Consider the following 57,671-nt stretch of genomic DNA (forward strand, 5'->3'; position numbering starts at 1 on the left):
TGACTTTTGGCACGCTGTTGAGTTCTCAAGGAACGGACGCTTCCTTCGTACTCACCCTCTCGGGCTTTCCTCCGGGCGCTTCCCTTCGGTGTTTCCAACCTTACCAGATCCGTTTTCCGTTCCGTTCCCGGTTCGGATTTCATTTCCGGTCCCCGTTGGAGGGGGTTTGCCTTTCGGCTGTCCCGACTTTATCAGAATTCTCTGAGCCGGTTTTCCACCCGTTCCGGGATCCTCGCGGCAGCACGATGGCGCCGGTTGTTTCCCCGTGGGCGGAGCCGTAAACGTACTGGAGCGGGGCGCCCGATGCAAATCGAGCGCCCCGCTCCACGCCAGACCCCTGAGGGACCGTCAGACCTCCACCACCACGGGGAGGATCATCGGCCGGCGCCGGTAGGTGTCGGAGACCCACTTGCCGATCGTGCGGCGCACCAGCTGCTGCAGCTGGTGGGGGTCGGCGACGCCGTCGGAGGCGCACTTGGCCAGTGCCTCGTCGATCTTCGGCATCACCGCGCCGAAGGCCGCGTCGTCGATACCGGAACCGCGTGCCTGGATGTGCGGTCCGCCCACGATCTTGCCGGTGGTGGTGTCGACGACCACGAAGACCGAGATGATGCCTTCCTCGCCGAGGATGCGCCGGTCCTTCAGAGAGGTCTCGGTGACGTCACCCACCGAGAGGCCGTCCACGTAGACATAGCCCGCCTGGACCTTGCCGACGATCTTGGCGACCCCGTCCACCAGGTCCACGACCACGCCGTCCTCGGCGATCACGCAGCGGTTCTTGGGGACGCCGGTAAGGGCTCCCAGCTCGGCGTTGGCGCGCAGATGACGCCACTCGCCGTGGACCGGCATCAGGTTCTTCGGCTTGCAGATGTTGTAGAAGTACAGCAGCTCGCCGGCCGAGGCGTGCCCGGAGACGTGCACCTTGGCGTTGCCCTTGTGCACGACGTTGGCGCCCCACCGGGTCAGCCCGTTGATGACGCGGTACACGGCGGTCTCGTTCCCCGGGATCAGCGAGGAGGCGAGGATCACCGTGTCGCCCTGGACGATCCGGATCTGGTGGTCCCGGTTGGCCATCCGGGACAGCGCGGCCATCGGCTCGCCCTGGGAGCCGGTGCAGACCAGCACGATCTCGTCCTCGGGCAGGTCGTCGAGGGTCTTGACGTCGACCACCAGCCCGGCCGGCACCCGCAGGTAGCCGAGGTCCCGGGCGATGCCCATGTTGCGGACCATGGACCGGCCCACGAAGGCGACCCGGCGGCCGTACTCGTGTGCCGCGTCCAGGATCTGCTGGATGCGGTGGACGTGGCTGGCGAAGCTGGCCACGATGATGCGCTTCTGCGCGCTCGCGAAGACCTGGCGCAGGACCCCGGAGATGTCCCGCTCGGGCGGTACGAACCCGGGCACCTCGGCGTTGGTGGAGTCCGAGAGCAGCAGGTCGATGCCCTCTTCGCCGAGCCTGGCGAAGGCCGGCAGGTCGGTGAGGCGACCGTCCAGCGGCAGCTGGTCCATCTTGAAGTCGCCGGTGTGCACCGCCATGCCGGCGGGGGTGCGGATGGCGACCGCCAGCGCGTCCGGGATCGAGTGGTTGACCGCCACGAACTCGCAGTCGAACGGGCCGATGCGCTCCCGGTGTCCCTCCACCACTTCCAGGGTGTAGGGGCGGATGCGGTGCTCCTGCAGCTTCGCCTCGATCAGGGCGAGGGTCAGCTTGGAACCGATCAGCGGGATGTCCGGCTTCTCCCGCAGCAGGAACGGCACTCCTCCGATGTGGTCCTCGTGGCCGTGCGTGAGCACGATGCCGTCGATGTCGTCGAGGCGGTCCCGGATGGAGGTGAAGTCGGGCAGGATCAGGTCGACTCCGGGCTGCTCCTCCTCGGGGAAGAGCACTCCGCAGTCGACGATCAGCAGGCGGCCGCCGTACTCGAAGACGGTCATGTTGCGGCCGATCTCGCCCAGGCCGCCGAGCGGGGTGACGCGCAGGCCGCCCTTGGGGAGCTTCGGCGGGGGGCCGAGCTCGGGATGCGGATGACTCAAAAGACTCTCCTCACCACACACGCCACATGCCCGGGCAGGGCACATGGCGCGCATGACATTCGTGCACGTGCTGATATGTCTGTATGCAGTTGTGAAGTCTGTGGTTACAGCTGTACCCCGCCCGCGGCGAGATCGCGCCTGAGCTGTTCGGTTTCCTCGGGGGAAAGCTCGATGAGCGGCAGTCGCAGCGGTCCGGCGGGCAGGCCCTGGAGGCCCAGCGCCGCCTTGGTGGTGATCACACCCTGGGTGCGGAACATCCCGGTGAACACCGGGAGCAGCTTCTGGTGGATCTCGGTCGCCTTGGCGACGTCGCCCGCGAGGTGGGCGTCGAGCATCGCGCGCAGTTCGGGGCTGACGAGGTGGCCGACGACCGAGACGAAGCCCACCGCTCCCACCGAGAGTAGCGGCAGGTTGAGCATGTCGTCACCGGAGTACCAGGCCAGGCGCGAGCGGGCGATGGCCCAGCTGGCCCGGCCGAGATCTCCCTTGGCGTCCTTGTTGGCGATGATCCGCGGGTGCTCGGCGAGCCGCACGATCGTCTCGGTGCTGATCGGGACGCCGCTGCGGCCGGGGATGTCGTAGAGCATCACGGGCAGCTCGGTGGCGTCGGCGATGGCCGAGAAGTGACGGAAGAGCCCTTCCTGCGGCGGCTTGCTGTAGTACGGGGTGACGGCCAGCAGGCCGTGCGCGCCCGCCTGGGCGGCGGCGCGCGCCAGCTCGATGCTGTGCCGGGTGTCGTTGGTGCCGGCTCCTGCCACCACGTGGGCCCGGTCTCCGACCGCCTCGACCACCGCGCGCACCAGCTGGGCTTTCTCCGCGTCGCTGGTGGTCGGGGACTCGCCGGTGGTGCCGTTGACGATCAGACCGTCGTTGCCGGCGTCCACCAGATGGGCGGCGAGTCGCTGGGCGCCGTCGAGGTCGAGGGCGCCATCAGCGGTGAAAGGCGTGACCATGGCGGTCAGCACCCGCCCGAAGGGCGTCTGCGGAGTGGATGTCGGAGCCATGGGTCCAACGCTACTCGTAGCGTGCCCCGAGGCGCTCGTTCGGGGCGGGCGAGATGGATCCCGGCACTGCCTGCTCGGGGGTTCAGGCAGTGCCGGGTCCGTATGGTCAGCCTAGATGAACCTCATGAAATGCCGCAATACGGACATCTCTTGCTACTGAGCCGTACGGGCCCGCCCTACGGCGCGACGCGACCGTTGTTGTTGAAGGCCGCGTGCGTGAGCGGCATCAGCTTCGCCCACTCGGCTTCCATCAGCTCGCCCACCATCTCGATCTCCCGCTGCGGGAAGGACGGCACCTTCGCCTGCTCGTGCTGGGTGCGCAGGCCCAGGAAGTGCATCAGGGAGCGCGCGTTGCAGGTGGCGTACATGGAGGAGAAGAGGCCGACCGGCAGCACCGCCCGGGCCACCTCGCGGGCCACGCCCTCGCCCAGCATCCGCTGGTACGCCTCGTAGGCGCCGCGGTACGCGGCCTCCATCTGCTCGCTCACGACCTGGTGCTGCTTGTCCGTGCCCGCGACGAACTCGTACTTGCCCGGGCGGCCCTGCTGGACCAGCTTGCGGTCCTCGCCAGGCACGTAGAAGACCGGCTGCAGCTCGCGGTAGCGGCCGGACTCCTCGTTGTACGACCAGCCGACGCGGTGCCGCATGAACTCGCGGAAGACGAAGATCGGGGCGCTGATGAAGAACGTCATCGAGTTGTGCTCGAAGGGGCTGCCGTGCCGGTCGCGCATCAGGAAGTTGATCAACCCCTTGGAGCGCTCGGGGTCCTTCTTGAGCTCGTCGAGCGACTGCTCACCCGCGGTGGAGACCCGGGCGGCCCACAGCACGTCGGAGTCGGCAGCGGCGTGCTTGACCAGCTCGACCGTCACGTCGCTGCGGAAACTGGCTGGTGCGCTCTCGACGGGGAGCTCGGTCACTACAAAGTCCTTCCGGTCACTTCGCTGGGCGGCGCCAAGCTTACGGGCCGCCGTCCCCCCACCCCGTCCCAGCCTCTCCCGACCACCCCGCGCTGACAAAATTTCGAAAGTTGCCGAAAACGGGCACCTGGCGGGGTGTTTCTCCGTCTTCCCGTTCGGCAGCGTCCGCTGTCGCCACCCCGTCACGCCCGTGAGGAGCAGTGCCCCATGTCACTCCCCCAGCCTCCGCTGGGCGGTGCCCGCAGTCCCGAGGCCGTGCCGTTCGCCTTCGTCGCGGAGGCCGAGCGGTTCCGCAGCAATGTGACCCCGCCGCCCCGGCAGCGCGCCGGTCTGTCGGAGATCGCCGGGAACATCCTGGTCGGCCTGGTCATCGTCGCCGGGTTCGCCGGCGCCCTGCTGTTCGGGCTCCCCGCCCTGGGGACGGATTCGCACGACACCCGTGAGGTGCAGCACTCGGAGGCGTCGCAGGGCCGCTGACCGCGGCTGGGATAGCCTCACCCACCACAGCCCCCTCGACCGTGCGTGTGAGTGAGGACCCGTCGTGCCCCTGCAGTTCCTGACAGCCGATCGCTCCGCCGACGACCACGCGCCGGACCCCGACCCGCTGCCGTACGACGCACGGGACCGCTGGCGCCGCCCGTACCGCCCAGGACCCTGGCGGGTCGCCGGAGCGGCGCTGCTGCTGCTCCTCGCCTCGTACATCCTGTTCTCGGCCCTGATCATCGCGATGGCCGGGGCGCTGCCCGGCGCCGGGGTGTGCGTCGCGGTCGCCACCGGGGTGATCGTCCTCGCCGTGCGCCTGGTACGGACCGGGGTGTGGGTCAGCGGAGCGGGGCTGCGCCAGATGGCCCTGTTCACCACCACCACCATGGCCTGGGGCCGGGTCGGCGCGGTGCGCACCGTCCAGCAGCCGGTGCGGTTCCTGGGGCTGCCGCGCACCGTGCAGGGGCAGGCGGTGATCGTCGAGCCGGCCGGCGGCGCACCGCTGCGCCCGATCATCACCGATCACAACGCCGACTTCCTGGGGCGTCCGGAGGCCTTCGACATGGCGGCCGACGCGATCGAGGGCTGGGCGGCCCGGCACCGCTGACCGCGGGCGCCCCCGGTCGGCCCGGCCAGCGGCCGGCCCGGGGCACGCCACCGCCGGGGCTCCAGCCGCCCGGTCAGCGCCGGGCGGCGCCCCCGTGGAGCGAGATGGCTCGCTGCATCGCCTTGCGGGCCCGCGGGGTGTCCCGCGCGTCGTGGTACGCCACGGCCAGCCGGAACCAGGAGCGCCAGTCCTCCGGCGCCGCCTCGGTCTCGGCCTGCCGCTTGGCGAAGACCGCGTCCGCCGACGACCGGTCGATCCGGCCGCTGGGGGTGCGGACCAGCTCGTCCACCGGCAGCCCGCCCTCCGCCTCCAGCTCCCGGGCGAGCCGGTTGGCGTTCCGGGCGAACCGGGTGGTCTGCCACAGGAACCAGCAGCCGATGAACGGCAGCACCAGCACCGCCAGTCCGAAGGCCACCGTCACCACGGTGCCGTGCCTGATCAGCAGCACACCGCGGCTGCCCACCAGGACGAAGTAGACGACCAGGACGGCCGCGAGGGTGAAGTAGGTGATCTTTGCGCGCACAGCGGTCAGTCCAGATCCAGGAAGTGTTCCAGGCCGAAGGTCAGCCCCGGGGTGGTCACCACGCGGCGCGCGCCCAGCAGGATGCCCGGCATGAAACTGCTGTGGTGCGTCGAGTCGTGCCGGATGGTGAGCGTCTCGCCCTGGTCGCCGAGGAGGACCTCCTGGTGGGCGAGGAGCCCGCGCAGCCGCACCGAGTGCACCGGCACGCCGTCCACGTCGGCGCCGCGCGCCCCGTCCAGGGAGGTGGTGGTGGCGTCCGGCTGGGGGGCGCAGCCGGCCTCGGCGCGCGCCGAGGCGATCAGCTGGGCGGTGCGGGTGGCGGTGCCGGACGGGGCGTCGGCCTTGCCCGGGTGGTGCAGTTCGATGACCTCGACGGATTCGAAGAAGCGCGCCGCGGCCTGCGCGAACCGCATGGTCAGCACGGCCCCGATGGAGAAGTTGGGGGCGATCAGCACGCCGACCCCGGGGGCCGCCGCGAGTGAGGTGCGCAGCCGGTCGAGGCGCTCGTCGGTCCAGCCGGTGGTGCCGACGACGGCGTGGATGCCGTGCCGGACGCAGAAGTCCAGGTTGCCCATGACGGCGCCCGGGTTGGTCAGCTCGACCGCGACCTGGGCCCCGGCCTCGACCAGCGTCTCCAGCTTGTCGCCCCGGCCCAGCGCGGCGACCAGCTCCAGGTCGTCGGCGGCTTCCACGGCCCGTACGGCCTCGGAGCCGATCCGGCCCTTGGCGCCGATCACGGCCACTCGCAGCTTGCTCATTGCTCGTTTCCTCCGGTTGGGCCTTCGGTCGGGCTCCCGATCGAAGGCGGCTCGGTCCGCGCGCGGACGGTGCCCCTGACGGTCGGGGGCCGGTCCGGGCCCCCGGCGGCCGGGGGCCCGGGGCGGTCCGGGCCCCCGACCGCGTCAGGAGACCACTTCGTGCAGCCGCGCCGCCTGCTTGTCCTTCAGCGGGCCGATGACGGACAGCGAGGGGCGCTGGGCCAGTACATCGCGGGCCACCTCGCGCACCTCGTCCGGGGTCACCGCCTGCATCCTGGCCAGCATGTCGTCCACCGACATCTGTCCGCCCCAGCACAGCTCGCTCTTGCCGATGCGGTTCATCAGCGCACCGGTGTCCTCCAGACCCAGCACCGTGGAGCCGCACAGCTGGCCGATGGCGCGCCGCAGCTCCTCGTCGGACAGGCCGTGCTCGGCGACCTGGTCCAGCTCGTCGCGGCAGATCTTGAGTACGTCGGGCACCTGGCTGGGCCGGCAGCCGGCGTAGACGCCGAACAGCCCGCAGTCGGCGAACGAGGAGGTGTAGGAGTAGACGCTGTACGCCAGTCCGCGCTTCTCCCGGACCTCCTGGAAGAGCCGGGAGCTCATGCCGCCGCCGAGGGCCGCGTTGAGCACACCGAGCGCCCAGCGGCGATCGTCGGTGCGGGCGATGCCGGGCATGCCGAGCACCACGTGGGCCTGCTCGGTCTTGCGGGTCTGCACGTCCACCCGGCCGGCGGCGCGGATGGTGCGGACGCCGTCGCGCGGGGCGACCGGGACCGCGTCGGCGCGCTCCAGGGCACCGGCCCGGTCGAACGCCTTGCGCACCAGCCGCACCACCTTGGCGTGGTCCACGTTGCCCGCGGCGGCCACCACCAGGTGGGTGGGGTCGTAGTGCTTGCGGTAGAAGCGGGCGATGCGGTCGCGGGTGAGGGCGTTGATGGTGTCCACGGTGCCGAGCACCGGGCGGCCCAGCGGGGTGTCGCCGAACATGGTGTGGGCGAACAGGTCGTGCACGCAGTCGCCGGGGTCGTCCTCGGTCATGGCGATCTCTTCGAGGATCACACCCCGCTCGGCGTCCACGTCCGCGGCCTCGATGAGCGAGCCGGTCAGCATGTCGCAGACGACGTCGATGGCGAGCGGCAGATCGGTGTCGAGCACCCGCGCGTAGTAGCAGGTGTACTCCTTCGCGGTGAACGCGTTCATCTCGCCGCCGACCGCGTCGATGGCGGCGGAGATGTCGAGTGCGCTCCGGCGCGAGGTGCCCTTGAAGAGCAGGTGCTCCAGGTAGTGGGTGGCACCGCCCAGCGACGGGGTCTCGTCGCGGGACCCGACGTGCGCCCAGATGCCGAAGGTGGCGGAGCGCACCGAGGGCAGGGTCTCGGTGACCACCCGCAGCCCGCCGGGGAGGGTCGTCCGGCGGACCGTCCCGATGCCGTTCTCACCCTTGAGAAGCGTTTGGGTACGGGCGACGGCCCGCCCCTCCGAAGAGGTGCGGGCCGTCGCCTGGTGCGTACGGGACGTCACTTGGCGGCTTCGTCCTTCTCGCCCTCGGCGGTCTCTTCGCCCTCGATCACCGGGATGAGGGAGAGCTTGCCGCGCTGGTCGATCTCGGCGATCTCGACCTGGACCTTGGCACCCACCGCGAGCACGTCCTCGACGTTCTCCACCCGCTTGCCACCGGCGAGCTTGCGGATCTGCGAGATGTGCAGCAGGCCGTCCTTGCCCGGGAGCAGGGAGACGAAGGCACCGAAGGTGGTGGTCTTCACGACCGTGCCCAGGTAACGCTCGCCGACCTCGGGCATCGTCGGGTTGGCGATGCCGTTGATCGTGGTGCGGGCGGCCTCGGCGGCCGGGCCGTCGGCGGCACCGATGTAGATGGTGCCGTCGTCCTCGATGGTGATGTCGGCGCCGGTGTCCTCCTGGATCTGGTTGATCATCTTGCCCTTGGGGCCGATGACCTCACCGATCTTGTCCACCGGGATCTTGACGGTGATGATCCGCGGGGCGTTCGGGGACATCTCGTCGGGGACGTCGATGGCCTCGTTCATCACGTCGAGGATGTGCAGACGGGCGTCGCGGGCCTGCTTGAGGGCCGCGGCCAGCACGGACGCCGGGATGCCGTCCAGCTTGGTGTCCAGCTGCAGGGCGGTGACGAAGGTCTTGGTACCGGCGACCTTGAAGTCCATGTCACCGAACGCGTCCTCCGCACCGAGGATGTCGGTGAGGGTGACGTAGTGCGTCTCGCCGTCGATCTCCTGGGAGATCAGGCCCATGGCGATACCGGCGACCGGGGCCTTCAGCGGCACACCGGCGTTCAGCAGCGACATGGTGGAGGCGCAGACCGAGCCCATGGAGGTGGAGCCGTTGGAGCCCAGCGCCTCGGAGACCTGCCGGATGGCGTACGGGAACTCCTCGCGCGTCGGCAGCACCGGGATCAGCGCCCGCTCGGCCAGCGCGCCGTGACCGATCTCGCGGCGCTTGGGCGAGCCGACCCGGCCGGTCTCACCGGTGGAGTACGGCGGGAAGTTGTAGTTGTGCATGTAGCGCTTGCGCGTCTCGGGCGACAGCGTGTCCAGCTGCTGCTCCATGCGGAGCATGTTCAGCGTGGTGATGCCCAGGATCTGGGTCTCGCCGCGCTCGAACAGCGCCGAGCCGTGCACCCGCGGAATCGCCTCGACCTCGGCGGCGAGGGTACGGATGTCCGTCACCCCGCGGCCGTCGATGCGCTTCTTCTCCTTGATGACGCGCTCCCGGACCAGGGTCTTGGTCAGCGAGCGGTAGGCGGCGGAGATCTCCTTCTCGCGCCCCTCGAACTGCGGCAGCAGCTTCTCGGCGGCCACCGCCTTGATGCGGTCCAGCTCGCCCTCGCGCTCCTGCTTGCCCGCGATCGTCAGCGCCTGGGCCAGCTCGTCGCGGACGGCGGCGGTCAGCGCCTCCAGGACGTCGTCCTGGTAGTCGAGGAAGATCGGGAACTCGGCGGTCGGCTTGGCGGCCTTGGCGGCGAGGTCGGCCTGGGCCTTGCAGAGCACCTTGATGAAGGGCTTGGCGGCGTCCAGACCGGCCGCGACGATCTCCTCGGTCGGCGCCTCGGCACCGTCCTTGACCAGCTGGATGGTCTTCGCGGTGGCCTCGGCCTCGACCATCATGATCGCGACGTCGCCGTCCTCCAGGGTGCGGCCCGCGACCACCATGTCGAAGACCGCGTCCTCGAGCTCGGTGTGGGTCGGGAAGGCCACCCACTGGCCCTTGATCAGCGCGACGCGGACGCCGCCGATCGGGCCGGAGAAGGGCAGGCCCGCCAGCTGGGTGGAGGCGGACGCGGCGTTGATCGCGACCACGTCGTAGAGGTGGTCGGGGTTGAGCGCCATGATCGTGGCGACAACCTGGATCTCGTTGCGCAGGCCCTTCTTGAAGGACGGGCGCAGCGGGCGGTCGATCAGCCGGCAGGTGAGGATGGCGTCCTCGGAGGGGCGGCCCTCACGCCGGAAGAAGGACCCGGGGATGCGCCCGGCGGCGTACATCCGCTCCTCGACGTCCACCGTCAGCGGGAAGAAGTCGAGCTGGTCCTTGGGGTTCTTGGACGCGGTGGTGGCCGACAGCACCATGGTGTCGTCGTCCAGGTAGGCCACGGCGGAGCCGGCGGCCTGACGGGCCAGGCGGCCCGTCTCGAAACGGATGGTGCGGGTACCGAAGGCGCCGTTGTCGATGACGGCCTCGGCGTAGTGGGTCTCGTTCTCCACCAGGGAAATCTCCTCGTCTGCGTCCTTCGTCCGTGTGACGGAGGACGGTGGCGGCGGAGCGCCCCTGGCCGGATTGCGGCGGCCGGGCCGGTCTTCGATCGAAGCCACCGGAATTGCCAGTTCCGGGAGCCACTACCGAGGACCGGCGCCTGCGGCGCCGACACGGCGGGGAATGAGGCGCTCCTCCTCGTTCGTTATGGCGTTGTGCGTTATGGCGTTGCCTGGCACCAGCCTACAAAGCTTCGGCCGACCTCACGACGGCTGAAACCGGTGTTACCCGCCGATGCCCGCCCGTACGCGTCGGCCGGAGGCCTCGCGCGTACGGCAAAGGGAGCGGCCCCCTGGCGCGGGAACCGCTCCCTTCACGACGACTTACTTGGCGCCCGCCGCACCGCGACGGATGCCCAGGCGCTCCACCAGCGCACGGAAGCGCGTGATGTCCTTCTTGGCCAGGTACTGCAGCAGGCGGCGACGCTGGCCGACCAGCAGCAGCAGACCACGGCGCGAGTGGTGGTCGTGCTTGTGGGTCTTGAGGTGCTCGGTCAGGTCGGAGATGCGGCGGGTGAGCAGCGCGACCTGGACCTCGGGGGAACCGGTGTCGCCCTCCTTGGTGGCGAACTCGGCCATGATCTGCTTCTTGGTGGCGGCGTCGAGCGACACTCGGAACTCCTAGGATCTTCGTTTCGGCCACCGAGTGCCCCTGGTCTTGGTCTCAGGGGAGCTTCCGTTACTCGGGAGGCGGGGCACGCTGGGCGCTGTCCCCAGTGCCCGGATCGAGGACCGGGGCAACCGGAGGCGCGTACACAAACGGCCGTCACACAGCGTACCAGGCTCGTGGTGGCCGGCTGCCCGGGGTGTGCCCGGCCGGCTGCGCGGAGGGGTTCCGGCGGGCCCGGTGGCGACATGCAGGCCCCCCTGCATGCGCCGGGGGGCCTGCGCGTTCCGGGGCACCTGCATGCTCGGGGCACCTGCGGGCCGGAGCCTGCGCATGCCGGAGGTCGTCTGCATGTTCGTCTGCATGCCGGGGTGCGCGGGCCCCCGCCGCGCTCCGGGCCGGGGACCGGGGACCCGGGGGGGCGGGGTGCGGGGCGCGGGGCGCGGGGCGCGGGGTGCGGGGTGCGGTCGGGGATCCGGGGACCGAGGTGGTGCGGGACCCGAGGGCCCGGGGTGCGCGCTCCAGGCCGGGTTACGAGGCCCGGGGTGCGGCCCCGGGACCCCGGGGATCGGGGTGGTGCGGGTGTCCCGGCCGGTACCGCGCGGTGCACGGACCGGATGCGCGAAGTTCACCCTCCCGGGTGAACGCCTGCTTCCGGGTGCACTGAGACCGAGTGCGGCGCCGGCACCGGCGGCCCCACTGGCGATCCCACCGACGGCCCGACCGACGACCCCACCGACAGCCGCGACACCGCGACCGCGACCGGTCGGTACCGCCGCCGGTCGATGCCGCCGCAGGTCGGTGCCGCCGCCGTCGATGCCGCCGCCGGTCGGTGGATCCGGCACCGAGGCGAGCCGGGGCCGGAGGGAGAGGCGAGCCGGGGTCGGAGCCAGGGGCGGTGTCGCCGGTCAGCCGCTGGTCATGCTGCGCGCCGCGTCGTAGACGTCGAGCACCGCCAGGCACAGCGGCACCAGGGACAGCAGGAACGCCCCCTCGGCGAGATCGGAGACCCGGCCCCAGAAGGGGGTGAGGCCCTTCTTCGGGATGATCAGGCCGATGGCGGTGATCAGCGCCGCCCCGGCGGCGACGGCCCCCGCCAGCCAGACCGTACGGACGTCCATCTCGGCCCGGTTGCCACGCAGCAGCTCCTGGACGGCGGTGACCGGCGGGTCGAGCGACAGGCCCAGGATCAGCAGACCGATCGCGGCGATCCCGGCGAACAGCGCGCAGGCCACCTGCGAGGTGTAGCGGAAGAGGCGGGCGCGCAGCAGCATGGCGACCCCGGTGGCCAGGGCGAGCAGCCGGCCCCAGCCGGAGGACGAGAAACCCAGGACGGCCGCCGCGCCGATGACGACCGCCGCGCATCCGCCGACCAGCCCGAGGAGCGTCTCGTGGCCGCGCCGGGCCTGGGCGGCGACGCGGGCCCCGTCGACCGGGTCGGCGGTGGGCGGCTCGTCGGGGTCGGCGTCGAAGTCGAGACGGGCCGTGCTCCGCGGGGCGGCGTAGCCGATCGGCAGCCGGGCGAAGCGGGCGGAGAGGCCGGGCAGGAAGGCGACGGCACCGACCGCGACGGGCGCGGCGACCGCCGCGGCCTCGGTGGCCGACGCCTCCGCGAGGATCGCGCAGAAGGTAGCCAGGGTCCCGACGGCGGCGAGGAACGCCGCCGCGACGAACGGCGCGTCGCCGCTGGGGGCGAGGGCGACCAGGGCGGCCGCGGCGACCAGCACGGTGACGCAGCCGAGCAGGAACTGGAGCTTGCCAGGGCCTTCCCCGGCGTCCGCGGCGATGACCCCGGAACCGGCGATGAGCAGGTGCGGCATGGCTCCCAACCCCAGCGCCACCGCCGAGGCCCGGTCGTCGTAGACCCGCGCCCGGACGCCCGCGAGCACGGTCAGCAGCACCCCGGCCGCCCCGGCGACCACTCCGGGCAGGCTGTGCATGTCGTGGTGCACCGGGTCGGCGTACCAGAGCACGAAACCCATGAGGACCAGCAGCAGCACCCCGCCCGCCAGTCCGGCGCCGCGCAGCAGGTCGTCGCTCCACAGATGGCGGTCGCGGACGACCGCGGTGGCGACGGCGTCGGACACGTCGTCGTACACGGCCGGCGGCAGGGACTCGGCGAACGGTCGCAGGCTCAGCAACTCGCCGTCCAGCACGCGTTGGCCGGCCAGCGACCGGGAGGCGTCCAGCACACTGCCGTCCCGCCGCACCAGGTGATAGCCGACCGGGGCGCCCGCGGGCTGGGTCTGGCCGGTCAGCCGGAGGATCTCCGGGTAGATGTCGGCCACCGCGAGGTCCTCGGGAAGAGCGACGTCGATACGGCTGTCGGGTGCGACGACGGTGACGCGACAGAAGCCGGTCGCTGTGGTCGGACTCACCTGCGGATACCCCCTGCTGTCCACGCTGTGTGCACCTGCCGGCGCCACCCTACCGAGCGCGGTTTCGTTCCGTGTCGGTAGGCTCACCTGTTGTGCCGGGGGGCGCTGTCACCGGCGCGTACACCCGCCCGGTTAAGGGGGATTGGTCGTCCGGTGAGTCATATCGTCGTCAAGCGTCCGTCGCGGGCGCTGCCCCCCGATGTGCCCACGGAGGAAATACGGCTCCAGGCGCCGCCCGAGCTGCCGCGCGGGCAGCAGGAGGGCGTGCTGATGCAGGTCCTGCCGATGCTCGGCATGGGCTCGTCCGTGGTCTTCTTCTTCATGCCGCACACGCCGCCGTTCATGCGCATCATGGGCGGGCTGATGGCCGTCTCCACGGTGGCGCTGGTCATCGCGCAGGTGGTGCGCTACCGGCGCGGCACCCAGGGGCAGCTGGCCGACGTGCGCCGCGACTACCTCAAGTACCTGGCCCAGACCCGGCGGACGATCCGCCGGACCGCCCGCGCCCAGCGCGACACCCAGCTGTACCTGCACCCGGCCCCGGAACAGCTGTGGGCACTGGTCGCCGAGGGCAGCCGGGTGTGGGAGCGCCGGATCGGCGACGACGACTTCGTCCAGGCCCGTATCGGGCTGGGCGCGCAGACCCTGGCGACCCCGCTGGTCGCGCCGGAGACCGCGCCGGTGGACGAACTGGAGCCGCTGACTGCGGGCGCGATGCAGCGGTTCCTGGCCGTGCACGACTCCCTGGACGGGCTGCCGGTGGCCGTGGCGCTGCGCCGCTTCTACCACCTGACCGTCTCCGGTGACGCGGCGACCGCGCACGGCGCCACCCGCGCGCTCGTCGCACAGCTGGTCGCGCTGCACTCACCGGAGGACCTGGTGGTGGCGGTGGTGGCGGCGCGCGGCGCGGACGCCCGCTGGGAGTGGACGAAGTGGCTGCCGCACACCCAGCTGCCGGGCGTGGTGGACGGGGCGGGCAGCAGGCGGCTCTTCGGTGACGACCTCGGGGAACTGGAGGAACTGCTGGCGGGACGGCTCGACGAGCGGCCGCGGTTCAGCCGGGAGGGACGGCCGCTGCTGGACCGGCCGCACGTGGTCGTGGTGCTGGACGGCGGCATGGTGCCGCCCGACTCGGTGTTCGCGGCGGCCGAGGGGCTGCAGGGCGTCACCGTCGTCGAGGTGGTCTCCGGCGAACTCGACGAACCGCGCGGCGGCCTGTCGATCGTGGTCCGCCCCGGTCTGCTGGAACTGCGGTCCGCCGACGGTCTCGTCTACGAGGGGCTGCCCGACACCCTGTCGCCGGAGGCCGCCGAAGCGCTGGCCCGGCAACTGGCGCCACTGCGGATGGGCGGCGGGGACGACGACGAACCCCTGCTGGCGAACCTCGACTTCACCGAACTGCTGGGGCTGGGTGACGCCGGTGCGGTGGACGCGGCCCGCACCTGGCGCCCCCGCTCCCAGGCGGAGCGGCTGCGGGTGCCCATCGGAGTGGGCGAGGACGGCCAGCCGGTGATGCTCGACCTCAAGGAGGCCGCGCTGGACGGCATGGGCCCGCACGGCCTGTGCGTGGGCGCCACCGGCTCCGGGAAGTCCGAGCTGCTGCGCACCCTGGTCCTGGGCCTGGCGGTCACCCACTCGTCCGAGACGCTGAACTTCGTGCTCGCCGACTTCAAGGGCGGCGCGACGTTCACCGGGATGTCCCGGCTGCCGCACGTCTCCGCGGTGATCACGAACCTCGCCGACGACCTGACCCTGGTCGACCGGATGGGCGACTCGATCCGCGGCGAGCTCCAGCGCCGCCAGGAACTCCTCCGCTCCGCCGGCAACCACGCCAACATCCACGACTACGAGAAGGCGCGGGCCGCGGGCGCGCCGCTGGTGCCACTGGCGTCCCTGGTCCTGGTGATCGACGAGTTCAGCGAACTACTCACCGCCAAACCGGACTTCATCGACATGTTCATCCAGATCGGCCGTATCGGCCGGTCCCTGGGTGTGCACCTGCTGCTGGCCTCCCAGCGCCTGGAGGAGGGCCGGCTGCGCGGACTGGACACCTACCTCTCCTACCGTGTCGGCCTGCGCACCTTCTCGGCCGCCGAGTCACGCGCCGCGCTGGGGGTCCCGGACGCCTACCACCTGCCGTCCGTCCCCGGCTCCGGCTACCTGAAGTTCGGCACCGACGAGATGACCCGGTTCAAGGCGGCGTACGTCTCCGGCGCGTACCGCACGGACCCCGGCGCCCCGGCGGGCGGGCCACTGCCCGTCGAGCGGCGGCCGGCGGTGTTCACCGCCGCTCCGGTACCGGTGACCTACGCGGTGCCCGACCCGGCCGCGCCGCTCGCCCCGGCCCGGCGCGACGACGACGCCCTCGCCGACACCGTCCTCGACGTCATCGTGCGGCGGCTGGAGGGGCAGGGCCAGCCCGCGCACCAGGTCTGGCTGCCGCCGCTGGACGAGGCGCCCCCGCTGGACGAGCTGCTGCCACCGCTGGCCCCCACCCCGGAGCGCGGCCTGCACTCGGCGGACTACGCACGCCCCGGCGGGCTGGTGGTGCCGCTCGGTCTGGCCGACAAGCCCTTCGAGCAGCGCCGCGAGACCCTCTACCGCGACTTCTCGGGCGCGGCCGGCCACCTGCTCGTCGTCGGCGGCCCCCAGTCCGGCAAGTCCACCCTGCTGCGCACCCTCGTCTCGGCGTTCGCCCTCACCCATACCCCGCACGAGGTGCAGTTCTACGGGCTGGACTTCGGCGGCGGCGGGATGAACGCGATCGCCGACCTGCCTCATGTGGGCGGCGTCGCCTCCCGCCTGGACCCGGAACGGGTACGCCGCACGGTGGCCGAGGTCGCCGGGGTCCTCGCCCGCCGGGAGGAGTACTTCCGCGCCCACGGCATCGACTCCATCGCCACCTACCGGCGCCGGCGCGCCGCGGGCGAGCTGCCCGACCAGCCGTGGGGCGACGTGTTCCTGGTCATCGACGGCTGGGGTCCGTTCAAACAGGACTACGAGATGCTGGAGGGGGTCGTCACCGACATCGCCTCCCGCGGCCTCGGCTACGGCATCCACGTCGTGCTCACCGCCTCCCGCTACATGGAGCTGCGCGCGTCCCTCAAGGACCAGATCCTGGGCCGGCTGGAACTCCGCCTCGGCGACGCGCTGGACTCCGAATTCGACCGCAAGGTCGCCGCGAACGTGCCGCCCGGCGTACCCGGCCGCGGCCAGACCCCGGAGAAGCTCCACTTCATGGCTGCCCTGCCGCGCACCGACGGCACCGCGGGGAGCCCGGACGACCTCTCCGAGGCCACCGCGGCCATGGTGACCGCCGTCTCCACCCACTGGACCGGCCCGCACGCCCCGCGCGTCCGGCTCCTCCCCCGCAGGCTCCGCGCCGACCAGCTCCCGAAGGGCTTCGAGTTCCCCCAGCACGGCATCGCGATCGGCATCGACGAGACCAATCTGGAGCCGGTCTTCGTGGACTTCGAGACCGACCCGTTCCTCCTGGTCTTCGGCGAGAGCGAGTCGGGCAAGACGGCGCTGCTGCGACTGGTCGCCAAGCAGATCGCGGAGCGCTACGGATCCGACGAGGCCAAGATCGTGGTGGGCGACTACCGCCGGTCCCTGCTGGAGGCCGTCCCGGAGACGCACCTGCTGGAGTACGCGCCGATGGCGAACTCGCTGGAGGTGCACATGTCGGCCCTGCGGGGGCTGATGGACCGCCGGGCCCCCGCACCGGACGTCACCCCGCAGCAGCTGCGGGACCGCAGCTGGTGGAGCGGCCCCAAGGTGTTCATCCTGGTCGACGACTACGAGCTGGTGGCCACCTCGAACGGCAACCCGCTCGCGGTCCTCACCGAGAACCTGCCCTTCGCCCGCGACATCGGGATCCGGTTCGTCATCGCCCGGAACTCCGCCGGGGCCGCACGGTCGCTGTACGAGCCGTTCCTGCAGCGGATGAAGGAACTCGGCGCCCAGGGCGTCATCCTCTCCGGCGACCCCGGCGAAGGAGACATCCTCGGGCGCGTCCGGCCCCGGCCGATGCCCCCGGGCCGAGGCGTCTTCGTCACGCGCCGCCGGGGAGCCCCGCTGATCCAGACCGGCTGGCTCGCCGAGCAGTGACGGACCGCCGGGCAGCCATGCGAACACCCGCCTCAGCACGTCAGGTCGGTCGGCACACGCGGAGGAACCATGTCGTTCGAGCAGGAATGGGCAGCACTCCAGGCAGCGGCCAGGGAGTCCGTCGGCATGCGCCTCAACGAGGCAGGCGGCGGCAAGGGACCGGACTCCGCGAAGGGCCTGAAGGTCTCCGGGTCCACTCTTCGGGCCAAGGCCAGGAGCGCGGAGGAGGTCGCCAGGTCGGTCGGCAAGGTGGACGACGAGGCGATGAAGGAGACGGGCCAGGTCAAGGCAGGCCTCAAAGGGTTCAAGGCCGCCGCCGCGTTCGAGGACTTCCAGGAGCGGTGGCGGGACCAGATGCGGTACCTCGGCGGGCTGCTGAACCAGGACCTTGCCACCGCGCTCCGCTCCGCTGCCACGAAATTCGAGGAAAGCGACAAGCAGTCGGGCGAGAACGCCAAGAACGCGGGAAAGGACCTCGACACCGGAAAGACGAAGAAGGGCGGCAGCGATCCGGTCGCCCGGTGAAGCGCGTCCGTCGCCCCACGCCCACTACCTGATCGCACCAGCCACTGCGCCATCACTGCTGCCTGCTGACAACGGAACGGGAGCAACGCACCCATGGTCGCCTATCACGACCTGATCAAGGCCAACCTGACTCCCTTGGACGAAGCCGTGCAGAAGTGGGCGACGCTCCCCGGAAAGATCAGGCAGGTCGGGACGAACTTCCGCAACCAGTTGGAGACCCCGCTCACCAGAGCGGACTGGGAGGGAGATGCCGGGGATGCCGCGCTGAAGAAAGTGCGCTCCATCGCGAAGCAGCTGGCGCAGTGGGGCGAAGAGGCCGACGACATCCGCTGGCTCCTCGACGACGCCCACACGAAATTCAAGAGTGCCCAAAAGACACTCAAGGGCTACAAGAAAATCATCGACGAAGACAAAAACCTGAGCATCGACGAGCAGGGCCGCGTCACGTACAAGGCCGCCAACGCCGACGAACTCGACCCCACCGCGGAAGGCATCCAGGCGAAGGAGTACGCGCAGGTCGTCGCCGACTACAACCGGTACATCCAGGCGGCGGTCTCAGATGCCACGACTGCGGACGATGTGCTTTCCTGGATCCTCTCCCAGGACTTCAACGGCCGGGACAGAGGATTCACGGGCGACGGCTACCACAGCATCAAGGACGGTGTGGCGGGCCGCGAGAAGGCCCTCAAGGACCTTGATGCCGTGGTCAGGGTAGCGAGTTCCAAAGAGGCCCCCGCTCCGGAGGAGCTCAAGAAAGCAAACGCGATCCTCGCCAGACACGAAGGGGACCCTCTCTTCGCGGAGAAGTTCGCGACCAGGCTGGGCGCCAAAGGCACACTCGAGTTCTGGGAACTGGCCACCGACGACACCGAACAAGGGGACGCCAGAGCCAAGGAGCTCCAAAGACTCCAGAAGTCGCTCGGATTCACGCTGGCCACCGCATCGCACTCCGATTCGGACGCCATGCTCCAGTGGAAGCGGGAGATCATCGAACTGGGACCCAAGCGCATTTCTAAAGAGGGCTCCTTCGGCAAGCCCTACGGATTCCAGCTCATGAGCTCACTCCTCAAGAACGGGAACTACGACGCAGACTTTCTTGTCGACTACGGCAAGGGGATCGAGGACCCGCACAGCAAGGACGGGCGCAAGGGCGGCCTCCTGGAGTTCGACCGCAAACACAAGGACGACTTGAAGGACTTCTGGGAATCGGACTGGGAGAAGCCATACCTGGACTTCGACAGGAATGCCGATCAGGGGGTGGACCCCATGGGCGGGTACATGGAGGCTTTGGGGAACAATCCTGAGGCCGCCCAGGACGTATTCCACCAGAAGGACTACCTCCAGAATAGAGCCGTTGAACCGAACACCGACCTCGTCTATCTGCTCAACGAACGCGAATGGCCCGACGAAGCCGGCCTTGATAACCTCGGCCACGCACTCGAAGCCGCAGCCCTAGGCCATCCTCATGGGCAGCCTGAACTGGGCCTGCATCGCGACAAGGACAGCGCGAACGTTGCGAGCCAGGTGATCACACTGATCGGTGACGACAGAACCGTTCTGGAGCCAGGATTCTTGGGGGAGAAATCCGCACTGGCCGACAGTATGGCCAAAATCGGTGCCGGGTATATCGACGACATCAACCATGGCGTTGACAATTTCGGCGACACGACCGAAGGCAGGGAACTCCGGGACAGCGCCTTCAGACATTCCGGACCCGAACACATCAGCGTGCGAAACGCAACCGCAATCGGATTCCTCGGCGAAGTCGGCGGCACCGAGCAAGGCTACAGCATTCTTTCCTCAGCGCAGCACCAGTTCACCACGAGCGCACTAATCGCCCACTCCGAACCCAATGACGAACTCGCCAAGGTGATCGAGACGGGCGCAAAAACCCAAGGCGTACTCAACGAGGCACGAAGCAACATGATCCAGGAAAATATAGACGACACAAAGGAGAATGAAGGAAAGACGATCACCGAAAGTGCAGAGTGGAAAAAGGCACTCATCAGCCAAGGCATCGGTGTGGTCACCGGCATGGCTGCAGCACCTTTTGGTGGGCCGACGACAAGCGCTGCCGTGGCCGTAGGAGTCCCTACTCTGATCGAGACTGGCGCGGGACTCATCGAGAGCGCCACTGGGTTCTCGATCGACGGAGACACCGAGAGGAAAATCAAGGAGATGGAGGAAAGGGTCGACATCGAGGGTGTCCGGACCAAAAAGGATTTCCACACTGCATCGGAGATTCGCGCCGCTAATCCACTCGATGTCTATGCCGCCCTGCACCCCCAAGTCACAGAGAGCACATGGTTCGACGAAACGAAGAGCGATGTCGAGACCGCGTACAACAACGGCCGCAGCGCCCTCAACGCCCGAGACAAGGACTGACCATGACTCGCTCCACGCCTTCCCGAAAACTCCTCGCCTTGCCGGTCAGCGCAGCACTGCTCGTATCTGCGTGCGAGAGCAGCGAAGGCGATGACAAGCCTGAGAAACCGAAACGGAACGTTCTACTCAGCCCTTTGTCCCGCGCCTGCGATGGTATCTTCGACCAGGCCACTGTGACGGAATTCCGCCAGAAGCACGGCATCACCAAGGTGGATGTCATCCGGGATGACACTCCCTTCTTTCAGACGGGCGGCGACGCCCTTGACTTGAGCATGAATCCAGAGGACGCCTACACCCAACCCTGCGTTTTCAACGACGCAGAAGGCGTCAGGAGACTACTGGAAATGGAATTCACATGGGGGCCGGACACCTTCCCGGAAAAGGAACTCAAGGCGGGCAAATCCGTGACGTGGTCGACGGCGCGGGATGCGCAACGGTCTTCCGTGGAGCTGCTTGTCGACTGCCGACGGCCGGACCTCGCTCGCCAGAGCAAGGTGAAGAAGCCCCTCGCCCTGACCGGCACATTGACGGATCACCTCGGGCTCACCGACGCCACTCGGAAGCGAATCCTGACGGCCGGCACCGAGGAGATCCTGCTGAACATGCACTGCGACAACAAGGTCTCCGTCCACGACGCCGCCAAGCGCTGAGACGGCGATTCGACCACCTGCTGCGGCAATTGCTTACCGAAGGCCCATGAAGCTCCCTTGGCAGGCCCTCCCCATGCCTCGCCGGCGCCGCAAAGCGGGTCTGGCCCCACCGCTCATGCGGTGGGGCCAGAGTCTCTCGGCCTCTCGGTTGCCCTGACTCGACAGCGGATCAGCCGGATGCGGCAGCTGTCCCGCCCGTCCCCGCGGACGGCAGGGCTTCCGGCTGTGCCGTTGCGGTCATCGCGTCATACCGATCCCTCGAACCGGCGGAGCCATGCCGTGCCGCAGTGCACGTCCGCGTGTCCGGCGCACTTCCGGTTCGACCTCGATCAGATGTCGAAGTAGGTGGCGGCCTTCTTGTCGGTGGTCTGGTAGTCGGCACTCGCCTGCTCCACCAGCGCGGCGATCTTCATCAGCGTGTTGTGCAGGCCGTCGGCCTGCATGTCCCAGTTCGTCTGGACCTGTGCGTAGGCATTGTGGGCTTCGCCCTCCCATGCTTCCGCGACACGTGCGACCTCGCCCTGGATGGTCTCGATGTCGCCGCGCAGGCGCCTGGCGGAGTTGCGGATGCTTTCCGCGGCACTCGCGAGCGAGCCGTACTGTACGGCGATCTCGTCCAAGTTGTTGATGGTCACTTGCGGTCCCCTTTACGAGAGATGGTCATGTCTGCCGGGCAGCCGGAACTCTGGGTCAGAGATCGCTCAGCTTGGAGTGCTGCGTGAACTGGCCGCCGCTCTCGCCGTACGAGCCGGCGGCGACCATTCCGCTGCCGCTCGCCGCGCCGTTGACGTCCACCCGCCCCATCGCTTCGGCCACGCCGACGTCGTTCGTGCCGTTGCTCTTGCGCGTCAGCTCCACGGCCTCGCGTACCTTGGCCATCAGATTGCCGAGATTCCGCTGGTAGTTGTTGATGTCCCGCTGCGCCACGCTGAACTGGCTCGCGCCGACACCACGCCACTGCGTGGCCAGCATGTCGATGACGTTCTCCAGGTCGTTCACCTGGTTGTTCATGCTGCTGATGACACCATCGATCTGATTCTCCAGCTTGATCAGCTGTTCGTTCGTGAGCTTGAGACCCATCGTTCCTCATTTCTTGACACCGGATGAACTGACATCACCTGCGGGACCGCCGAGTACGGATCAGCGCGAATGCCGCCGCGAGTACCACCGCTCCCGCCGCCGCGGAAGCGGCCACCCAGATCAGGGCGTCATTGCCCTCTCCAGCTGCGTCGGTCGACGCAGAAGCTTCTCCAGGACGGTCTTCTTTCTGGCCCGGGGGGCGTGATTCCTTTCCTCCGGGAGATTGCGGCGCAGCCGGTGACGAGGGCGCCCGGCCGGGCCGGTAGTCGGGGAAAAGGGGGTTCACGTCCGGGTCGCCGGGGTCCCCCCGGTTCTCGATGAGCACCTGGGCCGGGCGGATGATGCCGTAGCCGATGTAGCGGCTGGGGACCTTCCCCTTCGGCTTGCTCGTCGTCTGCATCATCACGCGCAGGACCTGGTTCGCGGTCCAGTCGGGGTGCTTGGACCAGATGAGGGCGGCGGAGGCGGAGGCGAGGGCGGTGGCGTGGCTGGTGCCCTGACCTGAACAGAAACCGTCAGCCTTGGAACACCGCTGAGGAATGTCTTCCCCCGGGGACGCGAGCGCCACCTGCGGGCCGTGGGTGGAGAACTTCGACACCCGCCCCGTCTTGTCCACCGCGGATACGCCGACCACACCGCGCAACGCGGAGGGATAGGCAGGTACGTTCCTGTCATCCCCGTCATTTCCTGTGGCGGCGAAGATCAACACATCCCTGGTTGCCGCCTCGTCCACGGCCTGCTGCAGCTTCGCCACGGCCGACTCATCGGCGTCTTTCACCCCCTGGGAGATGTTGATCACCTTTGCGCCCTGTTCGACCGCGTACCGGATGCCTTCGGACCAGAGTTCCGAGGGATCTCCGAGATCCCCGGGAATATAGGTGCGAATGGGGAGAATCTTGGAACCGGGCGCAAGTCCTTCGAGTCCCCCTCTCTCGCCGGTGCCCGCGATGAGAGCGGCCATCTCGGTTCCGTGGTGATCCGTCTTGCCTTTCACTCCGGAAAGGTCCAGACCCTTGAGTACCTGCCCTTTGAGTTCGGGGGTTGCGGCGTCTACACCGTCGTCCAGGACTGCAACGGTGACCCCTTCGCCGTCACTCACCTTCCACAGTTCCTCGGCCTTCATGGCATCGAGGTACCACTGCCTTTCTCGTATGCCCTCCGCCGACGCTGTGGAGGAAGAAAGGACCACGAAGCTGGCGCAGGTAAGCAGGCTGACAGCGCACCGAATGAATCTTCTTGACGGCATGCGACCTACTTCCTTCTGTGTGACAAGTGAGCTGACCTGTAAGGGAACAACGGACGATCACGGCCCCGCATCCGGAGCAAGGCCTATTCCTCGGCAGTGGTACCGTCCGCTTCCTGGGAGGCCCGGGCGAGCCCACTTCCGCCAGTGGTGAAGGGCCGCCAGTCCCCGGTGGCTTCCGGCCCGCCAGTCGCCACAGGTTCTGCTAGCGCTCGCCGTTGACCTGATGCCCGGCGGGAATCGCTACTGCCGTCCGGCACCGTGCGGTCGTCTCCCGCCCTCGGCCGTGGCGCTGATGTGCGGCCGGCCCCCACGCCGCCACCGAGAGCAGGCACGCTCCGCTGAGTTTGCCCGGACGGGCGTGGCGCACCGAGCGCACCAGGCTGCGTTGCCGCTCTCCTCTGGGTGGGCACACCTCCCCCCGGCATCCGGTTACCGGCGACAGGAGAACCCCCCATCCCCACGCCTGGTGTCATGCCTCGTTGCACCGACGGCGCCCCCTCGCCGATCACCGTCGCTCGTGGCATGCCCCTCGCAGGTGCCGTTTCCCCGATGGGGCGGGTGCGGCCACCGCTGATCGGGGCTTGCGGGTGGGGGCTGTTCACGGTGGGCACCCTGGTCGCACTTGTTCGCTCGTGATGGATGCGCTGGGCCGCGGGTCCTTGGCGGTGGGCCCGGGGGACTCTGCCGTCGTGGCGGGGGGCGGAAACAGGATCCGTAGGCGGGCTTCCCAGGCGATCCGTGCCTTCGACAGACGTCGGTGGAGCGGTGGGGGGCCGAGTCCGTTCCTCCTGAGGTTCGGCTGCCACTGAGTCGATCACTGTCGAGGTCGATGCCCGCCCGGGTGGTGTGGTGTCTTCCGGTCCCGGCGGCACGGGGAGGGGCGACTGAGTGCCACTGGAGCCGGGCACCGTGCCGTGCAGCACCTCGGGGCCGGCGTGAGCAGCGCCGGATAGTGGACTTGTCCGAGGTGCCGACTCGTAGGGGCGTTCCATGGAATCGCCGTATCTCGTCTCCGGCAGAGCTGCGAATCGCGGCTCTCTCTGCGCGGCCATCGTCTCCCGGGACACCGTGTACGCCGAGGACAGCTTCTCCATCTCGTGGACGGCTTCGTTGAGTTTGGCGGCCTCTGCCTCGAGGGCGTCGTCCAGGTCCGGGTCCCCGTGTGCTTGCCGGGCGTCGATGGGTGCGGGGATCGCCTTCTTGGCGAAGGCCAGGGCGTTTCCGGCCTCCGCGATCTGCGTTCCGACGGCGTCCGTGAGCTCGGCGAGCCTCAGTACTTCCAGTGAGAAGTCGTGGGCCCATTCACGGAAGGAGTCGTTGGCTCGGCCCTTCCACTCCACTCGGGACGCATACCGCTTCACTCCTTCCCCGATGGCGGTGATCAGTGGGCCGGCCTTCCCCAGGGCCTGGCCCGTCTCGGTCAGTCTGGTCGCGTCGGAGCCGGCCAGCATGGTGTGCAGGTCGGCCATGGACTTGCCGTCGAACTCCCCCATGGTTCCTTCCCTCTGCTAGCTGAAGTCCGACCCGGCACCGCCGGTGTCGCCGCTGCCGGGTGGTGTGGTCGACGGCTGCCCGGTCTCGGGTGCGGTGTCATGGAGCTCGGGATAGTCCTCGCGGGTCTTCTTCTGCAATTGCCGGAAGCGTGCCAGCTGGTCGGCTTCGACACCGTCGTAACCGCGGTCTGCGATCTGCACCGCGATGCCCAGCGCTTCCAGTTGCTCGCCGAGTGTTCGTGAGAACTTCTCGAGGCGGCGATGAGTCTTTTCGTACGCGTCGGCGAGGTCATCGGCCGCGAGGAATCCCTGCCCGAATGCGGCTCGGACGATGGACTGCCGGCTGATCGAGTCCTTGGCTGCCGGAGAATCACCGAGATCGATCAGGATGCGGTCGATCCGCTTCTTGAAATCCAGCAGTGACTCGGCCTCGCGTTTGAAGTCCGGGTCCCCGTGTGTGCGCCAGTTGTCCGGCTCCTCGTGCTTGCTCATCTACTCCGCTCTCCCCTACGGCGCCGATGGCTTCACGGGCCACTGTAGACCCCTCAGCGTGACGGACCAACTACTGAGCCGCTTGACGGATTTGGAGGTTCTAGGACATTCACCGCGACGGGTGGGAACGGCCGCCGCGGTCTGTGAGGCATCTCGCGGGCCCGGTCCTCCGGGCCATCCGGCTTGCGCGGCACAGGTCGAGCCGCTGCGTCACATACGCGTTCCGGCGGCGAGTACGAGGACTCACTTCATCTGAGTACGCGTACTCATGCGCGGGTGCGCGGAATGGTGGCGAGCGGGTGGTTCGGTGGACCGTTCTTCATTTCTCCTACGCCGAATCCGGTGAGGCGACCGGAGGGGATGGAGAGGTTTTCCGTTCTCGCCTTCGGCTTTCCTCCCTTTCCGGTGCGGACGGTGGATACGGCCTCAGGCCGGCGCCTAGCGGACGTGTGCCGTGTGCCCGATGCCCGGTGGTTTGCCTACGCCCGGCGACCGTGGAATGCGCCGGGCACGTCCCACTGCGGGGGCGGGCGGCGGGGCGGGCCGCTCGGCGTCGGGGCACCGGTTCACGGGCGGCGGCGGCGCCAGTCGCGTGCCACGGTCGCGATGCCCGCGACGACGGCGACCAGGAGGGCGGCGGCGCCCAGGGTGTAGGTCGCGAGTCGCTCCTCGCGCTGCTGCGGGGTCTCACCGAAGGCCAGGGGCGCCGGTTCGGGTGCTGCGATGTCGTCGGACGGTCCGCGGTCGAGAGTCACCTTGTCGATCGGGCGTCCCTCGTCCTCCTGGAGCGCGCGGACCGGGTTGACCACGCCCCACCCCACGTACGGGTCACGTTGGTTGACGACGCGGTCGGCGGTCTGCTCGATCTGGGTGACGATCTGGTGCTCGGTCCACTTCGGGTACTTGGCCCTGAGCAGGGCCGCCACGCCGGTCACGTACGGGGCGGAGAAGGAGGTGCCGTTGTCCGCGCAGTGGCCGTATCCGGGCACGGTGGAGACCATGTCGACGCCGGGTGCCGCGACGCCGATGAAGTCCCCGCTCTGCGAGAAGGGCGCGCGTTCGTCGTTGCGGTCGGACGCGGCCACGGCCAGTACGCCCTCGTAGGCGGCGGGATAGGTGTTCTTGCGCTTGCCGTCCGCGCCGTCGTTGCCGGCGGAGGCCACGACGACGATGTTCCGCTCGCGGGCCTCCCGGACGGCCACGGCCAGCTCGGAGTCGCTGGAGAGCGGCTTCACCGTGTCCTGCGAGATGTTGATGACGTGGGCCTTCTCGTTGATGGCGTGGCGAATGGCCGCGGCCATCGTCCTCGTGGTGCCCTTGCCGTTCTCGTCGTTCTGGCGGATCGGGATGATGGTCGCTTTCGGTGCCAGGCCCACGAAGCCGGTGCCTTTGCGGGGGCGGGCGGCGATGATGCCTGCGGCCTTGGTGCCGTGGCCCACCTCGTCGTGGGTGGGGTCCTTCCGCTTGCCGTTGCCGAGCAGGTCCAGCCCACTCCCCTTGTCGACGGCGCCGCGCAGCTGCGGGTTGCGGTCGTCCACACCGGTGTCGATGACCGCGACCCGGATGCCCTTCCCCCGGGTGTCGCGCCACAGTTCGTCGAGGGCGACCCGTTGCAGCGCCCAGGGGCGGGCCTTGTACTGCTCCTTCATCGGGTAGGTGCACTCGCCGACACCGGCCGGGACGGTCCCGGAGGGCCGGTCCGCCGCGGTGCCGCTCGCCTCCGGGGCGCCGGGGAGGGCCGCCCCGGAGGCTCCGGTGAGGGCGGTGAGCAGGGCGGCGGCGGTGAGCGCCGCCGGTTTCCGGAGCTGGGCCATCGTCTTCCCTCCTACTCGTCTCAGGAGCCCTGGGGCTGCTGGGCGCTGTTCCTGTCCAGCCGCGGTCCCCGGGAGAGGAACTGCGACCACGTGGCGGGCACCGGCGGCGGCTCGACGTCCCGGTAGCCGAGGCGGATGCGGGCCTCACCTTCCCGTGTTTCGTCGGTGTCGCCGCTCGGTGCGGTGCCGATCCTCGACTTCTCCGCGCTGCTGTCGTTGTTGTTCTGCACGGCGTAGCGCAGCCCGGTGTCGGTGACCAGGAAGAGCGACCCGGTCTCCGACTGGCTGCCCGACACCTGGCGGTAGAGCAGCCCGGTGCCGGGGGTGACGTAGGTGCGGCTGCCGCCCTCCACGATGGTGGCGGGGAATCCGGTGCCGGCCCAGGTGCTGAGCCGGGTGGTGCCGTTGCCGCTGACGTCGCGGAGCACGCTGCACACCGTGTCCCGGGCCCCGGCTCCGGTGGCCGCGTTGACCTGTTCGGCGGCCTGCTGCGGCCACCTGCGGTCATCGGCGAACGGCGCGCCGCTGGCCCGGGTGGCGCTGGGGTCGACGCCCTTGGGGTGGCCGGCTTGGTCGAGCGCGTTGGACTCATCGGAGCCGAGCAGCAGCCGGGCGGCGAAGTCGGACACCGGCGCCACCCTGCCCGGCAGTACGACGTACTGCTGCGGGCCCGCGCCGGTCTCGGTCCGCAGGACCATGCCGACCCTGTCCTCGTCGGGGTCCAGCCCGGCCACCCCGGCCCGGGAGCCGAAGGGGCCGGGTACCTCGGGGAAGGTGATGGGGTCGCCGTCGTGCAGGGTGGCGAGCCAGTCGTCGGTGACACGTTGCGGCCGGCTGCGGTCGCCGACCACGGCCTTGAGCAGCAGATCGTTGTCGCCGGCGGTGGCGGCGGGCGCGTGCCGGCGCCACTGGCCGCCGCTGACCAGGTACTTGGTGCCGCCCGCGTCGACGATGTAGCGGGCCTTGGTGCGCTCGCTCTCGACGTACAGCACCTGGCCGCCCCGGAGCCGCCGGCTGCCGTCGGTCCGCTGCTCCGCCTCGCGCTCGGCGAAGACGAAGGTCGCCTCCTGGACCGTCGTACCGTGGCCGCCCGGCTGCTGGCAGACCGCCCAGCGCTTGGCCTGGCCGGCGTCGCCGGGGCTGGGGAGCCGGTCCGGGGCGTACGGGATGCCGAGGGTGGGTCCGTGCGGCAGGTCTCCGTTGTCCAGCACCTTCTCGTCGACCTTGATGACCTTGCCCTTGCCGGGGTCGAGGAGGAGTTTGGCGGAGGCGAGGTTGAGGACGGGGTGGAGCTGTGCCTTGCCGTTGGTCTTCAGGACCACGTAACGCGTGGTGGACTTGGAGCCGATGATGACGTTGGTGGCCGGGGCGTCCCAGCCCTTGGGCGCCTTGGGCTTGAACATGCCCCACGCGCCGAACCCGGCGAGGATCAGCGCCCCGATGACGAGGCCGGGCAGGACGGCGCGGAGCGGACGGGGGGCGCCCTCCTCGGTTCCGGCGGGTGACGGTTGCAGGAATGCGGCGACCAGCCGTTTCTTGGCGTAGGTGTACGCGTTGAGCTCATCCCGCCGTGATGCCATCGGTGACCGCTTCTCCCCCGGGCCGTGATTGTCAGACCGGCCCCCTACTATGCCGTGTACGAGTCGACACGTTGCGTGCAGGGCGGTCACTGCGCGTCCCGCTGGAGATTCGCAGGGTCAGCGCGGCCGCCGGGCGGCCCGTCGGCCGCAGCGGTCACGGCCGCGTCGGTGTCACGGAGTTGTCGGGGACTGTCCGGTTCGAGGGGGGATGCGGGATGTCACGGGGTGCGGGTACCGCTGTGCCTGCGGCGCGGGGCGGCCACGGCGCGCCGGGGGCGGGCGTGCCGGGGTCCGGCGCGTCGGGGGTGACGGGCACGGGCCGGGCGGAGGGGCCGCCCGGCGGTCGTCCCTCGGCAGGCCCGGCTCCGGCCGGTGGACCGTCGACGGGGCCGGCCGTGCTGCGTGTCGCCTCGCGCCCGGGCCGGTCCGGGGTTCTTCCGCTGCGGCAGATCGTGCTGCTGGAGATCGCGGCCGCGCTGCTGCTGGTGGCCTGGGTGGTCGACGCGCTGCTGGTGGTCCCCGCCGCGGTGGTGGCCGCTCCGCTGGTGGTCCTGGCGGTGGCCCGGCGGCGCAGACGGTCGCTGCCCGAGTGGCTGGGCGCGGCGCTGGCGATGCGACGGCGGGCGCGGAGAGCGCGGGGAGCGGCGGTTCCCGCGGGCACGGACGCCGGACTGGTGCCGGCGGTCGAATGCGATCCGGCGTTGCGCACCCTCAGCTTCCTGGACCGGGAGCGGCGCCCGGTCGGCATGATCGGCGACGGGACGTTCCTGACGGCGGTGCTGCAGGTGGAGCCGCGCGACACGAAGCTGCGGCCACGGGGCGGTGCGCAGGGACTGCCCCTGTCCCTGGTGCACGACGCGCTGGAGGTCGACGGCATACGGCTGGAGTCGGCGCAACTCCTCCAGCAGACCCAGCCCGCTCCGGCGGCGCACCTGCCGGAGCAGGCGGTGGCCACCCGCAACTACGCGCCGTTGCAGGCGGAGACGGGAGCCCCGGCGGTCCGGCTGACGTGGATCGCCCTGAAGCTCGATCCGGAGCTGTGCCCGGAGGCGGTCGCGGCGCGGGGCGGCGGGCTGGAGGGGGCGCAGCGATGCCTGCTGCGCTCGGCCGACCAGCTGGCGAGCCGGCTCACCGGGGCCGGGTTCCGGGCGACGGTGCTCAGCGAGGACGGGGTGGTCGCCGCGGTGGCGGCCGCCGCCTGCGCGGATCCGATAGCGTCCGCGGCCTCCGCGGCCCACTCAGGCGGCGCCGGGCGCACCGGGGCGGCTTCCCGGCGCACCGTGGAGACCTCGCGCACCTGGCGGTGCGACGACCGTCGGCACACGACGTACTGGCTGGGACGCTGGCCGCAGTTGGGGGCGGACACCACCGGCCGGGGCGCGAACGGCCCCGGAGCGATGTCGTTGGCGGGCCTGGTCGCGCGGCTCACCTCGGTACGGGTGCTCAGCACGACGTTCAGCCTGACGCTGAGCCGGGGCGGTCGGCACGAGGCCGTGGTCAGCGGGCACCTGCGGATCACCACGCGCGGCGACGACGAACTGGTGCGAGCGCGACGCGAGCTGGAGCAGGCGGCGCGGACGGCGAAGGCGGGGATCGTCCGGCTGGACCGTGAGCAGGTGCCCGGTGTGCTGGCGACCCTGCCGCTGGGAGGGACCCGCTGATGTCGGTACCACCGTACGGATCGCCACCGTCGACGGGCGGAGGGGAGCATCCGCCACCGGGGACGGCTCGGTCGTCTCCCGCCGCCGGACAGCAGCGGCAGGTTCCTGGGCACGGCCAGGGCGGGCGGGCCCCGGTTCCGGCGGCGGGCCCCGGCCCGTACGTCCCCGCCGCGGCCGCCGCCCCGTACGCCCCGGCTGTGCCCGCGGATCCGTACGCCCCGGGCACGACGGCGGATCCGTACGCCCCGAGCACGACCGCGGGTCCGTATGCCCCGGCGCCGTCGCCGGACGCGCCGGACGCGCTACCGGCGGCGCGGCGCCGGATACGCGGACCGCGCCTCGGCTTCGGTCTCCTCGGGCCGCGCCGCGCCCGGCACAGCGTCTCCGTGGACCGGCTCTCCGCGCTGTCCCTCCCCATCGGCGACGACGGTGTGGTGGCCGGCATCGACCAGCAGGGTGAGCCGGTGATGCTCGGGCTGAGCAGGCCGGTCCCCTTCGACGTGGTGCTCGTCGGCGGACTCTGGACGGCGCAGATACTCGCGCTGCGGACCGCCGGGACGGGCACACGTGTGGCCGTCGAGACGGGACGGGCGCAGTCCTGGGCCCGCCTGGTGCAGGCGGCCGGGGGCGGGCATCCGTGCATGGTGACGCACGAAGTGGGCCGGGTGGCGCCGCAAGGGGCTTCGGTCCGCGGCCCGGTGCTCGTCGTCCGGGACTGCGGCATACGGCCGCCGCGCGGCAGGGTGACGGCGACGCCGTGGCAGTCGGTGCTGACGCTGCTGCCGTATCTCAGCCCGGTGGCCCCGCGGTTGCTGGAACACGCCGGGCTGGTCGGGGTGCAGCGCGTCTCCCCCGACGAGGCGGAGGAGATAGGCCGCGTCATGGCGCTGCCGCGGGCCGATGTGGCGGCGCTGTCCACGCTCCCGGACTGGGTGACTCTCTGGTGCACTCGGGGCTGGCGTCAATATGTGTCGCTGCGGGCGACCGAGGCCGAGTCAGGGCTGCTCGGCGCCCCTCGCCGGGTGGATTGACGCATGGTTTGACGCGTATTGCGGTGTATCGGCCGGTACTTGGTGCAGAGTTCCGTGGACGTGGCGTTCGATTGCCGCGGGTGTGAGACATCGGTCATGCACGAGGGCGGGGGCGGGCCTGCCCTCGCTGGGCTCGTGGTGATTAGTCTTGTTGTGCACGGTGGAGAACCCGTCCACGGGTCCCCGGCGTCATGAAAGGGAAAGCCGAGCGGTCGGAACGCACGACGGCAACGATCGGCCTCGCCCGGGCATACAAGGTGCTCGACCACACCAGGAGGCATTGTGAGCAGCGATCGGGACGAGATCCGCACGGGCGGAACCACACCCGGCGATGATCGGTCCGACGCGGAGGCCGAGCACACCGGCGAGTTCACCATCGACTACAGCACGCCTTCCTGGTACACGCAGGACGCCGCGTCGTCGTCGGCCGCTTCGTCGAGTGCCACCGGTGACCGGGGAGGAGCGGGTGGCGCCGGTGCCCGGCCGGACACCGGCGGGCCGTCCGGTGTGATCCCGCCCCCGCCGCCGCCGACCGGCAGCCCGGTCGCGTTCCCCGGCCCGCCGGAGCCGCCCGGGTTCCCGTCGGCTTGGACGCCGCCCACGACCGCACCGCAGCCGGTGCCCGCGGAGGACGGGACCACCCCGGCCACCGCGGAAGCGGAGGACGGCACCTCCGGGCGGTCCGGCAGCGACGCCACGTCCTCCGCCCCGGACTCGTCCGGTGACGGTGGATCGGCGGCTGCGGACGGGGCCGACGACGAGGCGCGTGCGGGTGGCCCGGGCGCCTGGTCCGCCGCTTCGGTTCCGCCGGCCCCGGTGGTCGGCGGCAGCTCGGCGCCGGACCCGGAGGACGACGCCGCGGAGCGGTCGCTGACGTTCGGTCCGGACGCCGAGGACGACGGGGACGGGGACGCGGACGCCCCCGCGATCGGCGCCACCAACGACCGGACCGCGGACGAGGACACCGGCACGGACACCGACACCGGCACCGACACGGGCACGGCCGCCGGGCGCGACGCGGAGGGCGCACGCACCGGATCGGACCCCACGGGCATCGACGCGCTGCTCGACGCGGTCTCGGCCGACTGGGACCGGCCGGCCCCGGCATCCGGCGCGGCCCCGCTCGCTGCGGACCCGGCGAGCACCGAGGACACCGGCAGCCGTGCCGGTTCCGGTGACCGGGACGACGCCACCGGCGACGCGTCCGGCTCCGCCGTCGACGAGACCGACGCCGACGAGGTCACTCGTGCCGGTGATGACGAGGGACCGACCGGTGACACCGGTCCGGTATCCCCGCCGGCCGGGCACGCCGGTGGCCCGGACGACGGCGATTTCGCGGTGGTGGTGCTCGCCGGACCGGACGCGGACGGCGCCGGCGATGACGATGACGCGGCGGGCCCCGAGCCGCTGGGTGCCGACTCCTTCTCCTTCGGTGCCTCCGGCGGTGACGCGGAGAGCGGCGACGAGCGGCCGGAGGACACCGGCAGCGGAGACGTCGTCTCCAAGGCGACCATGCGGTTCTCCAGCGCCGCGCTCCGTCAGGAGATCGCGGAGCGGTCGGCCGCCCAGGCCGCCCCGGGCGACGCCGGACCGGCCGGCGGCACCCCGCCGTCGGACGGCACCCTGCGCAGCGAGGGCACCATGCAGTTCTCCAGCGCGGCGCTCCGCCGCAAGGTCGCCGAGCAGGGGCCGGAGCCCACCGACGCCGTGCCGTCGGCGCCGGGCGCCGCCCCGGCCGGCGGCGAACCGCAGGACGCCCCGCCGCCGCTCTACGCCTCGCGGGAGAAGCCGGCCGCGGCGTGGACTCCGCCGCCGGTGCCCAAGGGCGGACTTCCGCCGCTGCCGCCGGACTTCGAGCCGGCCGCGCCGCAGCCCGGCCCCGACGAGGCGTCCGGTCAGCCGGCCGCGGCCGGCACCGCCGGAGGCCCGGCGGACACCGGCGCCTGGAGCCCGTGGCCCTCCGGCGAGCCGCAGCCCACCGGCCCCCAGGCACCGGCCACCGGCGCCCAGGCGCAGGGCGGCGGCGCGCAGGCGCCGTCGGCGGGCGCAGCTCCGGGAGGCCCCGAGGCCGTCCCCGGCGCGTCCTTCGCCCAGCAGGCCGCGGCCTGGCCGCCGCCGGCCCCGGGCACCCAGGGGCAGCCCGCGCCCGCCACCGGCACCGCTGCGGGTGGTTACGGCTTCCCGCGGCCGGAGACGGATTCCGCGGCTCCGCAGCAGCACGCGGCCGGCGTCCCGGCGCCCGGTGTGCCGGGGGTCCCGGCACAGGGCGGGGCACAGCCGGCCGGCGGTTACGGCTACCCGCGGCCGGACGCCGGGGACGCCGTTCCGGGGCAGGCCGGGCAGGTCCCCCCGGCGCACCAGGCGGGCCCGGGTGTGCCCGCCGCCCGGACCGAGGCCGCCGCGGCCGGTGGCTACGGATTCCCGCAGCCCGGCGCCGTCGGGCAGCAGCCGGCCGGAAGCGTGCCGGACGTGCAGGGCGGGGCCGCCGGGCCGGGCGCCCACGGCGGTCAGGCGTTCGTCCAGCCCGCCGCCGCCACCGGCCCGGTCGCCGGCCGGCCGCACGATCCGGCCGCCGCTCCCGGGGCGCCGGAGGCGAACACGCACTTCCCGTCGGGGGGTTACGGATTCCCGCAGCCCGGCGGCGCCGCGGGGCAGCCGCCCGCGGCGTACATCCCCGGGCAGCAGCAGGCGCCGGCCGCCGCGCACGGTCAGGTGCCCGGACAGGCCCAGAGCCGGCCGCACGGCCCGGAGCAGACGGCCGGGCAGCCGGGGCCCGCGCAGGCCGGATACGGCTATCCGCAGCCGGGTGACGCGGCCGCCGCCGCGGGGGCGCAGGACCCCCGGAACTCCGGCGCCGCGCAGCCCGCCGCGGCAGGCCCCGAGGCCGGTGCCGTGCCGGACGGTTACGGCTATCCGCAGCAGTCCGCGGCCGCCCAGCCCGGCGCGGCGCAGGCCGGCCCCGCCGACCCGCGCACCGGTGGCTGGCCCACCGTCTCCGCCGAGCAGCGGCAGCGGCCCGGCCAGGGGACGGGTGCCCCGCTCGGCTACACCGCGGCGGTGGAGCTCTCCTCCGACCGGCTGCTCCGCAACAAGCCGAAGCCCAGGAAGCAGGGGAACCCCGGGGGCTCCCGCTTCAAGATCGGCGGCCGGAAGGAGGAGGCCGAGCGGCAGCGGAAGCTGGAGCTGATCCGGACGCCGGTGCTGTCCTGCTACCGGATCGCGGTGATCAGCCTCAAGGGCGGTGTCGGCAAGACCACCACCACGACCGCGCTGGGGGCCACGCTCGCCTCCGAGCGGCAGGACAAGGTGATCGCGATCGACGCCAACCCGGACGCGGGGACGCTCGGCCGCCGGGTGCGGCGGGAGACGGGTGCCACGATCCGCGACCTGGTGACCGCCATCCCGTACCTCAACAGCTACATGGACATCCGGCGGTTCACCTCGCAGGCGCCCTCCGGCCTGGAGATCCTCGCCAACGACGTGGACCCGGCGGTGTCGACGACGTTCAACGACGAGGACTACCGGCGCGTCATCGACGTGCTGGGCAAGCAGTACCCGATCATCCTCACCGACTCCGGCACGGGCCTGCTGTACAGCGCGATGCGCGGAGTGCTCGACCTCGCCGACCAGTTGATCATCATCTCCACCCCGTCGGTGGACGGCGCGAGCAGCGCGAGCACCACGCTCGACTGGCTCTCCGCGCACGGCTACGCCGACCTGGTCGCGCGGAGCATCACCGTGATCTCCGGGGTCCGCGAGACCGGGAAGATGATCAAGGTGGAGGACATCGTCTCGCACTTCGAGACGCGCTGCCGGGGTGTGGTCGTGGTGCCGTTCGACGAGCACCTGTCGGCCGGTGCCGAGGTCGACCTGGACATGATGCGGCCCAAGACCCGCGAGGCCTACTTCCACCTCTCCGCCATGGTCGCCGAGGACTTCACCCGGGCGCAGCAGGCGCAGGGGCTGTGGACCGGCGACGGCACCAGCCAGCCGCCGCCGCACATGGCGCCGCCGATGCCCGGCCAGGGCCAGCCGGGCGTCCAGGTACCGGGGCAGGCCCAGCCGGCCCCGGCCGGGTACGCCGGCCACCCGGGTGCCGGCCAGCAGCCGCAGCCGGAGCAGCCGCACCAGCCAGGGCAGCAGGTCCCGCCGGCCCAGCCGTACCCGTACGCACAGCAGCAGATGCAGCCCGGGCAGCAATACCAGCCGGGGGCGCAGCAGTTCCCGGCGGGCCAGCAGCACCAGCCCGGTCACGTCGGCCAGCCCGGTCAGCCGTACCAGGCGGGGCAGCCGTACCCGGGGCAGCAGGCACAGCCGTACCCGCAGGGGCAGCAGGCACAGGGGTATCCGCAGGCGCAGCAGGGGCAGCCCGGGGTGCCGCAGGGCGGCTGGCAGCAGCCCCAGCAGGGCGTGCCCGCCCAGGGTGCCGCGCCGGTGCCCGGTCAGCCGTACGCGCCGCAGCCCGGTCACGCCTGGCCGCAGCAGGGAGAGCAGGTACCTCACCCGGGGCAGGGACAGCCGGGCGCCGCGGCCCCGCAGCCCGGCGATCCGTCCGGGGCCGGGACCGGTGACGGCTACGGGTTCCCGCAGCCGCCGGCCGCTCCCCAGCAGTAGCGCTCCCGGTGGCCCGGCCGGGCCACCGCGACGGCCGCCGCTTCCGTGGAAGTGGCGGCCGTCTGCTGTCTGCTGTCGGCACCGGTGCGGTTCCCGGGTCGCGTCTCCTCGGCGACCGGTCGGTGCCTACGCGGCGGGCCGGCCGGCCGCGGGGGTCGTCCGGGAGGCCGCGGGCCGACTGTCGGGCCGGTACGCCGGGGTGGCCGGCCGCCCACGGCGGACCGCACGGACCGGGCGGCCGGGGCCGGGGCGACGTCCGGCTACGGCGCCGGGAGCCGGATACCAGGGGAACGCCGGGCGACGAAGCCGGGGACGGGGCCGGGGCCGGGGCCGGGCGAACGTCCGGCTACGAAGCCCGCAGCCGACGGGCCGGGGGCCTGGCGAACGTCCCGCTACGAAGCCGGAAGGCCGGCGGGCCGAGGCCGGGGACCGGGAGGCTCGGCGAAGTCAGGGAAGGCCGAGGCCGGTGGCCAGGCGGAGGTCCCGGTACGGAGCCGGAGAGCCGGAAGGCCCGGAGGCCCGGCGAACGTCCGGCGACGGAGCCGGGCGTGGGGCCCGGCCGACCGTCACTCGCCGTCGGCGGGCTTCGCGGCGCCGGTGTCGCCGGTGACCGGGCGGGCGGCCCCGTCGGCCGCCTCGACCAGTTCACGCGCCCGCTTCACATCGATCGCCATGCGCTCCAGCAGCGCGTCGATCGACTCGAACTTCTCCTGACCGCGCAGGTACGCGAGGAACTCCACCTCGACGTGCAGGCCGTACAGGTCGAGTCCGACCCGGTCGATCGCGTACGCCTCGACGGTCCGCTCCGTCCCGTCGAACTGCGGGTTGGTGCCGACGGAGATCGCCGCGGGCATCCGCTCCCCGGCGGCCGTCAGCCAGCCGGCGTAGACGCCGTCGGCCGGGATCGCGGTGTGCGGGAGCGTCTCCACGTTCGCCGTGGGGTAGCCCAGCTCACGCCCGCGCTGCGCACCGCGCACCACCACGCCCTCGACGCGGTGCGGGCGTCCCAGGACCTCCGTCGCGCCCTCGACATCGCCCTCGGCGACCAGCCTGCGGGTCAGGGTGGACGAGAACGGCTCGCCACCGCCGGCCGCCCCGCGCTCGTACAGGTCGATGACCTCGACCTGGTAGTCGTAGGTGGTGCCCAACTGCTGGAGCAGGGCGACGTTTCCGGCCGCCTTGTGGCCGAAACGGAAGTTCGGCCCCTCCACCACCAGGCGCGCGTGCAACTTGTCGACCAGGACCTTCACCACGAAGTCCCCCGGTGCGAGTTGCGAGAACTCGGGGGTGAACGGGATCACCAGCACCGCGTCGACCCCGAGGCCCGCCATCAGCTCGGCGCGCCGGTGGTGCGGCGCGAGCAGCGGTGGATGGCTGCCCGGGCGCACGACCTCGCTCGGGTGCGGGTCGAAGGTGACCACGACCGCCGGTACGCCCAGTTCGCGGGCGCGCGCCACCGCCCGGCCGATGATCAGCTGGTGCCCGCGGTGGACCCCGTCGTAGGAGCCGATGGTGACGACGCTGCGTCCCCAGTCCTCGGGGATGTCCTCCAAGCCACGCCAGCGCTGCACTGTGCCCGCTCCTCGCCCGAACTTCTGTCTGTGAATAACGCAGGTCTAAGACTGCCATGCCCACGGCCCGGGGCCGGCATCGGCCAGCCCCGTCGCGGTGCGACGAGCGTCACTCATCTGACGGAAGAGGCGTGGGACGACCCGCCCGGCGCGCGGGACGGCCCAGGGCGGAGCGGAACCGCGGTCTCCAGGAGACGGCCGGGCAGCGCCTGCGGACCGTTCCGCGCCAGCAGCTCGCACTCGCGCCGCGCCCCCGCCCCGATCACCGCCGTCCACTCCTCGGGCGCGGTCTCCACCCAGCCGCACACCAGCCGGGCGAAACCGGGGACCTCGCGCGCCAGCTGCACCAGCCACCGGTCGAAGCAGCCGGCGCCCTCCTGGGTACGGGCCAGCAGCATGCCGGTGCGGTGCACCAGGTCGCGGGTGCGGGCTTCGCCGCGCTCCGCCGCCCCGTCCGCCGCCGCGCGCAGCAGCGCCTCCAGCACCGCGGCGTTGCCGCAGCCGGTGCCGGGCTCCTCGTAGGCGCCGTACCGCTCGTGCTCCAGCAGGACCTCCAGCAGTTCGGCCCGGAGCGGCCGGGAGAGCGGGGTGCCGGGCGCGGCGAGCACCGGGGCCAGCGCCCGGCGGACCTGCGCCGGGCGCTCGCGCACCATGTCCAGGACGAGCGGATAGAGGTCCGCGCGGACCGCCGGGCCCTGTTCCAGCCGGCGGTCGACGAACTCGGCCGCGTACCGGGCGCCCCGTGGCCGCCGGTCGATCAGCTCGCGCACCAGGGCCACCACCCGCCGGGCCGGCTCCGGGTCGCGGATCCGGGCCAGCTCCCGCAGCGCCTCGCCCACCGCGGGGCCGTCGCCGTGGATGCGGGTCCGGAAGGCTTCCAGGACCGGCTCCGGGTGCGTCTCCACCGCGGCGAGCAGCGCGGACGGCGGCAGGTGCGGATGGCCGGCCACGAACAGCTCCAGCGCCTGGGGGAGATGGCCGGGCCGGGTCGCCGGGTCCCGCACCAGCAGGGCCAGGGCGACCCCGTGCAGCGGGCCCTCGGCGGGGCGGGCGAGCAGGGCGAGCGCGGCCCGCCGCAGCAGCCCGCGGTCGGTGTGGGTGGCCGCGCGTTCGGCGGTCGGCGGCCCGTAGGTCGCGGCGGCGGCCCGGCGCTCCGGCCGCTCGTCGTGGGCCCAGCGGTCCACGGCCCGGCACATCGCGGACGGCTCGTCCTCCGCGAGTGCGCCGAGCAGTTCCTCGGCGCGCGGGTGCGCGGCGTCGACCAGCGCTTCGACGAGATCGTCCACGGCACGGTGGCGGTGGGCGTACAGCAGTGCCTGGGCCGCCGCCGCGACGGTGGGCCGGGGCTTCGGCGCCGGCGCCCCGGCGGTGGCCAGTGGGCGCTCGTCGGTGAACCAGCGGCACAGGAGCGGCTGGACGGTGCACGGGTCGGCGGCGAGCAGCGCCGCCACGGCGGGCAGGAAGCGGTCCGGCGGGCGGGCGGCGAGGGGCCCGTCGCGCTCCGGGTCTGCGGCGGACCGCGGACCGGGCCGGGCCGTGGACGGGACCCGGGGCGCGGGCGGGACCGGGGACGGCGGAGGTCCGTCCGCGGGCAGCAGCAGCCGGAGCAGTTCGAGCCGGTCCTCGGTGCTCAGCGGCAGCCGCGACCAGAACCACGGCCCGAACTCCTCCGGCACGTCCGGCGCCGCCCCCGGCCCGGCCGTCCGGCGCCCGTTGGCGGGCCGCTCGGCGAACCGCTCTGCCAGCTCCGTCAGTACGTCGAGGTACGGGGTGGCCCGCTCCACCCGCAGCAGCACCTCGCCCAGGAGGTGCGCCGCCCACCAGGCCGGGTCCGGGTGCTGTCCGGTCGCCTCGGCGCCGGGGGCCCACCCGTCAGGGCCGGCGGAGCGCACCACCACCGCCGCCAGCCCGGCCAGCTGGCGGCCGAGCGCGGCGGGGCCGTGCCGCCGGCCGGCCAGCAGCATCGCCTGTACCACCGGCCCGATGCGGTGCCGGGGTACCGGCAGCGGCCGGGGGCCGGGCCGGGGACGCCACTCGTCCGCGCCGGCCTCATCGGCGGGGTCGGGCACCGGGCCGGTCGCGGGGCCGATGAGCGGAGCGGGCGCCGGGCCGGAGCGGGGGTGGGAGACGGCGGCCGGGTCCGACCGGTCGGGGGCGGGGACGCGGGCGGGCGGGGCGGTGGCGTCGGAGGCCGCGGGCTGCCGGGGCACCCGGGCCCACCCGCGGGCCGGGCCCGGCGTCCCACTCCCAGGGCCGGCCGGCGGGGCGGTCGGTGCGGCGGCCGCGGTGCGGGCCCCGCCGTACGGGCGGGCGGGGGCGGTGGTGATCCACGGCTCCATGGCCCAGGGGTCCATGATCAGGCCATCGTCGGACCTGGCTCCGGACTTCGGCCCGGGCCCGGGGTGGGCCGGTGCGGGGCCGACCGGGGTCCGGCTCGGGGCGACGGGGGCGGCCGGGGCGGCGGCGCCGACCGGGTCCGGGGCGGCCGCGTCGAAGCGGTCCGGCTCCGGCGAGACCGGGTCGGCGGGTGTACCGGGGCCGGTGTGCGCACGGCCCGGGACGTCATGGTCGGCGGCGAGGGCGTGGTCGGCGACCGCCGGCCACGGCAGCGGCCAGCCCTCCGCGTCCCCCACCTGCCGGGGCCATCCGGACCCGGCACCGGCCTCCACGAGCAGATCCCGACCGCTCCCGGCCTCCGCGTGGCGGTCCGGACCGCTCCCGACCACCACAGGCCGATCCCGACCGCTCCCGTCCGCCACGGCCCGCTCGGGGCCGTCCCCGGCAACCGCCTGCCAGTCCGGGCCGTCCCCGTCCGCCACGTGCCGGTCCAGGCCGCTGCGGGCCCCGGCGGCCCGGTCCCGAACGCCTCCGTCCGCCACGGACCGCTCGGGGCCGCGTGCGCGCGGCCGCTCCCCGCGCCTCCGGCGCGCCGCGCCGCGGTGGACCAGCGCGTACAGGGCCGCTTCCAGGTCGAGGTGCATGCCCTGCAGCCAGTCCGCGAACTCCTCGTGCGCGAAGCGGTAGCCGGTGCCGGCCGGCACCAGGAGTTCTTCGGTGAGCACCGCCGAGGCCCAGCCGGTGCGCCAGGGGAAGAGTTCCTCGAAGGTCCCGCGGTCCAGCTCCCCCTGTCCCGGGCCCAGGCAGCGGCGCGCCGCCTCATGGACCTGGCCGGCCACCTTCGCCGCGAGCCGGCGCACCACCGGGCCGCGCACCGGGGGGCTCTCCGCGGCGACGAGCCGGACGGCGATCCGCAGGCAGACCAGGTCGAGGTGGGCGGCGAAGATCTCCCACCGGTCCGGGGGCGCGGCCCGGCCGGCCGGGGCCCACGGCTCCCGGTCCCCCCGCCGCGGCCCGGCGGCCGGGCAGCGGCCGGTGACCGGCGGGTGCGCGGCCTCCGCGCCGCACCCGGCCGCCGCCGCCCCGCCGGTGGCGGCCCCGCCCGCTTCCACCGTCTGCTCCCGTTCCACCGTCTGCTCCCGGCCCCGGCCGGCCGCCGGCCCATGGTCCCCGCCGGGCGGCCGGGCGGCGCCCGGACCGGTGGCCGGGACCTCACCCGGGGCGGCTCCGGCCCGGCTGGGCTCACCGGACCCGGGCCCGGGGCCGGGCAGCGCGGCGCGGACCTCGGCGAGGAGGCGGAGCGCCAGCGGATGGCGGGCGTCCCGGTCGGTCAGGGCGTCCTCGGGCAGGCCGTAGTACGCCCGGGCCCGCTCCGCCTCCCGGGGCGTCAGGTCGTCCAGCCGTACGCAGTCGGGCAGCGGACGGGCCGGGGCGGGCGGCCGGGGTTCCCCGGTGGAGCGCCCGCCGGCGGGCCGGCGGGTCGGCCGGTAGAGGCTGCCGTGCGGGAAGAGTGCCCCGGCGCGCTCCCAGTGTTCCGGGCGGCAGCCGATGACCAGCCGGACATCGGCCTCGCGCAGCCAGGCGGCGGTGCCCCAGGTCCACTCGGCCAGCCGGTGGGCCAGTGGCGGCGGCATCTCCTCGGGGGCGTCGAGCAGGACGAACAGCGGGCGGCCGGCGCCCCGGGCGGATGCGGCGACCGCCTCCGGGGTGACCGCCGCCAGGTCGCCGACCAGGACGGCGGAGCCGGACGAGGCGACCACGCGGCCCGCGGCGGCCAGCGCCCGGACCACCGCGTCCCGCAGGCTCCGGTCCTCGGCCCGCAGGTCGGCGCCGCGCAGCCAGACCGTGGGGGCGGGCTCGGGGCCGCGGTCCCGCCGGTCGGCGAGTGCGGCGAGTTCCGTGGTCCGCCCGGTGCCCGGGTCACCGACCAGCCCGAGGACCACCGCGTGCTCGTCCTCGGAGAACCGCTCGAACTCCCTGCTGATCGCGGGCCGTTCCACGGGGTCCGGCCGGGCGCCGCGCCCGGGCGGGGCCGGGGGGATGCCGTCCGGTCCGGCGTCGCCCGCGGCCCGTGGCCGACCGCCCGGGCGGTCGGCGGCCGTGGCACCGCCGGTCGGGGCGGTCCCGTCCTCCGTGGCGCCGCGGCGGCAGGCGCTCGGCGCCGCGCCGGGGCCGTCCGGGGTCTGCGGGGCGCCTTGGAAGTCCGGCGGCCCGCCCGGGGCCTGGTGGTCCGCCGAGGCGGCCGGCCGGGGGCGCGCGGGGGCGCCCGGCCGTGCCCGGGGCGGTGTCTCCGGACGGGTGGCCGGGCCCCGGGCGCCGCCCGCCCGCAGGCCGCCGGGCCGGTGTCGGCGGCGGCCGGCCCGCGCGCCGTACGGGTCGTCAGGGGGCGCGCCGTCCCGGGCGCGGCTGCCTTCGGCCCCGCCATGGTCGGGGCCGCCGGCGCCCGGTGAGCAGATCGGCCGCCAGTCGACCGGTTCGCCGGCCCGTGCCGCGTCCCAGGCGCCGCCTGCCGGTTCTGTCCGGGTGCGGGTGGTGACGGTGAGCCGCAGCGCGCCCGCGAGGTTGAGGTCGGGGCCGTAGGCGGGCACGGTGCCGCCGTTGCGGTGCAGCAGCGCCGCCAGCGGACCGGCCGGGTCGTCCGCCGCCGTCGCGCGCAGCGGGACGGCGAACACGCCGGCCCGGTGTCCGGTCTGCAGCGCGGTGCCGAGGACCGCGACGACGGCGCCGCTGTGCGCGTCGAGGACCGGGCCGCCGGCCGCTCCGCCGCCCAGCCCCGTCCCCGGGGCGGCCGGTGCCGCTCCCCCGCCGTCGGGCAGGGTCAGTTCCAGGGCGGCGCCGATCAGCCGGAAGCGGTCGGTGGCGGCGTAGGTGACCGGCGCCGTGCCGGCCACCCGGGCGGCCAGCCACCGGTCGGCCCACAGCAGCACGGCGGTGTCCGCGGGCACCGTGCCGGCCGCGGCGACCGGGAGCGGCGGCAGCGGCAGGCCCTCGGTGCGCACCAGCGCCAGATCGGCTTCCGGGAGGGCGGTGACCGCGTCGGCCTCGACCAGCCGGGTCAGGCCGCACGCGGTGTTCAGCACCAGCCGGGCCAGGCCGTCCACGGTCTCGTGGCTGGTGACCAGGGTGCCGTGGTCGTCGGCGAGGAAGCCGATGCCGCGCGGGCGTCCGGCCAGGTCGCGAATGCGCACCAGCGCCCGGTCCACACCGTCCGGTGCCGTCGTCATCCCGCACCCGCCTCCGCTCTGTGATCGCGCACGGGTTCGTACCCTTGTGCCCCTTCCGTTCCGACGGTAGGCAGCTGTTGATCAGCGGGACAGGCCCCACAGCGAACGCGCCCCCCTGCACCCCCACGGTTCACTTCGAGCGCCTGCACGATGGGGTGAATCTGCGCCTCGGAGCGGATGGGCACTCGGGAGGCGAACCGTCGAGTTCCGGCCACCCGTGGTGGGTGCCCGTCCCGGGTCCCGCGGCTCCGGCACCCACCCGACGCCGGCCGGGCGGCCCTCGCCACCGACCCGTGCGACGGGCTCCCGGCCACCCCGCGCGAACGCCTCCGCGGCCGCCCGCGCGGCCCGTTCGCGAGCGCCACGGGAACGGGCCGCGGATTCCGCGCGGAACGGGTCGCTGAGGCCGCACGGAACGGGCTCGGAGGCGCGCGGAACGGGCCGCGGCGGGGCCTGGAGGCGCGGCACAGGGCACGGGGCACGGAGGCGCGGCACAGGGCACGCGGCACAGGGCACGGGGCAGGGGGCAGGGAGCACGGAACGGAACCGCCCCACCGGGCCGGGTGGGCTCGGTGGGGCGGGGGGTTTCCGGTGCCGCCGCGGGGCACCGGTCAGGCGAAGACGGCCAGACTCCTGGCCTTGCCGCCGTGCTCCTCGATCAGCGCGAGGAACCGGCCGTCGGGGCCGAAGACCGCCACCGGGCCGGCCGGGAGGCCGGGGGTGGCGATCCGCACCCCGTTGCCCAGCAGCCGGGCCTGTTCCGCGTCGACGTCCCAGCGGGGGAACGCCGCGGCGGCCGCGTCCGCGATCGGCATGACCGCCAGCGCCTCCTGGTGCTCCTCCAGGGTCCGGGCGGCGTCCAGACCGTACGGACCGACCCGGGTGCGGCGCAGGGCGGTGAGGTGCCCGCCGGTGCCGAGCCCGGCCCCCAGATCGCGGGCGAGCGCCCGGATGTAGGTGCCGGAGGAGCAGACCACGGTGACGTCGAGGTCGAGCACCGCGGTGCCGTCGGCCGCCTCGGTCTCCCGGCGCTCGTGCAGCACGAACGAGGAGACGGTCACCGGCCGGGCGGGCAGTTCGAAGTCCTCGCCCTCCCGGACCCGGGTGTAGGACCGCTTCCCGTCGATCTTGATGGCGCTGACCTTGGACGGCACCTGCTGGATCTCGCCGGTCAGCCCGGCGATTCCGGCCGCCACGGCGTCGGGGTCGAGCCCGGCGGCGCCCGCCGAGGCGGTGACCTCGCCCTCGGCGTCGTCCGTCACCGTCGTCTGGCCGAGGCGGATGGTCGCCCGGTACTCCTTCTCGGTGAGCGCCAGGTGGCCGAGCAGCCGGGTGGCCTTCTCGACCCCGAGGACCAGCACACCGGTCGCCATCGGATCCAGGGTGCCCGCGTGCCCCACCCGGCGGGTGCGGGCCATGCCGCGCATCTTGGCGACGACGTCATGAGAGGTGAAGCCGGACGGCTTGTCGACGACGACAAGACCGTCCGGCCCGGTTCCGGCACGCTTCATTCCGCGGTCGCGCCGTCCTCGTCGTCCTCGTCCGGCTTGCGGTAGGGGTCCGCGTCACCGGCGTAGGCGGCACCGGAGGACGCCTGGCGGACCTGGGCGTCCGAGGCCCGTGCCCGGTCGAGCAGGTCCTCGATGGTCCTGGCGTTCTCCGGCAGGGCGTCGGGCACGAAGGTCAGCGTGGGGGTGAACTTCACGCCCGCCGCACGTCCGACCTCCGAGCGCAGGATGCCCTTGGCGCTCTCCAGGCCGGCGGCCGCGCTGGCCCGCTCCTCGTCGTCACCGTAGACCGTGTAGAAGACGGTCGCTTCCCGCAGGTCACCGGTGACCCGGGTGTCGGTGATCGTCACGTGCGAGCCGAGCCGCGGGTCCTTGATGCCGCGCTGCAGCTTCTGCGCGACCACCTCCCGGATGAGGTCCGCCAGCCTCTTCGCCCGCGCATTGTCGGCCACTGGTCCGTCTCCTTCTTCTCTTCCGCCATTGTGCTTCCGACGCCCTGCCGACCTCAGTCGTCATGGTCGCCGTGGAACCGCCGCCGTACCGACAGCAGCTCCACCTCGGGCCGCGCGGCGACGAGGCGCTCGCAGCGGTCGAGTACGTCTGTGAGGTGCTCCGTGTCCCCGGACACGGCCGCCACGCCGATCCTGGCCCGGCGGTAGAGGTCCTGGTCGCCCACCTCCGCCACGCTCACCGCGTATTTGCGCTGGAGCTCGGCGACGATCGGGCGGACGACGGAGCGTTTCTCCTTCAACGACCGTACGTCGCCGAGGAGGATGTCGAAGGACAGCGTCCCTACATACATATGCAACAGGTCAAGCCACCTGTGGGGCCTCGTCCGTGCCCTGCCATGACGTGGCAGCGACATCAGAACCGTACACGCAACGGCCGGGGCCGATCGACGGAAATACTCTCCGCCGACCGGCCCCGAACCCTCTGTCGCGTCTCGACGCTCAGCCGTGTGCGGCTCAGCCGCGCGGCTTCTCCCGCATCTCGTAGGTCGCGATGACGTCGTCGATCTTGATGTCGTTGAAGTTTCCGAGGTTGATACCGCCCTCGAAGCCTTCGCGGATCTCGGTGACGTCGTCCTTGAAGCGGCGCAGACCCTCGATGGTGAGGTTCTCCGCCACGACCTTGCCGTCGCGGATGAGGCGGGCCTTGGTGTTCCGCTTGACCTCGCCGGAGCGGATGAGCACACCCGCGATGTTGCCGAGCTTGGACGAGCGGAAGACCTCGCGGATCTCCGCGGTGCCGAGCTCGACCTCCTCGTACTCCGGCTTGAGCATGCCCTTGAGGGCCGCCTCGATCTCCTCGATCGCCTGGTAGATGACCGAGTAGTACCGGACGTCCACGCCTTCGCGCTCGGCCATCTGGGTGGCACGCCCCTCGGCGCGCACGTTGAAGCCGATCACGATGGCGTCGGAGCCGGAGGCGAGGTTGATGTCGGACTCGGTGACCGCACCCACGCCACGGTGCAGCACGCGGATGTCGACCTCCTCGCCCACGTCGAGCTGGAGCAGCGAAGACTCCAGCGCCTCGACCGAACCGGACGCGTCGCCCTTGATGATGAGGTTGAGCTGCTGCACCTCGCCGGCCTTGAGCACCTTGTCGAGGTCCTCGAGGGACACCCGGCGGGTGCGCTTGGCGAAGGCCGCGTTGCGCTCGCGCGCCGCGCGCTTCTCGGCGATCTGGCGGGCCGTACGGTCCTCGTCGACGACGAGGAAGTTGTCGCCGGCGCCCGGGACGTTGGTCAGACCCAGCACCAGGACGGGGGTCGACGGACCCGCTTCCTCGACGCTGTTGCCCTTGTCGTCGAGCATGGCGCGGACCCGGCCGTACGCGTCGCCGGCCACCATCGTGTCACCGACGCGGAGCGTACCCCGCTGGACCAGCACGGTGGCCACGGCGCCGCGGCCGCGGTCGAGGTGGGCCTCGATCGCGATGCCCTGCGCGTCCTGCTCCGCGTTGGCCCGGAGGTCCAGCGCGGCGTCCGCGGTGAGGACCACGGCCTCCAGCAGGCTGTCGATGTTCAGACCCTGCTTGGCGGAGATGTCGACGAACATGGTGTCGCCGCCGTACTCCTCGGCCACCAGGCCGTACTCGGTCAGCTGACCGCGCACCTTGGTCGGGTCCGCACCCTCGACGTCGATCTTGTTGACCGCGACGACGATCGGCACGTCGGCCGCCTTGGCGTGGTTGAGCGCCTCGACCGTCTGCGGCATGACGCCGTCGTTCGCCGCGACCACCAGGATCGCGATGTCGGTCGACTTGGCACCACGGGCACGCATGGCGGTGAACGCCTCGTGACCCGGGGTGTCGATGAAGGTGATGCGCCGCTCTTCGTCGTTGACCTCGGTGGAGACCTGGTAGGCACCGATGTGCTGGGTGATGCCACCGGCCTCGCCCGCGACCACGTTGGTCTTGCGGATCGCGTCCAGCAGGCGGGTCTTACCGTGGTCGACGTGACCCATGACGGTCACCACCGGCGGACGCGCGACGAGCATCTCCTCGCCGCCCTCGTTCTCGCCGAACTCGATGTCGAAGGACTCGAGAAGCTCGCGGTCCTCCTCCTCCGGGCTGACGATCTCGACGACGTAGTTCATCTCGCCGGCCAGCAGCTCCAGCGTCTCGTCGGAGACGGACTGGGTCGCGGTGACCATCTCGCCCAGGTTCAGCATGACCTGGACCAGGGACGCCGGGTTGGCGCCGATCTTCTCCGCGAAGTCCGTCAGCGAGGCACCGCGCGACAGGCGAACCGTCGCACCGTTGCCGCGCGGCAGCATGATGCCGCCGACCGACGGGGCCTGCATGGCCTCGTACTCCTGGCGACGCTGCCGCTTGGACTTGCGGCCACGACGCGCCGGACCGCCGGGACGGCCGAACGCACCCTGCGTGCCACCGCGGCCACCCGGACCACCGGGACGGCCACCGAAGCCGGGACGGCCGCCGAAGCCGCCGCCACCGCCGCCGGGGCCACCGCCACCGGGACGGCCGGCGAAACCGCCGCCACCACCGGGACGACCGCCACCGCCACCGGGACGACCGGCGAAACCGCCGCCGCCACCCGGACGACCGCCGCCGCCGGGACGACCGGCACCGGCCGGACCGCGACCGCCGCCACCGGGACCGGGGCGCGGACCGGCAGCCGGACGCTGCGGCATCATGCCCGGGTTCGGGCGCGGGCCGGCGGGGCCGCCGCCGGGACGCGGGCCGCCGGCGCCGCCCTGCGGACGGGGCATGCCGCCCGGGGTCGGGCGGGGACCGCCGGGACCCTGCGGACGGGGACCGGCCTGACCGGCGCCCTGCGGACGCGGGCCGCCGGGGCCGCCCTGGCCGCCGGGACGGGGAGCGCCGCCGGGACGGGGCGCCTGCGGGCGCGCCATACCGGTGGAGCCGCCGGAGGTGAAGGGGTTGTTGCCCGGACGGGGACCGGCCGGACGGGCGCCGGGGCGCGGCGCGCCCTGACCGCCGGGACGCGGCGCGCCGGAACGGCCGCCGGGGCCCTGGTCACGGCCCTGGCCGGGCGCTCCCGGACGGCCGCCGGGACGCGGGCCGGGGGTGGCACCGGGCCGGGCCTGGCCGCCGCCCGGCTTGGCGGCGGCGGGCCGGGGGGCCTGCGGAGCCGCCGGCGGGGCGGTGAACTCGGGCTGGGCCGGCGCCGGGGCCGCCGGTCCCGGCTTGGGGCCGGGTGCCGGGGCCTTGGGGCCGGGCGCCGGGCGCGGGCCGGGGGTCGGCCCCGCGGCCGGAGTGCTCTTGGGTGCCTCGGGCGCTGCCGGCCGGGGGCCGGGGGCGCCGGGCTTGGGCGCGGCGGGACGCGCCGACGGGGCCGGGGCGGCCGCCGAAGGCGAGGGGGACGGCGCCGGGGCACCGCCCGGACGTCCAGCCGAGGGGGAAGGCGCCTTGCGCGGCGCCGAGGGCTTACCGGCGGCGCGGCCGGAGCCGCCACCCTGGAAAGCGTCAGTCAACTTGCGTACAACCGGCGCCTCGATCGTCGAGGACGCCGAACGGACGAATTCACCGAGTTCCTGGAGCTTGGCCATGACGACCTTGCTCTCCACACCGAACTCCTTGGCGAGTTCGTATACCCGGACCTTAGCCACTTCGCTCCTTTTAGGTCCGGGTTACCGCCGGACCGTCGCTACTTCATGGGCGTACTCATCGCGTACTCATCGAGTGCTCATCGCAATCTCGACCTACTTCCGACTCGCGAGGTACCTGACCGCACGGTTGACCCGTGCCGTTCTTCTTTCCTGCTTCTCACGGTGCCGTCTGCTCTGCCCGCGCAGACTGCTCGATGTAACGGCGCAAGGCCGCGGTGTCGAGCGGTCCCGGGCTTTTGAGGGCCCGGGGGAAGGCCCGGCGGCGGACCGCCAGATCGAGGCAGACCGTTGCGGGGTGCACATAGGCACCCCGGCCGGGCAGCGTACCGCGTCGGTCGGGGACACAGACGCCCTCGACCAGCACGGTGCGCAGCAGATCGCCTTTGGCCGCTCGCTCCCGGCATCCCACACAGGTGCGCTCAGGGCATACGCGGGCACACGTCCGGCCAGACACTGCTTCAGTCTACCTCCCCGCAGCGACCTCACCCCTGCGGGGGAGTGATCGAACGGTTACTCGTTATAACTTCGCTGTCGAGTCATTTTCGACGCGACCGTCTTGTTTCAGCCTTGACCAGCGGGCTGCTCGGTGTCCGGCCGGATGTCGATCCGCCAGCCGGTGAGCCGCGCCGCGAGGCGGGCGTTCTGCCCTTCCTTGCCGATGGCGAGGGAGAGCTGGTAGTCGGGGACGGTGACCCGGGCGGAGCGTGCCGCCAGGTCCACCACCTCGACCTTGCTCACCCGGGCGGGCGACAGCGCGTTCGCCACCAGGTCCGCCGGGTCGTCCGACCAGTCCACGATGTCGATTTTCTCACCGTGCAGTTCGGCCATCACGTTACGGACCCGGCCGCCCATCGGGCCGATGCACGCGCCCTTGGCGTTCAGACCCGAACGGGTGGAGCGCACGGCGATCTTGGTGCGGTGTCCGGCCTCCCGGGCGATCGCGGCGATCTCCACCGAGCCGTCCGCGATCTCCGGCACCTCCAGCGCGAAGAGCTTCTTCACCAGGTTCGGGTGGGTCCGCGACAGGGTCACCGAGGGGCCGCGGACACCCTTGACGACCCGGACCACATAGGTGCGCAGCCGGGTGCCGTGGGTGTACTCCTCCCCCGGAACCTGCTCCTGCACCGGCAGGATGGCCTCCAGCTTGCCGATGTCGACCAGCACGTTCTTCGGGTCCTTGCCCTGCTGGACGACGCCGGCCACGACGTCGCCCTCCCGGCCCGCGTACTCGCCGAAGGTGATCTCCTCCTCGGCGTCGCGCAGCCGCTGCAGGATGACCTGCTTGGCCGTCGTCGCCGCGATCCGGCCGAATCCGGACGGGGTGTCGTCGAACTCCCGCGGCTCCTCGCCCTCCGGCAGGTCCGCGGGGTCCTCCGTCGCCCACACGGTCACATGGCCGTTCGCCCGGTCCAGCTCCACGCGGGCCCGGCGGCGGCTCCCCTCGGTGCGGTGGTAGGCGATGAGGAGGGCCGACTCGATCGCCTCGACCAGCAGGTCGAACGAGATCTCCTTCTCCCGAACCAGACCCCGCAGGGCACTCATGTCGATGTCCACGGCTACGCCTCCTCCTTGCTCTCGTCGTTCTCGTTGTCGTTCTCGCCGCCGTCGGCCTGCTGCCCGGCGGGCTTCCGGTTGAACTCGATCTCCACCCGGGCCTTGGCGATCTCGCCGAAGGACAGCCGCCGGGCGGTGGGCTTGCGCCCCTTCACCCCCGGCACCTCCAGGTCCACGCCCTCGTCGTCCACCGCGACGATCCGCGCCACCAGCTCGCCGCCCTCGGCGAGCCGCGCCCTGATCAGCCGCCCGGTGGCGCGGCGGTAGTGCCGCGGCTCGGTCAGCGGCCGGTCGGCGCCGGGCGAGGTGACCTCCAGGACGTACGGGGTCGCGCCCATCGCGTCGGTGGCGTCGAGTTGCTCCGACACGGCCCGGCTCAGCTCGGCACACGCGTCCAGCTGCACGCCCTCGTCGGAGTCGACCACGATCCTCAGCACACGGCGCTTTCCGGCCGGTGTCACCTCGACCTCTTCCAGATCCAGGTCTCGGGCGGTGACCAGCGGCTCCAGCAGTCCGCGCAGCCTCTCGCTCTGGGTGGTGCTCATCCGGGTGACTCCTCGGCCGCGTGTGCTGTTGTGGAAGGTCGCGTGTCGGGTCAAAGCCTATCCGTTCCCGCGGGCGGCTGACGATTCGGCTGCTCAACGGGGGCGCACGGGCGATTGCGGAGGATTGCGGCGGGGGCGGCACGGCGCTCGCCCGCGGGCTGGGTACGCTCGCCTGCGGTGATCACTCCGTCGACGGTTCTCCCGGAACACCGGGCGAACGGTCGGGGAACGCACCGGAACGACCGGGCCCGGCCCGGGCCCGGGCCGCGGCCCGGAACGCCCGGCGCCGGCCCGTCCCGTTCGCTTCCACCCCGACCGCCGCAACCCGCCGCCCGGACGCCCCCGCACCGCCCCGGCCCCGACGACCCGTCCGGAACAGGCCACCTGACACCGAGTGGGCCGGCCGCGGGCGGGGCGGGCCGGACGCGAAGCACGCCGAGAACGCTGAGAACGCGAGGACCGCGAGGACCGCGAGGACCGCGAGGAAAGAGGACCGTGCCGCTCACGACGTATCAGCGGGACCCTGACGGCCCGCGCAGACGAGACCTGATGCTGGCCGGCGGCGCGGCCGGCGCCGTGGCGCTGCTGGCCGGCTGCTCCGACGCGTCCGGACCGCGGACCGACGGCGCCGGGCGGCCCTCCGCCCTCGACCGGCTGCGGGTCCGCGCCCGCCGCGAGAGCACCGCGCTGCTGGCCCGGTACGACGCGACCATCGCGGCCCACCCGCCACTCGCCGGACGGCTGCGCCCGCTGCGCGAGGAGACCGCCCGTCACCTCGCGGCGTTCACCGACGGCGGCGGCCCGGCGGCGCCGTCCCCCGGAACCGCCGGCGCCTCCCCGCCGGCGGCGTCCGGCTCGCCCGCCCCGCGGCGGACGCAGCCGGTGCCGGAACGGCCCGAGGAGGCCCTGGCGGCCCTCGCCCGGGCCGAGCGGGAGACCGCCGACGCGCGCACCGCGGCGCTGGCCGGCGCGCCCGGCGAGTTCGCCCGTCTGCTGGCCTCCGTCGCGGCCTGCGGCGCCGCCCACGCCTATCTGCTCACCGAGGGCCGCTGATGAGGACGACAGACGCCGGAGGACCGCGGCCGGCACCAGGGCGCCGGCCGCCGCGCGAAGCGGCGGGCCCGGCCGCGGGGCCCCGCACGGACCGCCGGAAGGGACACTGACATGACCGACACCCGACACCGGCCGGCCACCCGCCGCACCGGGCCGCTGGAGGCCGCGCAGGCGGCCCTCGCCTCCGAACACGCCGCGGTGTACGGCTACGGCGTGGTCGGCGGACGGATCGGGGACGACCGGCTCCGCGAGGCGCGGGAGGGCTACGCGGCGCACCGTGCGCGCCGGGACGCGCTGCGCCGCACGGTGCGCGGACTGGGCGGCGACCCGGTCGCCGCGGCACCCGCCTACGCGCTGCCGTTCCCGGTGCCGGACGCCGCCGCGGCGGTCCGGCTCGCCGCCGAGCTGGAGAACCGGGTGGCGGCGGTGTACGCCGACCTGGTGCGGGCCGCCGACGGTCCGCTGCGCCGGGAGGCGGCCGGGGCGCTGCGCGAAGCGGCGGTCCGAGGGGTGCGCTGGCGCGGGGACGGCGTAGCCTTCCCTGGGCTCGCGGAGCGCCTGACCGCGCCCGGGGCCTCGGCGACACCGACCGGTGCGCCGGGGACGCTGTGAACGGGGGCGGGTGACCGGCGCCGACGGGCGGCGGCTGACCCTCGGCACCGGCCGGGGTACCGGAGCGTGCCGGGGCCGCCGGCCGGCCGCGCGGCGGGCGGTCCGGGGCCGGACGGCACCGGAGGGTGCGCACGGCACCCGGACGGGAGAGCACGGCGGCCGGACTCCGCCGCCGAGGAGCGCGGCTCCGCGGACCGCCGGACGACGGCACGACCGACGCACGACCGACGACGCACCACCGACGCACGACCGACGACGGACGATCGAACAGGACAAGGGGACAGCTCGGGAATGGCAGCAGGACCGCAGCCAGACGGCCAGGGTACGGCCCCCCTCCACCCGCCGCAGCGGCTGCTGAACGCATGGGGCGAGGTCCCCGACGAGGCTGCCCGGGAATGGCTCACGGCCCTGCCCGAGACCGCGCGGCGGCAGTCGGAGCGCTGGGAGTTGACACCGCAACGGGTGGTGGCCCCGGGCGGTCGCGGCAGCATGGTCGTCCTGGTGACGGGGTCGGACGGCGGCCCGGCGGCGCTGAAGCTCCCGGCACCGGGGCCGGGGTCCGGGCTGGAGCGGGCGGCGCTGGAGCGGTGGGACGGCTGGGGCGCGGTGCGGCTGCTGCGCGCCGACCCGGACACCGGGGCGCTGCTGCTGGAGCGGTTGCAGAGCACCGTGTCGCTGCGGTCGCTGCCGGAGCCGAAGGCCGTACTGGAGGCGGCGGGCACCATCCGCCGGCTGTGGGTGGAACCCGGTGCCGGGCACCCGTTCCGCTCGGTGGCCCAGGTGACCGGCGACGCGGTGCCGATACTGCGCTCGCCGGACGCGGGGCGGTCGGCCGCGGAGGCGCGTCCGGTGCTGGACGAGGCGCTGGAACTGCGGGCGGCCCTGGTAGCCGACGCGTCCGAGGAGTTCCTGCTGCACGGCGACTTCCGGCAGGGCAAGGTGCTGGCCGGGGAGCGCGCGCCGTGGCTGGCGGTCGGCCCGGCGCCACTGGTCGGCGAGCGGGCCTACGACCTGGCGCGGCTGGTGCTGGACCGGTTCGAGGACGTGGCCGCGGGCTCGGGGCCGGCCGCCGTGCTCCGCCGCCGGGTGACCCGGCTGGCCGATTCGCTGGAGGTGGACCGGGAGCGGCTGCGCGGCTGGGCGCTGTACCGGGCCGCGGAGAGCGGGATGCGCCGGCTCGCGGCGGGCGAACGGGCCCGCGGGGAACTGCTGCTGGAGTTCGCGGGCTGGCTGTGAGTCCGCCGCCGGGGCGGCCGGGGAGGGGGCGCGGGACCGCGGCCCCGGCGGCCGCGGGCGGGTCCGGCGCCGCGGCCCGGCACACCGGTCCGTGCTCCGGCCCACCCCGGCGGGTCGCGCCGCGCTCCATCGGGCGGCCCGGCGGCCCGGGACCGCACGCGGCGCCCGCGCCGGAGCAGGCGCCCGCCCGCGCCGAGGCAGGCGCCCGCCCGCACCGGAGCAGACGCCCACCCGCACCGCCGGCCGCGCGGGCGGGGCCCGGCGGCCGGCGGCGGAGGCTCAGTTGGTGAGCCGGGCCACCGCGTCGTCGACGGAAAGCTCCTCGCGTTCGCCGGTGCGCCGGTCCTTCAGCTCGACCACACCGTCCTTCGCGCCGCGCCCCACCACCAGGATGGTGGGCACACCGATCAGTTCGGCGTCGGTGAACTTCACCCCCGGGGAGACCCCGGCCCGGTCGTCGACCAGGGTGCGGAGCCCGGCCGCGGCCAGCTTCTCCCCCACCTCCAGGGCGAGTTCGGTCTGCAGCGCCTTGCCCGCGGCCACTACGTGCACATCGGCCGGCGCGACCTCGCGCGGCCAGCACAGCCCGGCCTCGTCGTGGGTCTGCTCGGCCAGCGCGGCCACCGCGCGGGAGACGCCGATGCCGTACGAACCCATGGTGACCCGGACCGGCTTGCCGTTCTGGCCGAGGACGTCCAGCTGGAAGGTGTCGGCGTACTTGCGGCCGAGCTGGAAGATGTGGCCGATCTCGATGGCCCGGTCCAGCTCGATGCCCGCGCCGCACTCGGGGCACGGGTCGCCCGGCCGCACCACGACCACGTCCAGGTACCGGTCGACCTCGAAGTCCCGTCCGCAGACCACGTTCCTGGCGTGCGTGTCGGGCTTGTTGGCGCCGGTCACCCAGGCGGTGCCGGGGGCGACCCGCGGGTCGGCGAGGTAGCGGAACGCCTTGCCGGCCAGGCCCTGCGGGCCGACGTAGCCGCGGACCAGGTCGGGGCGGTCGGTGAAGTCCTCGGCGGTGACCAGTTCCACGGTCGCCGGGGCCAGGTGCTCGGCGAGCTTGCCGAGGTCCACCTCGCGGTCGCCGGGCACGCCCACCGCGGTGATCTCTCCGTCCACCTTGACCAGGAGGTTCTTCAGGGTGGCGGACGCCGGGACGCCGAGGTGCTCGGCGAGGGTCTCGATGGTCGGGGTGTCCGGGGTGTCGAGTTCCTCGACCGGCCCGTGCTCAGCGCCCTCGACCGGCGGCACGATGGTGGTGACGGCCTCGGTGTTCGCCGCGTAGTCGCAGTTCGGGCAGTCCACGAAGGTGTCCTCGCCGGCCGCGGCCGGGGCCAGGAACTCCTCCGAGGCCGAGCCGCCCATCGCACCCGAGACGGCCGAGACGATGCGGTAGTCCAGGCCGAGGCGGGCGAAGATCCGCCGGTAGGCCTCGCGGTGCAGCCGGTAGGACTCGGCCAGCCCCTCGTCGGTGGTGTCGAAGGAGTAGGAGTCCTTCATCTGGAACTCGCGGCCGCGCAGCACCCCGGAGCGGGGCCGCGCCTCGTCCCGGTACTTGGTCTGGATCTGGTAGAGGATCACCGGCAGGTCCTTGTAGGACGTGCACTGGTCCTTCACGGTCTGGGTGAAGATCTCCTCGTGGGTGGGGCCGAGCAGGTAGTCGGCCCCCTTCCGGTCCTTCAGCCGGAACAGCAGGTCGCCGTACTCGTCCCAGCGGCCGCTCGCCTCGTACGCCTCGCGGGGCAGCAGCGCGGGCAGCAGCACCTCCTGGGCGCCGATGGCGTCCATCTCCTCGCGCACGATCCGGGTGACGTTCTCCAGGACCTTCTTGCCGAGCGGCAGCCAGCTCCACACCCCGGCCGAGGTGCGGCGCACGTATCCGGCGCGGACCAGCAGCTTGTGGCTCGCGGTCTCGGCGTCGGCCGGGTCGTCGCGCAGCGTCTTCAGCATCATCGTGGACAGGCGCTGGGCGCGGAGGGCGTGAGCGGCGTGGGCCATGGGGTGCGTGTCTCCTGCGTGCGAGAGGGAATGGCAGGAGGTTAGCCGCCGCGGTCGGAGAACCGGAAACGGGTAACCGTCCCGGGGGACCCCGCGGGCGCCGCCCGGCGGGCGCGCCTCACCGCAGCAGCGGCAGCGGCGCGCCCATCACCGCGTAGGGGCGGGGCGCGCTCGGGAAGTGGACCGGCCGGGCGAGGTCGCGGTAGCCCAGCGTGCGGTAGAGCCCGCGGGCCGGGCTCTCGGTGTCGATGGCGGAGAGGATGGAGCGCGGCTGGCCGGCGCCGTCGGTGAGGGCGGTGATCAGCCGCCGGCCGATGCCGCGGCTCTGGAAGGCCGGGTGGACGTGGAGTTCGGTGACGACGAAGGAGTCCTCCAGCCAGTGGGCGCAGCCGGCGGCGCGCAGGTACGGCTCGACGACGGTGGACCACCACTGGGTGCGGTCGTTGGGCATGCCGTAGACGAAGCCCACCAGCCGGCCGGTGGCGGTGGTGGCGCCGAGGGCGCGGGCGCCGGGGTTGGTCAGGTGGCGGAGCACGATGTGGCGCCGTACGCCGACCTCCTCCTCGGTGAGCCCGAAGGCGACGGCCTGCACGGCGAGGGCGTCGTCCACCCGTGCGGCGAGGTCCAGCGGCCCGACGACGACGTCTTCCATGGCGGCACCCTACTGGGCGGGGGCCCGATCGGGCGGCGGATCAGAACAGCACGCTCATGAACGCGCCGACCTCCCGGAAGCCCACCCGGCGGTAGGCGGCGCGGGCGGGGAGGTTGTAGTCGTTGACGTACAGGCTGACGACCGGGGCGACCTCGGCGAGCGCGTAGCCGAGGACGGCCGCCATGCCGGTCTCGGAGAGGCCGCGGCCGCGGTGCTCCGGCGCCACCCAGACGCCCTGGATCTGGCAGGCGTGCGGGGTGGCCGCGCCGATCTCGGCCTTGAAGACCACCCGGCCGTTCTCGACCCGGGCGAAGGACCGGCCGGCGCCGACGAGTTCCGCCACCCGGGCCTGGTAGAGCAGTCCGCCGTCACCGGCGAGCGGGGAGACCCCGACCTCCTCGGTGAACATCGCCACGCAGGCCGGCATGATGACGTCCATCTCGTCCTTGCGGACGCGGCGCACCAGCGGGTCGGGGGTGATGTCGGCGGGCATGGTGTCGGTGACCATCAGCGGCTGGCGGGCGCGCACCTCGCGGGCCGGGCCCCAGCTGGGCTCCAGCAGGGACCAGAGCTTCGCGGTGGTGGCGGCCGGGCCGACGATGGAGGAGCAGCGGCGGCCGGAGCGGCGGGCCCGTTCGGCGAAGGCGCGTACCGCTTCGGGGGTGGCGCAGATGGGGACCAGGTTGGCGCCCGCGTAGCAGAGGGATTCCAGCTCTCCCCCGCTGTACCAGCCCCACATCTCGCCGCCGAGCCGCCAGGGGTCGAGGCCCGCGGCCCGGACCCGGGCGGTCACGAACGCGTTGGAGACCGGGTCGCGGTCGAGCACCGCGAGCGCCGCTTCGAGCTCGGCGGGCTCGAGAACGCGGGTGGTGGTCGTGAGCACGTGTCGGTTGCCTCACCGTCGCGGGCCGGAAGGCCGTCAAGGGACTCGGTTCCCGCACTGTACATCGCCACCCCGGCGGGGTGATGCCCCGCCGGGGTGCGCGATCGCCGGCCCGGCCGGCCGGGCCGTGAGCCGGTCGGCGGGGCCGGGGCGTCCGCGTGGTGCGGGGCCCGTGGGCCCGGCGCCGGACGGGCACCGGGCGCGGCCGGGCGGGCACCCGGCCCGCGGGTGGCGCCGGCCGGGCCGGGGCGCCGGTCAGCCGACGCTGACCTCGGGGGCGCCGGAGGCGATGCCGTCCTGCTCCATCTCGGCGGCGATCTTCATCGCCTCTTCGATGAGGGTCTCGACGATCTTGGATTCGGGGACGGTCTTGATGACCTCGCCCTTGACGAAGATCTGGCCCTTGCCGTTGCCGGAGGCCACTCCCAGGTCGGCTTCCCGGGCCTCGCCGGGGCCGTTGACGACGCAGCCCATCACGGCGACCCGCAGCGGGACCTCCATGCCCTCCAGGCCGGCGGTGACCTGGTCGGCGAGCTTGTACACGTCCACCTGGGCCCGGCCGCAGGACGGGCAGGAGACGATCTCCAGCCGGCGCTGCCGCAGGTTCAGCGACTCCAGGAT

The 57,671-nt window shown here is 73.0% G+C and carries 40 protein-coding genes and 1 pseudogene (1 of these 41 running past the window's edge); 13 read left to right on the plus strand and 28 right to left on the minus strand.

Translation table 11 applies throughout. The features are described from left to right. Nucleotides 1–348: 348 nt before the first annotated feature. From ACH4B3_RS00005 to thyX, 3 genes are all read right to left on the minus strand, one after another. Nucleotides 349–2,034, minus strand: coding sequence for a ribonuclease J (locus ACH4B3_RS00005; RefSeq protein WP_398460414.1), 1,686 nt, complete (start codon nucleotides 2,032–2,034; stop codon nucleotides 349–351). A 104-nt stretch (nucleotides 2,035–2,138) separates the two neighbouring features. Continuing rightward, on the minus strand, nucleotides 2,139–3,038 hold the full coding sequence (gene dapA, locus ACH4B3_RS00010) for a 4-hydroxy-tetrahydrodipicolinate synthase (protein WP_398460415.1): 900 nt from the start codon (nucleotides 3,036–3,038) through the stop codon (nucleotides 2,139–2,141). Between the two features lie 176 nt (nucleotides 3,039–3,214). Further along, a complete protein-coding gene (thyX, locus tag ACH4B3_RS00015; protein WP_398460416.1) occupies nucleotides 3,215–3,955 on the minus strand; it encodes an FAD-dependent thymidylate synthase in 741 nt (246 codons plus the stop codon). 207 nt (nucleotides 3,956–4,162) lie between these two features. Between thyX and ACH4B3_RS00020 the strand changes: the two genes are divergently transcribed. Continuing rightward, nucleotides 4,163–4,432 carry a hypothetical protein gene (locus ACH4B3_RS00020; protein WP_398460417.1) on the plus strand — a complete coding sequence of 90 codons (270 nt, stop codon included), beginning with the start codon at nucleotides 4,163–4,165 and terminating at the stop codon, nucleotides 4,430–4,432. Between the two features lie 64 nt (nucleotides 4,433–4,496). Next, nucleotides 4,497–5,045, plus strand: coding sequence for a hypothetical protein (locus ACH4B3_RS00025; RefSeq protein WP_398460418.1), 549 nt, complete (start codon nucleotides 4,497–4,499; stop codon nucleotides 5,043–5,045). Nucleotides 5,046–5,118: 73 nt separating this feature from the next. Here ACH4B3_RS00025 and ACH4B3_RS00030 read toward each other — a convergent pair whose 3' ends face one another. The 6 genes from ACH4B3_RS00030 to eccD form a co-directional block, all read right to left on the minus strand. Then, nucleotides 5,119–5,568 carry a hypothetical protein gene (locus ACH4B3_RS00030; RefSeq protein ID WP_398460419.1) on the minus strand — a complete coding sequence of 150 codons (450 nt, stop codon included), beginning with the start codon at nucleotides 5,566–5,568 and terminating at the stop codon, nucleotides 5,119–5,121. A 5-nt stretch (nucleotides 5,569–5,573) separates the two neighbouring features. Continuing rightward, nucleotides 5,574–6,326 carry a 4-hydroxy-tetrahydrodipicolinate reductase gene (gene dapB / locus ACH4B3_RS00035; RefSeq protein ID WP_398460420.1) on the minus strand — a complete coding sequence of 251 codons (753 nt, stop codon included), beginning with the start codon at nucleotides 6,324–6,326 and terminating at the stop codon, nucleotides 5,574–5,576. 144 nt (nucleotides 6,327–6,470) lie between these two features. Then, nucleotides 6,471–7,850: a M16 family metallopeptidase gene (locus tag ACH4B3_RS00040; protein WP_398460421.1), complete on the minus strand. Its 1,380-nt coding sequence runs from the start codon at nucleotides 7,848–7,850 to the stop codon at nucleotides 6,471–6,473. Beyond that, nucleotides 7,847–10,066, minus strand: a complete 2,220-nt coding sequence (locus tag ACH4B3_RS00045) for a polyribonucleotide nucleotidyltransferase (RefSeq protein ID WP_398460422.1) — start codon at nucleotides 10,064–10,066, stop codon at nucleotides 7,847–7,849. Before ACH4B3_RS00045 ends, ACH4B3_RS00040 begins: the two co-directional genes overlap by 4 nt. A 372-nt stretch (nucleotides 10,067–10,438) precedes the next feature. Beyond that, the gene (rpsO, locus tag ACH4B3_RS00050; RefSeq protein ID WP_099201622.1) at nucleotides 10,439–10,726 is read right to left on the minus strand and encodes a 30S ribosomal protein S15; all 288 of its coding nucleotides are present in this window, start codon (nucleotides 10,724–10,726) and stop codon (nucleotides 10,439–10,441) included. Nucleotides 10,727–11,629: 903 nt separating this feature from the next. Further along, nucleotides 11,630–13,099 carry a type VII secretion integral membrane protein EccD gene (gene eccD / locus ACH4B3_RS00055; RefSeq protein WP_398460423.1) on the minus strand — a complete coding sequence of 490 codons (1,470 nt, stop codon included), beginning with the start codon at nucleotides 13,097–13,099 and terminating at the stop codon, nucleotides 11,630–11,632. 153 nt (nucleotides 13,100–13,252) lie between these two features. On the opposite strand from eccD, the gene eccCa reads away from it, so the two are divergent. The 4 genes from eccCa to ACH4B3_RS00075 all read left to right on the plus strand — a co-directional run bounded on the left by eccCa (nucleotide 13,253) and on the right by ACH4B3_RS00075 (nucleotide 20,769). Then, the gene (gene eccCa, locus ACH4B3_RS00060) at nucleotides 13,253–17,209 is read left to right on the plus strand and encodes a type VII secretion protein EccCa (RefSeq protein WP_398460424.1); all 3,957 of its coding nucleotides are present in this window, start codon (nucleotides 13,253–13,255) and stop codon (nucleotides 17,207–17,209) included. Nucleotides 17,210–17,278: 69 nt separating this feature from the next. Next, complete coding sequence (locus ACH4B3_RS00065; protein WP_398460425.1) at nucleotides 17,279–17,734, plus strand: type VII secretion target; 456 nt, start codon at nucleotides 17,279–17,281, stop codon at nucleotides 17,732–17,734. A gap of 93 nt (nucleotides 17,735–17,827) precedes the next feature. Then, nucleotides 17,828–20,119, plus strand: a complete 2,292-nt coding sequence (locus ACH4B3_RS00070) for a DUF6571 family protein (protein WP_398460426.1) — start codon at nucleotides 17,828–17,830, stop codon at nucleotides 20,117–20,119. A gap of 2 nt (nucleotides 20,120–20,121) precedes the next feature. After that, the gene (locus tag ACH4B3_RS00075) at nucleotides 20,122–20,769 is read left to right on the plus strand and encodes a hypothetical protein (protein WP_398460427.1); all 648 of its coding nucleotides are present in this window, start codon (nucleotides 20,122–20,124) and stop codon (nucleotides 20,767–20,769) included. A gap of 329 nt (nucleotides 20,770–21,098) precedes the next feature. On the opposite strand, the gene ACH4B3_RS00080 is transcribed toward ACH4B3_RS00075, so the two are convergent. The 6 genes from ACH4B3_RS00080 to eccB all read right to left on the minus strand — a co-directional run bounded on the left by ACH4B3_RS00080 (nucleotide 21,099) and on the right by eccB (nucleotide 28,474). Beyond that, the gene (locus ACH4B3_RS00080; protein ID WP_398460428.1) at nucleotides 21,099–21,404 is read right to left on the minus strand and encodes a WXG100 family type VII secretion target; all 306 of its coding nucleotides are present in this window, start codon (nucleotides 21,402–21,404) and stop codon (nucleotides 21,099–21,101) included. A gap of 55 nt (nucleotides 21,405–21,459) precedes the next feature. Then, a complete protein-coding gene (locus ACH4B3_RS00085; protein ID WP_398460429.1) occupies nucleotides 21,460–21,849 on the minus strand; it encodes a WXG100 family type VII secretion target in 390 nt (129 codons plus the stop codon). A gap of 34 nt (nucleotides 21,850–21,883) precedes the next feature. Further along, nucleotides 21,884–22,972: a S8 family serine peptidase gene (locus tag ACH4B3_RS00090; protein WP_398460430.1), complete on the minus strand. Its 1,089-nt coding sequence runs from the start codon at nucleotides 22,970–22,972 to the stop codon at nucleotides 21,884–21,886. Between the two features lie 1,631 nt (nucleotides 22,973–24,603). Then, entirely contained in the window at nucleotides 24,604–25,080 is a 477-nt protein-coding gene (locus ACH4B3_RS00095; protein WP_398460431.1) for a hypothetical protein, read from the minus strand. A 566-nt stretch (nucleotides 25,081–25,646) separates the two neighbouring features. Then, complete coding sequence (gene mycP, locus ACH4B3_RS00100) at nucleotides 25,647–26,894, minus strand: type VII secretion-associated serine protease mycosin (RefSeq protein ID WP_398460432.1); 1,248 nt, start codon at nucleotides 26,892–26,894, stop codon at nucleotides 25,647–25,649. Nucleotides 26,895–26,914: 20 nt separating this feature from the next. Beyond that, the gene (gene eccB, locus ACH4B3_RS00105) at nucleotides 26,915–28,474 is read right to left on the minus strand and encodes a type VII secretion protein EccB (protein ID WP_398460433.1); all 1,560 of its coding nucleotides are present in this window, start codon (nucleotides 28,472–28,474) and stop codon (nucleotides 26,915–26,917) included. Between the two features lie 395 nt (nucleotides 28,475–28,869). Here eccB and eccE point away from each other — a divergent pair, with 395 nt between their 5' ends. From eccE to ACH4B3_RS00125, 4 genes and pseudogenes are all read left to right on the plus strand, one after another. Beyond that, complete coding sequence (eccE, locus tag ACH4B3_RS00110) at nucleotides 28,870–30,135, plus strand: type VII secretion protein EccE (RefSeq protein ID WP_398460434.1); 1,266 nt, start codon at nucleotides 28,870–28,872, stop codon at nucleotides 30,133–30,135. A gap of 197 nt (nucleotides 30,136–30,332) precedes the next feature. Continuing rightward, entirely contained in the window at nucleotides 30,333–31,166 is an 834-nt protein-coding gene (locus ACH4B3_RS00115) for a hypothetical protein (protein ID WP_398460435.1), read from the plus strand. 282 nt (nucleotides 31,167–31,448) lie between these two features. Further along, a pseudogene (locus tag ACH4B3_RS00120) lies at nucleotides 31,449–31,571 on the plus strand (SCO5717 family growth-regulating ATPase); the annotation flags it as partial. A 1,107-nt stretch (nucleotides 31,572–32,678) separates the two neighbouring features. After that, complete coding sequence (locus ACH4B3_RS00125) at nucleotides 32,679–35,780, plus strand: AAA family ATPase (RefSeq protein ID WP_398461529.1); 3,102 nt, start codon at nucleotides 32,679–32,681, stop codon at nucleotides 35,778–35,780. A 566-nt stretch (nucleotides 35,781–36,346) separates the two neighbouring features. Here ACH4B3_RS00125 and ACH4B3_RS00130 read toward each other — a convergent pair. The 9 genes from ACH4B3_RS00130 to rimP form a co-directional block, all read right to left on the minus strand. Further along, on the minus strand, nucleotides 36,347–37,351 hold the full coding sequence (locus ACH4B3_RS00130; RefSeq protein ID WP_398460436.1) for a bifunctional riboflavin kinase/FAD synthetase: 1,005 nt from the start codon (nucleotides 37,349–37,351) through the stop codon (nucleotides 36,347–36,349). Between the two features lie 113 nt (nucleotides 37,352–37,464). Then, on the minus strand, nucleotides 37,465–42,912 hold the full coding sequence (locus ACH4B3_RS00135; RefSeq protein ID WP_398460437.1) for a hypothetical protein: 5,448 nt from the start codon (nucleotides 42,910–42,912) through the stop codon (nucleotides 37,465–37,467). Between the two features lie 611 nt (nucleotides 42,913–43,523). After that, nucleotides 43,524–44,423 carry a tRNA pseudouridine(55) synthase TruB gene (gene truB / locus ACH4B3_RS00140; RefSeq protein ID WP_398460438.1) on the minus strand — a complete coding sequence of 300 codons (900 nt, stop codon included), beginning with the start codon at nucleotides 44,421–44,423 and terminating at the stop codon, nucleotides 43,524–43,526. After that, a complete protein-coding gene (gene rbfA, locus ACH4B3_RS00145; protein ID WP_398460439.1) occupies nucleotides 44,420–44,872 on the minus strand; it encodes a 30S ribosome-binding factor RbfA in 453 nt (150 codons plus the stop codon). Before rbfA ends, truB begins: the two co-directional genes overlap by 4 nt. Nucleotides 44,873–44,925: 53 nt before the next feature. Next, nucleotides 44,926–45,222: a DUF503 domain-containing protein gene (locus tag ACH4B3_RS00150; protein WP_398461530.1), complete on the minus strand. Its 297-nt coding sequence runs from the start codon at nucleotides 45,220–45,222 to the stop codon at nucleotides 44,926–44,928. Nucleotides 45,223–45,385: 163 nt separating this feature from the next. Next, complete coding sequence (gene infB, locus ACH4B3_RS00155; protein WP_398460440.1) at nucleotides 45,386–48,517, minus strand: translation initiation factor IF-2; 3,132 nt, start codon at nucleotides 48,515–48,517, stop codon at nucleotides 45,386–45,388. A 157-nt stretch (nucleotides 48,518–48,674) separates the two neighbouring features. Beyond that, on the minus strand, nucleotides 48,675–48,971 hold the full coding sequence (locus ACH4B3_RS00160; RefSeq protein WP_398460441.1) for a YlxR family protein: 297 nt from the start codon (nucleotides 48,969–48,971) through the stop codon (nucleotides 48,675–48,677). 107 nt (nucleotides 48,972–49,078) lie between these two features. Beyond that, nucleotides 49,079–50,071, minus strand: coding sequence for a transcription termination factor NusA (gene nusA, locus ACH4B3_RS00165; RefSeq protein ID WP_398460442.1), 993 nt, complete (start codon nucleotides 50,069–50,071; stop codon nucleotides 49,079–49,081). A 2-nt stretch (nucleotides 50,072–50,073) separates the two neighbouring features. Further along, nucleotides 50,074–50,616, minus strand: a complete 543-nt coding sequence (rimP, locus tag ACH4B3_RS00170) for a ribosome maturation factor RimP (RefSeq protein ID WP_398460443.1) — start codon at nucleotides 50,614–50,616, stop codon at nucleotides 50,074–50,076. 495 nt (nucleotides 50,617–51,111) lie between these two features. Between rimP and ACH4B3_RS00175 the strand changes: the two genes are divergently transcribed. The 3 genes from ACH4B3_RS00175 (at nucleotide 51,112) to ACH4B3_RS00185 (ending at nucleotide 53,517) form a co-directional block, all read left to right on the plus strand. Next, nucleotides 51,112–51,669 carry a hypothetical protein gene (locus ACH4B3_RS00175; protein ID WP_398460444.1) on the plus strand — a complete coding sequence of 186 codons (558 nt, stop codon included), beginning with the start codon at nucleotides 51,112–51,114 and terminating at the stop codon, nucleotides 51,667–51,669. A 111-nt stretch (nucleotides 51,670–51,780) separates the two neighbouring features. Beyond that, nucleotides 51,781–52,281 (plus strand): ferritin-like domain-containing protein, encoded by a 501-nt coding sequence (locus ACH4B3_RS00180; protein WP_398460445.1) that lies wholly within the window; start codon nucleotides 51,781–51,783, stop codon nucleotides 52,279–52,281. 291 nt (nucleotides 52,282–52,572) lie between these two features. Continuing rightward, nucleotides 52,573–53,517: an aminoglycoside phosphotransferase family protein gene (locus ACH4B3_RS00185; RefSeq protein WP_398460446.1), complete on the plus strand. Its 945-nt coding sequence runs from the start codon at nucleotides 52,573–52,575 to the stop codon at nucleotides 53,515–53,517. 279 nt (nucleotides 53,518–53,796) lie between these two features. Here the strand turns inward: ACH4B3_RS00185 and ACH4B3_RS00190 are convergent, their stop codons facing one another. The 4 genes from ACH4B3_RS00190 to ispG all read right to left on the minus strand — a co-directional run. Beyond that, nucleotides 53,797–55,515, minus strand: a complete 1,719-nt coding sequence (locus ACH4B3_RS00190) for a proline--tRNA ligase (RefSeq protein ID WP_398460447.1) — start codon at nucleotides 55,513–55,515, stop codon at nucleotides 53,797–53,799. A 118-nt stretch (nucleotides 55,516–55,633) separates the two neighbouring features. Beyond that, nucleotides 55,634–56,167, minus strand: a complete 534-nt coding sequence (locus ACH4B3_RS00195; RefSeq protein WP_398460448.1) for a GNAT family N-acetyltransferase — start codon at nucleotides 56,165–56,167, stop codon at nucleotides 55,634–55,636. Between the two features lie 40 nt (nucleotides 56,168–56,207). Then, nucleotides 56,208–57,050, minus strand: coding sequence for a GNAT family N-acetyltransferase (locus tag ACH4B3_RS00200; RefSeq protein ID WP_398460449.1), 843 nt, complete (start codon nucleotides 57,048–57,050; stop codon nucleotides 56,208–56,210). Between the two features lie 255 nt (nucleotides 57,051–57,305). Continuing rightward, a protein-coding gene (gene ispG, locus ACH4B3_RS00205; protein WP_398460450.1) for a flavodoxin-dependent (E)-4-hydroxy-3-methylbut-2-enyl-diphosphate synthase crosses the window boundary here: on the minus strand, nucleotides 57,306–57,671 show its 3' end. It continues 789 nt past the right edge of the window; 366 of the gene's 1,155 nt are visible here — the last part of the coding sequence; its start codon lies off the right edge, out of view; its stop codon occupies nucleotides 57,306–57,308.

Source organism: Streptomyces sp. NPDC018031 (assembly GCF_044327625.1).
Classification (GTDB): domain Bacteria; phylum Actinomycetota; class Actinomycetes; order Streptomycetales; family Streptomycetaceae; genus Streptomyces.

Excerpts from the sequence above, each read along its gene's own strand:
- ACH4B3_RS00095 (WP_398460431.1), bottom strand. The coding sequence starts at position 25,080 with ATGAGCAAGCACGAGGAGCCGGACAACTGGCGCACACACGGGGACCCG.
- ACH4B3_RS00150 (WP_398461530.1), bottom strand. The coding sequence starts at position 45,222 with ATGTATGTAGGGACGCTGTCCTTCGACATCCTCCTCGGCGACGTACGG.
- rimP (WP_398460443.1), bottom strand. The coding sequence starts at position 50,616 with ATGAGCACCACCCAGAGCGAGAGGCTGCGCGGACTGCTGGAGCCGCTG.
- mycP (WP_398460432.1), bottom strand. The coding sequence starts at position 26,894 with ATGGCCCAGCTCCGGAAACCGGCGGCGCTCACCGCCGCCGCCCTGCTC.
- ACH4B3_RS00075 (WP_398460427.1), top strand. The coding sequence starts at position 20,122 with ATGACTCGCTCCACGCCTTCCCGAAAACTCCTCGCCTTGCCGGTCAGC.
- ACH4B3_RS00070 (WP_398460426.1), top strand. The coding sequence starts at position 17,828 with ATGGTCGCCTATCACGACCTGATCAAGGCCAACCTGACTCCCTTGGAC.
- ACH4B3_RS00020 (WP_398460417.1), top strand. The coding sequence starts at position 4,163 with ATGTCACTCCCCCAGCCTCCGCTGGGCGGTGCCCGCAGTCCCGAGGCC.
- ACH4B3_RS00190 (WP_398460447.1), bottom strand. The coding sequence starts at position 55,515 with ATGGCCCACGCCGCTCACGCCCTCCGCGCCCAGCGCCTGTCCACGATG.
- ACH4B3_RS00090 (WP_398460430.1), bottom strand. The coding sequence starts at position 22,972 with ATGAAGGCCGAGGAACTGTGGAAGGTGAGTGACGGCGAAGGGGTCACC.
- truB (WP_398460438.1), bottom strand. The coding sequence starts at position 44,423 with ATGAAGCGTGCCGGAACCGGGCCGGACGGTCTTGTCGTCGTCGACAAG.
- ACH4B3_RS00085 (WP_398460429.1), bottom strand. The coding sequence starts at position 21,849 with ATGGGTCTCAAGCTCACGAACGAACAGCTGATCAAGCTGGAGAATCAG.
- ACH4B3_RS00065 (WP_398460425.1), top strand. The coding sequence starts at position 17,279 with ATGTCGTTCGAGCAGGAATGGGCAGCACTCCAGGCAGCGGCCAGGGAG.
- eccB (WP_398460433.1), bottom strand. The coding sequence starts at position 28,474 with ATGGCATCACGGCGGGATGAGCTCAACGCGTACACCTACGCCAAGAAA.
- ACH4B3_RS00185 (WP_398460446.1), top strand. The coding sequence starts at position 52,573 with ATGGCAGCAGGACCGCAGCCAGACGGCCAGGGTACGGCCCCCCTCCAC.
- dapA (WP_398460415.1), bottom strand. The coding sequence starts at position 3,038 with ATGGCTCCGACATCCACTCCGCAGACGCCCTTCGGGCGGGTGCTGACC.
- ACH4B3_RS00195 (WP_398460448.1), bottom strand. The coding sequence starts at position 56,167 with ATGGAAGACGTCGTCGTCGGGCCGCTGGACCTCGCCGCACGGGTGGAC.
- ACH4B3_RS00135 (WP_398460437.1), bottom strand. The coding sequence starts at position 42,912 with ATGACGACGGCACCGGACGGTGTGGACCGGGCGCTGGTGCGCATTCGC.
- dapB (WP_398460420.1), bottom strand. The coding sequence starts at position 6,326 with ATGAGCAAGCTGCGAGTGGCCGTGATCGGCGCCAAGGGCCGGATCGGC.
- ACH4B3_RS00125 (WP_398461529.1), top strand. The coding sequence starts at position 32,679 with ATGCGGTTCTCCAGCGCCGCGCTCCGTCAGGAGATCGCGGAGCGGTCG.
- ACH4B3_RS00180 (WP_398460445.1), top strand. The coding sequence starts at position 51,781 with ATGACCGACACCCGACACCGGCCGGCCACCCGCCGCACCGGGCCGCTG.